41 protein-coding genes and 2 pseudogenes (1 of these 43 running past the window's edge) are annotated in these 49,082 nt (G+C 67.3%); 21 read left to right on the plus strand and 22 right to left on the minus strand.

What is annotated here, in order from left to right; all coding sequences use genetic code 11:
- The 4 genes from CR105_RS17430 to CR105_RS17445 form a co-directional block, all read right to left on the minus strand.
- Positions 1-1,403, minus strand: the 5' portion of a protein-coding gene (locus CR105_RS17430; RefSeq protein WP_099790460.1) for an aminotransferase-like domain-containing protein. The gene continues 25 nt to the left of window position 1, outside the view; the window shows 1,403 of its 1,428 coding nt (coding positions 1-1,403); the start codon lies at positions 1,401-1,403; its stop codon lies off the left edge, out of view.
- 7 nt (positions 1,404-1,410) lie between these two features.
- Complete coding sequence (locus tag CR105_RS17435) at positions 1,411-1,575, minus strand: DUF2970 domain-containing protein (RefSeq protein WP_307189639.1); 165 nt, start codon at positions 1,573-1,575, stop codon at positions 1,411-1,413.
- 155 nt (positions 1,576-1,730) lie between these two features.
- Positions 1,731-1,991, minus strand: a complete 261-nt coding sequence (locus tag CR105_RS17440; protein ID WP_099790464.1) for a DUF3562 domain-containing protein — start codon at positions 1,989-1,991, stop codon at positions 1,731-1,733.
- Between the two features lie 53 nt (positions 1,992-2,044).
- The gene (locus tag CR105_RS17445) at positions 2,045-2,572 is read right to left on the minus strand and encodes a hemerythrin domain-containing protein (RefSeq protein WP_099790466.1); all 528 of its coding nucleotides are present in this window, start codon (positions 2,570-2,572) and stop codon (positions 2,045-2,047) included.
- Positions 2,573-2,797: 225 nt separating this feature from the next.
- On the opposite strand from CR105_RS17445, the gene CR105_RS17450 reads away from it, so the two are divergent.
- From CR105_RS17450 to CR105_RS17475, 6 genes and pseudogenes are all read left to right on the plus strand, one after another.
- Positions 2,798-3,496, plus strand: coding sequence for a c-type cytochrome (locus CR105_RS17450; protein WP_131021688.1), 699 nt, complete (start codon positions 2,798-2,800; stop codon positions 3,494-3,496).
- A gap of 16 nt (positions 3,497-3,512) precedes the next feature.
- Positions 3,513-4,763, plus strand: coding sequence for a cytochrome c (locus CR105_RS17455; RefSeq protein WP_099790470.1), 1,251 nt, complete (start codon positions 3,513-3,515; stop codon positions 4,761-4,763).
- Between the two features lie 95 nt (positions 4,764-4,858).
- Positions 4,859-7,537 carry a bifunctional diguanylate cyclase/phosphodiesterase gene (locus CR105_RS17460; protein WP_099790472.1) on the plus strand — a complete coding sequence of 893 codons (2,679 nt, stop codon included), beginning with the start codon at positions 4,859-4,861 and terminating at the stop codon, positions 7,535-7,537.
- A gap of 638 nt (positions 7,538-8,175) precedes the next feature.
- Positions 8,176-8,988, plus strand: a pseudogene (locus tag CR105_RS28955) (PAS domain S-box protein); the annotation flags it as partial.
- Between the two features lie 209 nt (positions 8,989-9,197).
- Positions 9,198-9,539, plus strand: a complete 342-nt coding sequence (locus CR105_RS17470) for a diguanylate cyclase domain-containing protein (RefSeq protein WP_229413987.1) — start codon at positions 9,198-9,200, stop codon at positions 9,537-9,539.
- A gap of 144 nt (positions 9,540-9,683) precedes the next feature.
- Positions 9,684-9,812: pseudogene (locus CR105_RS17475) on the plus strand (hypothetical protein); the annotation flags it as partial.
- Here the strand turns inward: CR105_RS17475 and CR105_RS17480 are convergent.
- Both CR105_RS17480 and CR105_RS17485 read right to left on the minus strand, forming a co-directional pair.
- Complete coding sequence (locus CR105_RS17480) at positions 9,809-11,377, minus strand: sensor domain-containing diguanylate cyclase (RefSeq protein ID WP_099790481.1); 1,569 nt, start codon at positions 11,375-11,377, stop codon at positions 9,809-9,811. The pseudogene CR105_RS17475 and the gene CR105_RS17480 overlap by 4 nt on opposite strands.
- Before the next feature lie 138 nt (positions 11,378-11,515).
- Positions 11,516-12,193: an SOS response-associated peptidase gene (locus CR105_RS17485; RefSeq protein ID WP_099790483.1), complete on the minus strand. Its 678-nt coding sequence runs from the start codon at positions 12,191-12,193 to the stop codon at positions 11,516-11,518.
- 155 nt (positions 12,194-12,348) lie between these two features.
- Here CR105_RS17485 and CR105_RS17490 point away from each other — a divergent pair, with 155 nt between their 5' ends.
- Positions 12,349-12,771 (plus strand): TraR/DksA family transcriptional regulator, encoded by a 423-nt coding sequence (locus CR105_RS17490; RefSeq protein WP_131021687.1) that lies wholly within the window; start codon positions 12,349-12,351, stop codon positions 12,769-12,771.
- 23 nt (positions 12,772-12,794) lie between these two features.
- Here CR105_RS17490 and CR105_RS17495 read toward each other — a convergent pair whose 3' ends face one another.
- A complete protein-coding gene (locus tag CR105_RS17495; protein ID WP_099790487.1) occupies positions 12,795-14,000 on the minus strand; it encodes an acetate/propionate family kinase in 1,206 nt (401 codons plus the stop codon).
- Between the two features lie 125 nt (positions 14,001-14,125).
- Here CR105_RS17495 and CR105_RS17500 point away from each other — a divergent pair, with 125 nt between their 5' ends.
- Entirely contained in the window at positions 14,126-14,578 is a 453-nt protein-coding gene (locus CR105_RS17500) for a pyridoxamine 5'-phosphate oxidase family protein (protein WP_229413988.1), read from the plus strand.
- Between the two features lie 107 nt (positions 14,579-14,685).
- Here CR105_RS17500 and CR105_RS17505 read toward each other — a convergent pair whose 3' ends face one another.
- From CR105_RS17505 to CR105_RS17515, 3 genes are all read right to left on the minus strand, one after another.
- Entirely contained in the window at positions 14,686-15,162 is a 477-nt protein-coding gene (locus CR105_RS17505; RefSeq protein ID WP_099790491.1) for a universal stress protein, read from the minus strand.
- Entirely contained in the window at positions 15,155-15,640 is a 486-nt protein-coding gene (locus CR105_RS17510) for a hemerythrin domain-containing protein (protein ID WP_131021686.1), read from the minus strand. The genes CR105_RS17505 and CR105_RS17510 overlap by 8 nt, the downstream gene beginning before the upstream one ends.
- A 128-nt stretch (positions 15,641-15,768) precedes the next feature.
- Complete coding sequence (locus CR105_RS17515; RefSeq protein WP_099790495.1) at positions 15,769-16,206, minus strand: universal stress protein; 438 nt, start codon at positions 16,204-16,206, stop codon at positions 15,769-15,771.
- Between the two features lie 201 nt (positions 16,207-16,407).
- Between CR105_RS17515 and CR105_RS17520 the strand changes: the two genes are divergently transcribed.
- Positions 16,408-16,995, plus strand: a complete 588-nt coding sequence (locus CR105_RS17520; protein ID WP_099790497.1) for an NAD(P)H-dependent oxidoreductase — start codon at positions 16,408-16,410, stop codon at positions 16,993-16,995.
- Positions 16,996-17,189: 194 nt separating this feature from the next.
- Here CR105_RS17520 and CR105_RS17525 read toward each other — a convergent pair whose 3' ends face one another.
- Entirely contained in the window at positions 17,190-18,383 is a 1,194-nt protein-coding gene (locus CR105_RS17525; RefSeq protein WP_370660692.1) for a pyridoxal phosphate-dependent aminotransferase, read from the minus strand.
- A gap of 160 nt (positions 18,384-18,543) precedes the next feature.
- Here CR105_RS17525 and CR105_RS17530 point away from each other — a divergent pair, with 160 nt between their 5' ends.
- Both CR105_RS17530 and fdx read left to right on the plus strand, forming a co-directional pair.
- Positions 18,544-20,727 (plus strand): heavy metal translocating P-type ATPase, encoded by a 2,184-nt coding sequence (locus CR105_RS17530; RefSeq protein ID WP_370660691.1) that lies wholly within the window; start codon positions 18,544-18,546, stop codon positions 20,725-20,727.
- The gene (gene fdx, locus CR105_RS17535) at positions 20,724-21,062 is read left to right on the plus strand and encodes an ISC system 2Fe-2S type ferredoxin (protein ID WP_099790503.1); all 339 of its coding nucleotides are present in this window, start codon (positions 20,724-20,726) and stop codon (positions 21,060-21,062) included. The genes CR105_RS17530 and fdx overlap by 4 nt, the downstream gene beginning before the upstream one ends.
- 30 nt (positions 21,063-21,092) lie before the next feature.
- Here the strand turns inward: fdx and CR105_RS17540 are convergent, their stop codons facing one another.
- Complete coding sequence (locus CR105_RS17540) at positions 21,093-22,502, minus strand: metallophosphoesterase family protein (protein WP_099790505.1); 1,410 nt, start codon at positions 22,500-22,502, stop codon at positions 21,093-21,095.
- 183 nt (positions 22,503-22,685) lie between these two features.
- Between CR105_RS17540 and CR105_RS17545 the strand changes: the two genes are divergently transcribed.
- The gene (locus tag CR105_RS17545; protein ID WP_099790507.1) at positions 22,686-25,250 is read left to right on the plus strand and encodes a penicillin-binding protein 1A; all 2,565 of its coding nucleotides are present in this window, start codon (positions 22,686-22,688) and stop codon (positions 25,248-25,250) included.
- Positions 25,251-25,407: 157 nt separating this feature from the next.
- On the opposite strand, the gene CR105_RS17550 is transcribed toward CR105_RS17545, so the two are convergent.
- Positions 25,408-27,633, minus strand: coding sequence for a heparinase II/III domain-containing protein (locus CR105_RS17550; RefSeq protein WP_099790509.1), 2,226 nt, complete (start codon positions 27,631-27,633; stop codon positions 25,408-25,410).
- A 357-nt stretch (positions 27,634-27,990) separates the two neighbouring features.
- Here CR105_RS17550 and CR105_RS17555 point away from each other — a divergent pair, with 357 nt between their 5' ends.
- The 3 genes from CR105_RS17555 (at position 27,991) to CR105_RS17565 (ending at position 33,076) form a co-directional block, all read left to right on the plus strand.
- A complete protein-coding gene (locus tag CR105_RS17555) occupies positions 27,991-28,368 on the plus strand; it encodes a hypothetical protein (RefSeq protein WP_131021685.1) in 378 nt (125 codons plus the stop codon).
- 93 nt (positions 28,369-28,461) lie between these two features.
- Entirely contained in the window at positions 28,462-31,143 is a 2,682-nt protein-coding gene (locus CR105_RS17560) for a bifunctional acetate--CoA ligase family protein/GNAT family N-acetyltransferase (protein WP_099790513.1), read from the plus strand.
- 97 nt (positions 31,144-31,240) lie between these two features.
- Complete coding sequence (locus CR105_RS17565; protein ID WP_229413989.1) at positions 31,241-33,076, plus strand: DUF885 domain-containing protein; 1,836 nt, start codon at positions 31,241-31,243, stop codon at positions 33,074-33,076.
- A 17-nt stretch (positions 33,077-33,093) separates the two neighbouring features.
- Here the strand turns inward: CR105_RS17565 and CR105_RS17570 are convergent, their stop codons facing one another.
- From CR105_RS17570 to CR105_RS17600, 7 genes are all read right to left on the minus strand, one after another.
- Complete coding sequence (locus tag CR105_RS17570; RefSeq protein ID WP_099790515.1) at positions 33,094-33,837, minus strand: helix-turn-helix domain-containing protein; 744 nt, start codon at positions 33,835-33,837, stop codon at positions 33,094-33,096.
- Between the two features lie 908 nt (positions 33,838-34,745).
- Entirely contained in the window at positions 34,746-35,993 is a 1,248-nt protein-coding gene (rhlE1, locus tag CR105_RS17580; RefSeq protein ID WP_099790559.1) for an RNA helicase RhlE1, read from the minus strand.
- An 82-nt stretch (positions 35,994-36,075) separates the two neighbouring features.
- Positions 36,076-36,216 (minus strand): hypothetical protein, encoded by a 141-nt coding sequence (locus tag CR105_RS28405; protein ID WP_180288229.1) that lies wholly within the window; start codon positions 36,214-36,216, stop codon positions 36,076-36,078.
- 57 nt (positions 36,217-36,273) lie between these two features.
- Positions 36,274-38,892: a carboxypeptidase-like regulatory domain-containing protein gene (locus CR105_RS17585; RefSeq protein WP_099790519.1), complete on the minus strand. Its 2,619-nt coding sequence runs from the start codon at positions 38,890-38,892 to the stop codon at positions 36,274-36,276.
- 13 nt (positions 38,893-38,905) lie between these two features.
- Positions 38,906-39,754 carry a fimbrial biogenesis chaperone gene (locus CR105_RS17590; RefSeq protein ID WP_099790521.1) on the minus strand — a complete coding sequence of 283 codons (849 nt, stop codon included), beginning with the start codon at positions 39,752-39,754 and terminating at the stop codon, positions 38,906-38,908.
- A 16-nt stretch (positions 39,755-39,770) separates the two neighbouring features.
- Entirely contained in the window at positions 39,771-40,241 is a 471-nt protein-coding gene (locus CR105_RS17595) for a DUF4402 domain-containing protein (RefSeq protein ID WP_099790523.1), read from the minus strand.
- Positions 40,242-40,285: 44 nt separating this feature from the next.
- Positions 40,286-40,834, minus strand: coding sequence for a DUF4402 domain-containing protein (locus tag CR105_RS17600; protein WP_099790525.1), 549 nt, complete (start codon positions 40,832-40,834; stop codon positions 40,286-40,288).
- Positions 40,835-41,084: 250 nt separating this feature from the next.
- Here CR105_RS17600 and CR105_RS17605 point away from each other — a divergent pair, with 250 nt between their 5' ends.
- From CR105_RS17605 to CR105_RS17620, 4 genes are all read left to right on the plus strand, one after another.
- A complete protein-coding gene (locus tag CR105_RS17605; RefSeq protein ID WP_099790527.1) occupies positions 41,085-42,377 on the plus strand; it encodes a sensor histidine kinase in 1,293 nt (430 codons plus the stop codon).
- A complete protein-coding gene (locus CR105_RS17610) occupies positions 42,370-43,137 on the plus strand; it encodes a LytR/AlgR family response regulator transcription factor (protein WP_099790529.1) in 768 nt (255 codons plus the stop codon). The genes CR105_RS17605 and CR105_RS17610 overlap by 8 nt, the downstream gene beginning before the upstream one ends.
- Positions 43,138-43,236: 99 nt before the next feature.
- Positions 43,237-43,722, plus strand: coding sequence for a hypothetical protein (locus CR105_RS17615; protein ID WP_099790531.1), 486 nt, complete (start codon positions 43,237-43,239; stop codon positions 43,720-43,722).
- Positions 43,723-43,816: 94 nt separating this feature from the next.
- Positions 43,817-45,115, plus strand: coding sequence for an NAD(P)/FAD-dependent oxidoreductase (locus CR105_RS17620; RefSeq protein WP_099790533.1), 1,299 nt, complete (start codon positions 43,817-43,819; stop codon positions 45,113-45,115).
- Here the strand turns inward: CR105_RS17620 and CR105_RS17625 are convergent.
- Entirely contained in the window at positions 45,112-45,819 is a 708-nt protein-coding gene (locus CR105_RS17625; RefSeq protein WP_099790535.1) for a sensor histidine kinase, read from the minus strand. The genes CR105_RS17620 and CR105_RS17625 overlap by 4 nt on opposite strands.
- Before the next feature lie 174 nt (positions 45,820-45,993).
- Between CR105_RS17625 and CR105_RS17630 the strand changes: the two genes are divergently transcribed.
- Positions 45,994-46,449 carry a hemerythrin domain-containing protein gene (locus CR105_RS17630; protein WP_099790536.1) on the plus strand — a complete coding sequence of 152 codons (456 nt, stop codon included), beginning with the start codon at positions 45,994-45,996 and terminating at the stop codon, positions 46,447-46,449.
- A gap of 37 nt (positions 46,450-46,486) precedes the next feature.
- Here CR105_RS17630 and CR105_RS17635 read toward each other — a convergent pair whose 3' ends face one another.
- On the minus strand, positions 46,487-48,112 hold the full coding sequence (locus CR105_RS17635) for a response regulator (protein WP_099790538.1): 1,626 nt from the start codon (positions 48,110-48,112) through the stop codon (positions 46,487-46,489).
- A 284-nt stretch (positions 48,113-48,396) separates the two neighbouring features.
- Between CR105_RS17635 and CR105_RS17640 the strand changes: the two genes are divergently transcribed.
- Positions 48,397-48,822 carry a hypothetical protein gene (locus CR105_RS17640; protein WP_099790540.1) on the plus strand — a complete coding sequence of 142 codons (426 nt, stop codon included), beginning with the start codon at positions 48,397-48,399 and terminating at the stop codon, positions 48,820-48,822.
- The last annotated feature ends 260 nt before the right edge of the window (positions 48,823-49,082 follow it).

The raw sequence follows: 49,082 nt of genomic DNA on the forward strand, positions 1-49,082 counted from the left end.
GCGATAATCCGGCCCAGCGTGGCCATCGCCGCCTCGTGGAGCTCGTCCCACGGGTGGCCGTAGTTCAGGCGCAGGCAGTTGAGGAACTTGCGCTCGGCCGAAAACATCGGGCCGGGCGCCACGCTGATGCCCAGCGACAGCGCGCTGCGCTGGATCTGCAGCACGTCGACCTGGCCAGGCAGCTCGACCCAGACGAAGTAGCCGCCGGCCGGCCGCGTCGCCTTGGTACCGCGCGGAAAATAGCGCGCCACCGCCTGCAGCATCGCCGTTTGCTGCACCGACAGCGCGTGGCGCAGCTGGCGCAGGTGGCGGTCGTAGCCGCCCTTGGCCAGGTAGTCGGCAATGGCGCCTTGCGCCGGCGCCGACGCCGACAGGGTGCGCGACAGTTTCAGCCGCGCCACCGCGCCGGCAAACTTGCCGGGCGCAGCCCAGCCGACCCGGTAGCCGGGCGCCAGGCACTTCGAAAACGACGAGCAGTGCATCACCAGGCCGGCCTTGTCGAACGCTTTTGCCGGCAGCGGCCGGCGGCCGCCGAAATACAGCTCGCCGTAGACGTCGTCTTCGATCAGCGGCACGGCGTGCTCGGCCAGCAGGGCCACCAGCGCCTGCTTCTTTTCGTCCGACATCAGGCCGCCAAGCGGATTCTGGAAGTTCGTCATCAGCCAGCAGGCGCGCGGCTTGTGCCGCTCCAGCGCCAGGGCCAGCTGCGCCAGGTCGATCCCTTCGCGCGGGTGGGTGGCGACCTGGATCGCCTTCAGCCCCAGCCCCTCGAGCGCCTGCAGCGCGCCATAAAAGGTGGGCGACTCGATGATCACGCTGTCGCCCGGGCGCGCCACCGTGTGCAGGCACAGGCTGAGCGCCTCGAGCGCGCCGTTGGTGATGACGATGTCGTCGGTGTGCACGTGCATGCCGTCGGCCAGGTAGCGCAGCGCGATCTGGCGCCGCAGCGTCGGGTTGCCGGGCGTGAGGTCGTCGACGGTGCTCCAGGGATCCATCTTCTGGATGCTGGCGGCCATCGATTTGGCCAGCCGCGCGAACGGGAACAGCAGCGGGCTCGGAAAGGCCGAGCCGAACGGCACCACGTCGCGGTTCTGCGCCGACGCCAGGATGTCGAACACCAGCTCGCTGACGTCGACCTCGGTCGATTCAGGCGTCGGCAGCGAGGCGTTGTCGATTTCCGGCAGCGCCGACCTGGCGCCGGCGATGACGTAGTAGCCGGAGCGCTCGCGCGCCCGGATCAGGCCGCGCGCCTCGAGCAGGTAATAGGCCTGGAACACCGTCGACGCGCTGACGGCGCGGCTGGCGCCGGCCTGGCGAACCGACGGCAGCCGGTCGCCCAGCTTCATGACGCCCGTGCGGATCGACTGCGCGATGTCCTCGGCGAGCGCCTCGTAGCGTTTCATCGGCCCGCTAGCTGATGGCGAACCGGACCGCGAGGACGATGGCGCCAATGAAGATCACGGTGCCGATCAGGGCGGCGATGATCACGTACACCGGATTCATGCCGCCGGCGACGTCCTGGTCGAAATCGCGCTTTCTGCGCAGGCCGATGAAGGACCAGGCGATCGCTTTCATGGTGCTGAGGAAAGAACGCTTTTCTTGTGGGGGTGGAGTTGGTTCAACCATGTTCTTAAAGGGAAATTGAATACGCATTGTAGCGCCGGGCTGCACCATTAAACAGAAGCAGAACTTCTTCAATTTACCATATCAGAGGCAGCTGCCCCGAGTTTTCACCCATCGGCTGCGTGCGGCTGCTGGAAACGGGCGCGGACCTTGCGGGCGGCGAACACGCGCACATAGTCGGGCACGCGCGCGTGCGCCTTCAGGTCGGCATACAGTTCGGTGTACACGTTGGCAATTTCCTCGGGCGCCCGCGCGAGGTCGCGTGCGATGGCTTCAATCTCGCGTTTGGCCCCCTTGCTTTCGGCAGTTTCCTGGTACAGCGCGTACTTGTTTTCATGGATATCGGGTGAATGACCACTGGTTTGCATTGCGAGTTCCTTGACAGGGAGAGTTGGTAGCGCGCGGAGGCGGTAGCGATGTCTTACGTCAACAGGCCGGACCCGAGCGCACGGGGACGTTGAGCATCCTGCTTGAGAAATTCGGCACCTACCTTAAACCAGACTTCGCTGGGCAACACGCGTTGGGCGATGGGGAGCAGCACGTCCTCTTCACAGGCGAGGCGTTCCAGCAGATTGCGGCAGTACGCTTGCACCAGTGCGCACGCGTTGACATTCTGATGGGCGTCGCGATCGGCGCCTGAGCGCAGGGCCGACCGTATGCGCGGCAGTATGTCAAGACCGGATTGACCGAGACGTTCAAGCTTGCGCAGCGGCTCGCCTGCTTCGCCGGCGGCGGCGCGCAAGGCAGGAAACAGCGCATTTTCCAGCCGCAGCTGGTGATGCGATTCGGCGAACCTGATTAATTGTTCGGAACGGTGCGCCAGTTCCAGGCAGTCAACATCGGCGTGGTGCGACGGCTGCGCCACGCAATCGAGCAGGTGCTGGATCGCGGCGCGCTGCTGGGTTTGCTCAATCCTGAGAATTAGCAGTGCGCACGTGGAAAGCAGCATGGCGGACCCCTTTCTTTCTGCCGCGGCGGGCGGCAAGCCTGAAGTCCAGTGTAGGTCTCGTTAATGACCGCACGGTGACATTTGTCGCGGCAGCGGCCCCGTCGTTACGCGGCATGACCGGCCTGCCGCGCCATCTGCTACGCAAAAATAGCGGCAAACTGAATCTGTTATGTTTGGCGTGGTTTGACTAAGCTGCTGCCATGCCAATTTAAAACACCCAGGTCGATGACTATTTCAAACAAGCTGGTCGGAGTATTGTTTCTGGCGAACGCGCTCGTCGCCGGTTCCGCCTTCGCCTCGAGCATCAAGCCGCCCGACACCGTGGCACAGCGCGCGGTCGCGTACATCGCCTGCCACGGCAAGGACGGGCGCGCCACCAGCGACGGCTTTTTTCCGCGCATCGCCGGCAAGCCGGCCGGCTACCTGTACAACCAGTTGATCAATTTCCGCGACGGCACCCGCAGCTACCCGTTGATGACCTACATGGTCGGCCACATGTCGGACCAGTACCTGCAGGAAATCGCGCAGTATTTCTCCGAGCAGCACCCGCCGTACGCGGCGCCGCAGCCGGCCAGGGCGTCGGCCGACAGCATGGCGCTGGGCCGGCGCCTGGTGCTGACGGGCGACCCTGCGCGCAAGGTTCCGGCCTGCATCGCCTGCCATGGCGAAACCCTGCGCGGCGTCTTGCCGGCGATTCCAAGCCTGCTCGGCTTGCCGCGCGACTACGTCAACGCCCAGATCGGCGCCTGGAAGAACGGCGCGCGCAAGGCCAGGGCGCCCGACTGCATGGCGCACATCAGCAAGCAGTTGAGTAGCGAGGAAGTCGGCGCCATCTCGTCATGGCTGGCCACCCAGCCGATCCCGCGCGACATGGCGCCGGCCGCCTCCGTCACGCTGCCCACTCCCTGCGGCAGCGCCCAATAACGTCATCGGTAATCTTATGAAGCGAATCGCTCTGGCCATGCTGGCAATGGCAATACTGGGGCTGGCGACGCTCGCCGCCATTGAATTTACGCGTGCAGCGCACACCGGCAAGCCGGCGCCGGTGGCCGACGTGGCGGCGCAGGTCCGTGCCGGCCAATACCTGGCCAGCGTCGGCAACTGCGTCGGCTGCCACACTGTGCGCGGCGGCCAGCAATACGCTGGCGGGCGCGGCCTGGCCACGCCGTTCGGCACCATTTACGCGCCCAACCTGACGGCCGACCAGGGCACCGGCATCGGCGCCTGGACGGCCGACGACTTCTGGCAGGCCATCCACAACGGCAGGTCGAAAGACGGCAGCTTCCTGTATCCGGCGTTTCCCTATCCGAACTACACGAAAGTGTCGCGGGCCGACTCGGACGCGATGTTCGCCTACTTCCGGACCATCGCGCCGGTCGCGCAGCAGAACCGGCTCAACGAGCTGCGCTTCCCGTACAACCAGCGGCTGCTGCTGCCGGTGTGGCGCGCCTTCTATTTTGACCAGGGCGAATACGCCGGCGCGCCGGAGCAGGGCGCGCATTGGAACCGCGGCGCCTACCTGGTCGAAGGGCTGGGACATTGCAGCGCCTGCCACACCGGCCGCAATGCGCTCGGCGGCAGCATCGCCGACCAGCGCCTGGGCGGCGGCATGATTCCGATGCAAAACTGGTACGCGCCGCCGCTCGGCTCCGGCGACAGCGCCGCCGACATCGGCCAGCTGCTCAAGACGGGCGTGTCGGCGCGCAGCGCCGTGTTCGGGCCGATGGCCGAAGTCGTTGCCGGCAGCTTGCAGCATGCGACCGACGCCGACATCGGCGCGATGACGGCGTACCTGACAACGCTGCCGATGGCGGCGCCGGCGCCCGCCGCCCTTGTGAAACCCGCCGCGCAGGAAATGCTGCGCCAGGGCGCCGAGCTGTACAAGGCGCAGTGCGCCGAGTGCCATGGCGCCGACGGCAAGGGCGCCGCGGGGATCTATCCGTCGCTTGAAGCGAGCCGCGCGGTGGGGACGGCCAACCCGGTGAATGCGATCCGCATGGTGCTCAACGGCGGCTATCCGCCCAGCACCCACGGCAATCCGCGGCCGTACGGCATGCCGCCGTTCGGCCCGACCTTGTCGGACGCCGAAGTGGCGGCGGTGGTGTCGCACCTGCGCACCAGCTGGGGTCATCACGGCGGGACGGTGTCGGCGGTCGAGGTATCGCGCCTGCGCGGCGTGCCGATGGATTGAGCGCGTCGCGGCAGAGCAGTAGTCGCAAGGCGCGCGACGCGGCGAGGGCGAACTTCATATACTGAACCGCTACACACGTCATCATTGCATCGAGCATGAGCATGCGATCCGCGCCAGGCGTTGTCGGGAAGGGAGCGGCGAAGGCTATTCGCAGCCTTGCCGCCAGCGTTATTGCGAACATGCACATCATCGCCGCCTGCCTGCTGGCGGCGTTGTTCCTCAGCCTGCTGAGCTGGGGCGTGCTGCTCGGCGGCGCGGCGGCCGACCGCGACGAGGGCGTGCGCGCCTCGCTCGAACAGGCCCGCGCGATCGCCCACGCCTATTCCGAACAAGTGGCGCGCGCCGTCAACTGGCACGACCTGGTGCTACGCCAGACCCGCGACAGCTGGGGCCTGTCCGCACACGGCCTGAACCTGGAGTCGGCGCAGTCAGCCGAGATGTTTGCCGACGCCACGTTCTCCAACCTGGCAATTCTCGCCAGCGACGGCCGCCTCGTCACCGCCATGAAGCGGCAGGGCGAACTGGCACTGGCAGCGCAGGCGCGCTTTTTTCAAATCCATGCAGGCGCGCCAGCCGATCAGCTGGTCATCAGCCAGGTGATCGATGACTTCGGCAACGTCGCCGAACTGCAGTTCTCGCGCCCGATCCGCGCGGCCGGCGGCCGCTTCGACGGCGTCGTGCTGGTGCAAGTGGCCGCCCAAAAATTGACGCTCGACTTCTTCATGCAGCGCTTCCCGCCGGACGGCGTGGTCGGACTGGCCGGCGCCGACAGCCTGCCGCTGCTCACCGTCGCCGGTGGCATTCGGCCGGTGCGGCTGGCGCTGCCGCCGCTGGCCGCCGGCGGCGGCAGCGTGCTGGCCCCCGCCGCCTGGTTCGGCGACGGCCGCACGCGCTATTTCGGCTGGCACCAGGCCGGCGCCTACCCGCTCACCGCCTTTGTCGGCCTCGACCAGCAGAACATGCTCGCGCCGTTCGATGCCGCCCGCGAGGCGGCCGTGTCGCGCGCCATCTTCGCCACCGCCGCCCTGTTTGCCGGCGCCCTGGTCGTCATGGGCTTCCTGCTTCGGCTGACCTGGCGCAAGCGCGAGAGCCAGCGCACCGACGAGACCTACCGCATGGCCACCGAAGGCAGCAGCGACGGCTTTTTCATCCTTGGCATCTTGTTCAACGGCACCGGCGCGGTCGATGACTTCGAAGTGCTCGACTGCAACAAGCACGGCGCCGCGTTTTGCCACCAGCGGCGCGAAACGCTGATCGGACGGCGCTTCTCGGCGCTGTACCGCGACAACACCTTGGCCGAATTGCTCGAAGTGCTGCGCGGCGCCGTCAACACCGGCTCCTACGACGGCGAGCTGGAATTTCAGCTGGAAGGGGCCGACCGCTCGCGCTGGATGCAGCTCAAGGCGGTACGCTCGGAGCAGAAGCTGGCCATCACGCTGCGCGACATTTCCGAATCGAAGGCGCACGTGGCAGCGCTGGAGCACCGCGGCAACCACGACGCGCTGACCGGCCTGCCGAACCGCCACTGGCTGCAGTGGTACCTGCCGCAGGCGATCGGCCGCGCGCGCGAGCATCGCCAGACGCTGGCGCTGCTGTTCATCGACCTCGACGGCTTCAAGGCCGCCAACGACACCATGGGCCACGCCGCCGGCGACGAACTGCTGCGCCACGCCGCGCACCGGCTGAAGGAAGCGGTGCGCCCGCACGACCATGTCATCCGGCTCGGCGGCGACGAATTCGTCGTCATCCTGGAAAACAACCTGCGCGTCGAAGACGCCGCCATCGTCGCCGAGCGCGTCATCGCCGCCTTCAAGCCGAAGTTCAAGCTGATCGGCGGCACCGCGGTGCTGGGCACGTCGATCGGCATCAGCAGCTTTCCGACGGACGGCGACGATGCCGCCGCGCTGCTGCAGAATGCCGACGTGGCGATGTATTCGGTCAAGACCAGCGGCAAGGGCAGCTTCCGCTTCTTCGATCAGCAGTTCTACGAGGCGCTGCGCCAGCAACTCGAGTTCGAGCAGGAGCTGCGCCGCGCCATCGAGCACGACGAGTTCGTCGTGCACTACCAGCCGCGCATGGACCTGGCCAGCAGCCGCGCCACCAGCATGGAGGCGCTGGTGCGCTGGCTGCACCCGCGCCGCGGCCTGCTCGAGCCGGCCGAGTTCATCCCGCTGGCCGAAAAGACCGGCATGATCGTGCGCCTGGGCGAACTGGTGCTCGGCAAGGTGTGCGGCCAGCTGGCGCAGTGGGCGGCCAGGGAAGCGAACGTGGTGCCGGTGTCGGTCAATATCTCGTCGCGCCAGTTCAACGAGACCGATATCGCCCGCGTGTTTTCCGGCGCGATGGCGCGCCACAACGTCGCTCCCAGCCTGCTGGAAATTGAACTGACCGAGTCGTCGATGATGGGCGGCAGCAGCCACGTGCTCGAATCGCTGTCGAAGATCCGCGCCATGGGCATCAAGCTGCTGGTCGACGATTTCGGCACCGGCTACTCGTCGCTGGCGCAGCTGCAGTTGCTCGACTTCGACGTGCTCAAAGTCGACAAGGCATTTACCAGCCGCATCGAACAAACCGAGCAGGGCCGGATCTTGTTCGCCGCCATCATCACCATGGCGCACGCGCTCGGCATGCGGGTGGTGGCCGAGGGCGTCGAGACGGGCAAGCAGCTGAGCATCCTGCGCGCGCTGCGCTGCGATGAGGTGCAGGGTTATTTCATCTCGCTGCCGCAGGCGGCGGCCGAGGCGCAAAGCGTGCTGCTGTCGCCGGTGGCCTGAACTGGCGGTGCCGGGGCGGCTGCCGCGCACCGTGTAAGATGGCCCCTACGCTCCAACCTGTGGCAACTAACGTCTGAACAACAATGTCTTCACCGAGTGTGAGCACAGCCCTGCGTGCCCTGCGGCCGTTCCGGCTGGGCCGCTCGTCGTCGCCACGACGCTGCTGATCGTCATCCTCAGCGGGGCCACCGCGGTCATGTTATACGTCAGTTATCAGGACGCCTTGCACCAGCAAAAGACTGCCTGGCGCAACCTGGCGATCGCCTTTTCGGCCCAGACCTTCACCGTGGCGCAGGCGGTTCGACAACGTGCTGCAACAGGCCGAACGCGGCTTTGCCGAGGACGCCGCGCGCCGGCGGGCGCCGTCCGACCCGCTGGCCAACTTCGGCGCCAACAGCCTGGCGCGCGAATACCTGCTGGGAATTCACCTGTACGACCGCGCCGGGCGCCTGCTCGCCAGTAGCACGCCGGCGCATGCGGCGCCAGCGCCGCCGGCCGGCCTGGCTCATCGGCCGCCGGCGCCGTCGCGCGCCAGCTTGCGCATCAGCGTGTCGGATGTCGATCCGGTCAGCGGGCGCGGCATCGTCAATTTCTCCCGTCCCACCTTCGGCGCCGACGGCAAGCCGAGCGGCACCATCGTGGCGCAGGCCGACGCCCAGCGCTTCGAGCGCATCTACAGCCTCGTCGAGCTGGGCAAGGGTGGTTCGGTAACACGGTTCAATCGCGACGGCACCATGCTGGTGCGCGGGCCGCAGTATCCGAAGGGGATCGGGCGCAGCTTCATCGACACGGTGCTGTTTCGGCACTACCTGCCGATGAGCGAGCGCGGCGCGTTCGCCGCCGTCAGTCCGATCGACGGCAAACGGCGCCTGTATGGCTACGACGCGGTCGGCGACTTTCCGCTGGTGATCATCACCGGCATGGACCGCAAGGATGCGCTGGCCGACTGGTACGGCAGGGCGTGGACGACGGCGCTGTCGCTGCTGTGCATTTCGCTGGCCGTCGTGTTCCTGGCGTGGCGGGTGGCGCGCGACAGCGCCCGCAATGCCCAGCTAATCGGACAACTGGCCGCCAGCGAGGCGCGCGCCGAGAAAAGCGCCGACTACCTGGCCAGCATCCTGAACTCGGTCGGCACGCCGATCTGGGTGCTCGACAGCGCGGGCCGCATCGTCATGCTCAATGACGCGTTTTCCCGCTTCGCCGGGCGCAGCGCCGCGGAACTGGTCGGCCGCCACGAACGCGACGCGCTCGATCCGGCCAATGCCGACGAGCGCGACAGCCGCTACCAGGACGTGCTGCAAGGAACGCGCAGCCGCGAGGCGATCACCGACATCGAGGACGGCGGCGGCGAGCGCCGCACCGTCATCCAGCTGTCGTCGAAGCTGCTCGACCAGGCCGGCCAGGCGCAGATCGTCAGCGTGCTCACCGACATCACCGAGCGCCAGAAGGCCGAGCGGCGCCTGACCTACGTCGCCAACTTCGACCTGCTGACCGGCTTGCCGAACCAGGTGCAGTTCCGCCGCGCCCTCGACGCCGAGCTGGCCGCTGCGGCGCCCGGCGCCAGCTTCGGCACGCTGGCCGTGTCGCTCGAACGGGTGCAGGAATTTCCGACCTGCTCGGCCACGGCGCCGGCGACAGCGCCTTGCAGCAGATCGGTGACGTGTTCCATTCGCTGCGGCCGCGCGCCAAAGCGGTTGCGCGCATCAAGAGCGACGAGTTCGCCGTGCTGGTCGACGCCGGCCAGGGCCGCGCTTTCCTGGAGCAGTACGCAATTGAACTGCACCAGCGCCTGGCCGGCGCGCTGCGGGTCGACGGGCGCGAGTTCTACCTCAACCCGCTGATCGGCGTGTCGGTCTACCCGGACGACGGCGCCAGCGCCGACGAGCTGTTCCGGCGCGCCGACAGCGCCCTGAACCGCGGCGGCGACAGCAACGACGCCATCCATTTCTATTCGGCGCGCGCCCAGACTTCGGCACCGGCCACTCGAGCCTGGCCTACCTGAAGCGCTTCCCGGTGCAGCGCCTGAAGGTCGACCGCGCCTTCATCCGCGACCTCGGCTAGGACGACGACAGCGCCGCCATCGTCCGCTCGATCGTCAACCTGGCGCGCGGCCTGAAGCTGCAGGTGGTCGCCCGAAGGCGTCGAAACGGTGCAGCAGCTGCAGATGTTGCGGGCGATGGACTGCGACGAATACCAGGGATTTCTGTTCAGCCGGCCGATCGATGCGGCGGCGGTGGCGCAGATGTTCGTTCCGAACCGCGCGGCGCAGGTTTAGGCGGCGTGCTGGGACGGTTCGGCCGCGCAGACCCGGTTGCGGCCTTCGGCCTTGGCCTGGTACAGGCCGCGGTCGGCCGCTTCGACCAGCGTGCGCGGATACTCGCCGCGCTGCGGGATGCAGGCATGCACCCCGGCGCTGACGCTGACGACGCGAAACGGGCTGGCGTCATGCGCCATGGCCTGTGCGGCGATGGCGGCGCGCACCTTTTCGGCCACCAGCATGGCGCCGGCCAGGTCGGTACCGGGCAGCAGGATGGTGAATTCCTCGCCGCCGAAGCGGGCGGCGATGTCGCCCGGGCGCTGCTGGCCCGACAGCACCGCTGCGGCCACGGCGCGCAGGCAGGCGTCGCCGGCGACGTGGCCATGGCGGTCGTTGTAGCGCTTGAAGTAGTCGACGTCGAGTATGACCAGCGCCAGCGGCGACTGGTCGCGCACGGCGCGCTTGAACTCGGCCTGCAGGCGGTCGTCGAAGTGGCGCCGGTTGGCAAGGCCAGTCAGGCCGTCACTCATCGCCAGCAGCTGCAGCGACGCGTTGGTCGCCTCCAGCGCCGTGGTCGCCGCGCGCAACTGGCGCTGCAGGCGGTCGCGCTCGATCAGCTGGCCGATCATGCGGACGCCGAGAAACAGCAGCAGCACGATCAGGCACAAGGTGCCGGCCAGCGCCGCCATCGCGCTGGTGCGCCAGCGCGCCAGCACCTCGTCCTTGGCGAGCGCGACGGCGATCACCAGCGGATAGTTCGGCAAGCGGCGATAGGTGTACAGCCGCTCGACCTGGTCGATGTTGGCGCGCATTGTCGCGCTGCCGGTCGGCGCGCCGGTTTCACGCCACAGCCGGAACACCGGGCCACGACTGAGGTCGGCGCCGATGTCCTGTTCCTTGAACGGGCGCCGCACCAGGAAGCGGCCGTTGTCCGAGGCGAGGAAGATCGTGCCGCGTTCGCCGATGGCGAAGCTTTCGTAGTAGGTCTTGAAATATTCGACCTTGATGGTGGCCAGCACCACGCCGGCGAAGCTGCCGTCGGGCAGTTCAAGCCGGCGCGACACCGGCACTACCCACACGCCGCTGCTGCGGCTGCGTACCGGAATGCCGACGTGGGTCTTGTTGTCGACGTGCGTGCGATGGTATTCGAAGTATGCGCGGTCGGCATTGTTGGCATGGGGCGGCGTAGCGGGCAGCGAATTGAACAGCCAGCGGCCGTCGGCGCCGTAAATGAACAGCCCTTGCAGCGACGGTGTCCTGCTGACGGTGTTCATCAACAGGGTATGAAGGCGTTGCGGATCGTTGACCAGCGCATGGTTCTGCACCCGCTCGACCATGCCGAGCAGCATCGTATCGACCAGGTTGATCGACGCCTCGGCGTGATCGGCCAGCGCGCGCGCCATGTTGACGGTGGAACGGTTGGCCTCGTCGAGGTAGTTCTGGCGCGCCGAATAACTGCTCCAGCCCTGCACCGCCAGCAGCGACAGGCACACTAGCGCCAGGAAAACCATGGCGAGGCCGGTCACCGAGCGCAGCCGCGGCAGCGGCGGCGCCTCGCGAGCGGGTAAGCGGCGGGGGGGCATGGGGTGTCTTCTCGGTGAAACCGAATCAATGGTAGATGGAATTCGATGCACGCGAGGATTGGGCGTTGGTTGCCATGATACAGCGGACAATGCGCTATGGAAACTTATTTCGCATAAAATCTATCCAAATGTCACAATTCAGAACAATGTATCTTCCGCAACAGGCGCCGCCTTTGTTCGCGGTGGCAGCGGGGCGGCCTCGGCGGTGAGACGGTCGGCCTCCCAGGGGCGGTAGATGTCGGCGTCGTTGACCAGTTCTCCTTCCAGCCAGCCCTGGTATTGACCCGGTTCGAGCAGCACCAGCATGCGTTTCTCGTCGCCGGGCTTGTGGAAACGCTGCATCAGCGGATGGCCGTCCGCATTGATGGTCAGCATCGAGAATGACAGCAGCGGCAAGCCGTCCGGTCCGCTCGGGCGCCACTCCCAGATGCCGGCGATGCCGAGCTGCTCGTTGCCGGCGGCGGCGATGCGCCAGCGCACCGGTTTGCCGCTTTCATAGCACGGCTCGTAGAAATTATCGGCTGGAACAACGCAGAATTGATGGCGTTTCCACGCGTTGCGAAACGACGGCTTGGTCGCCACCGTCTCGGTGCGCGCGTTGTAGGTCTGGCGCGCCAGCTTGGTGTCGGCCCAGTGCGGCACCATGCCGAACATCGCCGGCACCACCTCGACCTGGCCGGCAACATCGCGCGACTCGCGCAGGATCGGCGCCAGGTAACCAGGGAAGGCTTCGTCCGGAAAGTTGAACAGGGCGCGTTCCAGACCATGGTGCTGGCTGATCGCGTCGAGGCGGGTAGGGGTGTAATTGGCGCACATTGCACAATGGTAGCGCGTTTTTTCACTGCCGGCTGCACAGCGCGGCGCGCCCCGCAATTGCGCACGTTTGATCTGGCGCAAGGACTGCGGGCCGCTCGCTGCGCCACACTTTTGCATGCCGCCTGCGCGGTGCCTGCATAACCGAAAGGACCGCCGTGAGACAGTTGACATCGTCCGACCTCGACGAACTCGAGAGCCGGCTGCGCAGCGAGCGCCACATGGCGCTCGAAGCGATCCGCGACCGGCTGGTTGGTTACGACAGCGACGAGCAGAGCGTGCTGGTCAATTTCTTTGCCGAGCATGGCAGCAAGGCGGCGGACGGCCAGCTGGGCGCCACCGATATCGTCCGCCTGCGCGCCGAGCTGGCGCGGCTCGACACGATCGACATGGCGATGAAACGGCTCGATTTCGGCGCCGGCGGCATCTGCGTCGTGTGCGGCAACCCAATCCCGCTCGCTCGGCTGCGCGCGGCGCCGGCTTCGCTAACGTGCCTGCATTGCCAGCGCAGCATTGACGCCGGCCGTGAAACGGCGACCGGCGCCCCGCACGTGCCGGGTCGCGCCCACGGCGCCCACTAGCTGCCCGCGGCTCTGGCCGTGGGTTACTGCTGCGAGCGCGCCAGCACCTGGCGCACGTAATGCACGATCATGCGCTGCTCGTCGGTGTGGATGGCGCGCACGGCAACGGCGCTGCCGCCGGCCGAGATCAGCGGCTCGCCATGCGCATTGCGGTCCGGATCGAGCTCGACGCCAAGAAAGCGCAGCGGCGCGCAGATGCGGGCGCGCACTTCGGCGGCGTGCTCGCCGATGCCGCCGGAGAACACCAGCGTGTCGATTCCCTCCAGCGCGCCGGCCATCGCGCACACCGTCTTGCTGGCCTGGTAGCAGAACACGGCGACCGCTTCGGCGGCGCGCGTGTCCTCGCGCTGCCTGTCGAGCAGTTCGCGCATGTCGCCGCTGCTTTCCGAGATCCCCAGCAGGCCGGACTCGTGATTGACCATGTGGTTGAACCTGGCGAGCGTGAGCTGTTCGGCGCGCGCCAGGTACCAGCACAGGCCAGGGTCGAGGTCGCCCGCGCGGGTGGCCGTCGGCAGGCCGCCGGCCGGCGTCAGGCCCATGCTGGTGTCGACGCTCTGGCCTCCCAGTACCGCCGTGACGCTGGCGCAGCCGCCCAGGTGAGCGATGATCACGCGGCCTTGCGCCGCCGGCTTGCCGGCGATCCGTTCCAGCTCGTCCATGATGAAGGCGCACGACAGGCCGTGAAAGCCGTAGCGGCGCACGCCGTGCGCCTCGTAGCGGCGCGGCACCGGCACGATGCGCGCCACCCGCGGCATGGTGTGGTGGAACGCGGTGTCGAAACAGGCAACCTGCGGCGTGTTGGGGAAGCGCAGGTGCAGCGCATCGATCATCAGCAGTTCGAGCGGCAGATGTTCCGGGTCGAAAGAGCTCAGCTTGTGCAGGTCCTGCCGGGTCGCCACGGTCAACTCCGCCGGCTCCGAGTAGCCGGAACCGCCGTGCGCGACGCGGTGGCCGATGGCGCCCAGGGTGGCCGGCTCGATGCGCTCGCCCAGCCAGTCGAGCAGCACATGGGCGGCATTGAAACGCTCCGGAACGCCGACATGGCGCGAGAACGATTCGACGCCATGCGGGCCGCGCGCGCTGAAGCTGCTGTCGACGCAGCCGATGCCGGCCACGCTGCCTTCGAGCACGCGGGTGGAGGCGTCGTCGGCCTGGAACAGGGCAAACCTGATGGTCGACGATCCGGCGTTGATCGCCAGGATCAACTGGCCGGGCGAAGGAAGGGACATGACCGGCTCCTGACAGAGCTGAGAGTGTAGGAGCCGTCATTGAAAATAGCTTGATGCAGATCAAAGTTGCAAGGCGCCGCCAGCTCCTATTATTGACATGCGATCAATCATTAATGGAGAAGCACATGGACCAGGCGTTCAAGGAGTTCGTACTGAAAGTGATCGACGGCGCCAGCGACCTGACCCTGGCGACCGTGCGTCCGGACGGCTACCCGCAGGCAACGACGGTCAGCTTCGCCCACGACAAGCTGAACCTGTTCGTCGGCATCGGCAAGCACAGTCAGAAAGCCAACAATGTCCGATACAACAACAAGGTGTCGCTGACCATCAACTTGCCGTACCACGACTGGCGCGAGATCCAGGGCCTGTCGATGAGCGCGCTGGCCGAGGTGCTGGCGCCCGGACCGGATGTCGAGCTGGCCAAGTCCTGCCTGCTCAAGCGTTTCCCGCAGATTGCCGAATGGGGCGAGAACGGCCAGGCCAACGAGGTGGCGTTCCTGAAGATCACGCCGCAGGTGATCTCGATTCTCGACTACACCAAGGGATTCGGCCACACCGAGCAGGGCGTGGCCACCTGAGGCGTCGCGCTATACAGCTGGGGTCTGACAGCAGGGGCCTGACCCGCTCTCTGGGTCAGACCCCGGATTCGTTGCCGCGCGCATCCCACTGATGCGCGGAACTAAGCTCAGCTGGTAAATTCAGCAGCCGTCGCCGTGCCGCTGCCGTGCGGGAACACCAGCACCGGAATCGCGCTGTGGGTCAGCACCTTGTGGGTTTCACTGCCCAGCAGCATGGCCTTGACCCCTTTGCGGCCATGCGAGGCCATCGCCACCAGGTCGCAACTGGCGTTGCGCGCCGCGTCGATGATCGCCTCGAACGGATAGTCCGACATCAGCAGCAGCGTAGTGCATTTGACGCCGGCGGCGCTGGCCATCTGCTCCATGTGCTCGAGGTAGCGCTTGGCGTGCCGTTCGTTTTCCTGGCGCACCTGGGCATGCACCGCTTCGGTCACCCCCGGCTCGTAGGTGAACAGGTGCATCACCGGCATCACGTGAAGGCCGGTGATGGCCGCGCCTGTCGCCTGCGCGAAGCGGATGCACGACACGATCGCCGCCTCGGAGTCGGCGCTGCCGTCGGTTGGCAGCAATATGTGTTTAAACACGCTCCCACTCCCCTTGGGCTTGCACCCTGACATAGCGCGCGCGGCGGTCTTGACTGTCGGTGCGCGCGGCGGTGCTGTGCCGGCGTGAGCGCGGCGTCGGCGACCGCGTGGCGCTGGCCAGGGCCAGGTCCATCGTCGAGCGGTGCAGCAGCAGCCACTTCGGCAGCAGCTGCAGCGCCTCATGGCCAAGCGCGATATCGCCGCCTTCCACCTGCGGCTGTGCGTGGTGCAGCGCGGCGAGGGCGCGCGCGTGTTGCTCGCGGTGGCTGCGCAGCGCCGGGTAGTTGAGTGCTTCCATCACCGCTTCCTCGTCGCGCAGGCGGGTTTCAAGCTCGGCAATCAGGTCGTTGAATCCGTCGGCGAACTGATCGTCGGGCGTGCGGGCCAGGCGCTCCATCCGCGCTGCCATTTGAAGCCGCGCCTCGCTCATCATTCCGGCAATATTTCTTGCCATCCAACTGGTCGTATTGAAGTTCATGATCAACCTCTTGCAAAAACGGGCGCCGCCAGGACACGGCGGCCTCGTTTCCAGTGTGGGCCACAACGCCGGAACACCGCTTTGATGCAAATCAAAAACGATTGCCGGCGGCGGCGCGGCCGCAGCGTCTAGCGGAAGATCAGTACCGGCACCTTGCTGTGCACTAGTACCTTTTGTGTCTGGCTGCCGAGCAGCACGCCGGCAATGCCGCGCCGCCCGTGCGAGCCCATCGCGATCAGGTCGCACTGGCGACTGACCGCGGTGTCGACGATTACTTTCCACGGATCGTCCGACACCACCTGTTCGCAGGTGCAGGCGATGCCGGCCTCGCGCGCCGCGCCGTTGATGAACTCCAGGTATGTCACGGCGCGCTTGGCGCTGTCGATGGCGAACTGGTCCGACGTGTCTTCCACCATTTCGGCCTTGTAGGTGAAGGTGTGAAACTTCGGCACGACGGTCAGACCCAGCACCTCGGCGCCCAGTTCCTTGGCGAAGGCGACACCGGCAAGAATGGCGCGCTCGGATTGCTCGGAGCCATCGGTCGGCAATAAAATTCGTTTGAACATGCTTTGTCCCCTGAACAAAATAAGCTGCGACGCGCGCTGCCGCGCATCGGCGAATGATCGAATATTCAGTCTGTCGTCGCGCCGCGCGAGCAGCCTTGATGCACATCAAAATGGCCGGCGGCGGGACAACGACAGTTGTTGCTGCGGCCCTGGTCCGGCGCCCGACCACCGGGGCCGGCATAGCCTGGGGGGCGGAGCAGTATGTTCAAGCGCGTGTTGTTGATCCAGGGGCATCCCGACAGTGCCGGCGGCCATCTGTGCCGCGCGCTGGAGGAGGCCTACGCCAAGGGCGCCGTCGAAGGCGGCCACGAGCTGCGCCGCATCGACATCGCCGCCCTCGAGTTCCCGCTGCTCAGGAGCCAGGAGGAATGGGAGCACGGGCCGCTGCCGCCGGCGCTGCTGCAGTCGCAGCAAGACATCCTGTGGTCGCAGCACATCGTGATCTTCTTTCCCTTGTGGCTGGGCGACATGCCGGCCATGTTGAAGGGCTTTCTCGAACAGGTCGAGCGCCCCGGCTTCGCCTTCACGGGCGACGCCAAGAATCCGTTCGCGCGCAAGGGCCTGAAGGGGCGCTCGGCCCGCCTGGTGGTCACGATGGGCATGCCGGCGATGGTGTATCGCCTGTTCTTCCGCGCCCACAGCGTCAAGTCGCTCAGGCGCAACGTGCTTGGCTTTGTCGGCATTGCGCCGGTGGCCGACACCCTGATCGGCATGACCGGCAACATGAAGCCGCGGCGCGCCGCGCGCTGGCTGGACCGCCTGTTCGCGCTGGGCCGCGCGGCGGTCTAAGGTGTCAGGTCTGACATTCGGACATTTGGCTATATAAATGTTCGAATGTCAGACCTGACACCAGCATTTATGTCCGCATAACCGCGGCATATCAGTCCAACGCGTTTGGCAGGTGAATGTTCGAATGTCAGACCTGACACCAGCATTTGCGTCCGCATAACCGCGGCATATCAGTCCAACGCTTTTGGTTTTTACTACCGCCCCAGCAGCTTCCCCAACCGCTCAACCGCCTCCTCGATACGCGTCAGCCTGGTTGCATACGACAGCCGCACATGGCGTGCCGGCGCGGCAAACCCGAAGTCCGCCCCCGGCACGATCGCCACACCGGTTTTCGCCAGCACATCGAGGCAGAAGGCGGCGCTGTCGCCGCTGGCCGCGTGCGCCAGTACGCTGATGTCGGCATACACATAGAACGCGCCGTCCGGCATCACCGGCACCTGGAAACCGAGCTCGCGCAGCGCCGGCACAAGAAAATCGCGGCGGCGCTGGAACTCGCGCCGGCGCTGCTCGTAGATGGCGATCGAATCGGGATGGAAGCACGCCAGCGCGGCATGCTGGGCGATCGTCGACGGACAGATGAACAGGTTCTGCGCCAGCTTTTCGAACACCGGCACCAGCAGCTCCGGCACCACCAGCCAGCCGAGCCGCCAGCCGGTCATGTTGAAGTACTTCGAAAAGCTGTTGACCGTGATGACGTCGGCATCGAAGTGCAGCGCGCTGACCGGCGCGTGGTCGTACGACAGGCCCTGGTAGATCTCGTCGACGATGGCAAAGCCGCCGCGCGCGCGCACCGCCGCCAGCATCTGCTGCATCTGCGGCCCGGTCATCGAGGTGCCGGTCGGATTCGACGGCGACGCCACGATCACGCCGCGCGTGCGTTCGCTCCAGCGCTGCTCGACGTCAAGCGCCGTCAGCTGGTAGCGCTGCGCCGCGTCCGACGGCACCAGCACCGGCGCGCCGCCGAACGCCGAGACGAAATGGCGATTGCACGGATAACACGGATCCGGCATCAGCACTTCGTCGCCGACGCCGACCAGCGCCGCGCAGGCCAGCAGCAGCCCGGCCGAAGCGCCGGCGGTGACGACGATGCGGCGCGGGTCGACCTCGATGCCGTAGGCGCCGGCGTAGTGCGCGGCGATCGCCTCGCGCAGCGGCGCCAGGCCGAGTGCATCGGTGTACTGGGTGGCGCCGCTGCGAATCGCCGCCACGGCCGCCTCGGCCACCAGGTCGGTCGCCGTGAAGTCCGGTTCGCCCACGCTCATGCTGATCACATCGACGCCGGAACGCGCCAGCGCGCTGGCCGCCTTCACCACTTCCATCACGTGGAACGGCTCGATCGCGTGGACGCGCTGCGCCACCTGCAGCGCGCGCGCGGCCAGCGGTTCAATCGGCGATTCAATGTTCAGCGATGGTGTGTGCGACATTCGGGTCCTCTGCGGTTTCGGGTGCCTGCCGGCGTAGAGCGCTATGTTATACGAAGCGGCGGGGCGTTGCCGAGCGCCGTCGGGCGGAAAGGTTTATCCTAGTGTCGGAATCAAGGAGAACCATTTGGATACGCATGAAGCGGCTGGCGCGCTGGCCGAGTACACGTTCAAGATCGACGGCATGACCTGCGCTTCGTGCTCGGGACGGGTCGAGCGCGCGCTCAAGAAAGTGCCGGGCGTGCAAGACGCAAGCGTCAACCTGGCCACCGAAAAGGCCTCCATCACGGCATCGTCCGCGGTCACCGCGCAAACGCTGGTCGATGCCGTGCAGCGCGCCGGCTACGCCGCCGCTGAGGTCCGCGCCGCCGCGCCGGCGCTGCGCGATGCGCCGGCGCCATGGTGGCCGGTAGCGCTGGCGACGGCGCTGTCGCTGCCGCTGATCGCGCCGATGCTGTTGCAGCAGTTCGGCGTGCACTGGATGCTGCCCGGCTGGCTGCAGCTGGCGCTGGCCACCCCGGTGCAGTTCTGGCTCGGCGCGCGCTTTTATCGCGCCGGCTGGCACGCCGCGCGCGCAATGAGCGGCAACATGGACCTGCTGGTGGCGATCGGCACCAGCGCCGCCTACGGCCTGTCGCTGTACCTGATGCTGGCGCACGGCGACAGCGCGCCCCACCTGTACTTCGAATCGTCCGCTACCGTCATCACGCTCGTCTTGCTGGGCAAATGGCTCGAGGCGCGCGCCAAGCGGCAGACGCTGGCCGCGCTCGGCGCGCTCGAATCGCTGCGCCCGGCGCAGGCGCTGGTGCGCCGCGCCGGCGTCGACGCCGTGGTGCCGGTCGCCGAGGTGCGGGTCGGCGACACCGTCATCGTGCGCCCGGGCGACCGCGTGCCGGTCGACGGCGTCGTCGTCGAAGGCAGCAGCGAGCTTGACGAGTCGCTCCTCACCGGCGAGAGCATGCCGGTGCCGAAACACGCCGGCAGCGCCGTCACCGGCGGCGCCGTCAACGCCGGCGGCATGCTGGTGATCACGGCCACCGCCGTCGGCGGCGCCACCATGCTGTCGCAGATCATCCGGCTGGTCGAGGACGCGCAGGCGGTGAAGGCGCCGATTCAGCGCCTGGTCGACAAGGTCAGCGCGGTGTTCGTGCCGGTGGTGCTGCTCATTTCGGTGCTGACCTTGCTGGCCTGGGGAGTCACCAGCGGCGACTGGCAGCAGGCGCTGCTTAACGCGGTGGCGGTGCAGGTGATCGCCTGTCCGTGCGCGCTCGGCCTGGCGACGCCGACCTCGATCATGGCCGGCACCGGCGTCGCCGCCCGCTACGGCATCCTGATCAAGGACGCCGACGCGCTCGAGACGGCGCACGCGGTCACGGCGGTGGTGTTCGACAAGACCGGCACGCTGACCGAAGGGCGGCCGACGCTGGCCGCGGTCGAAGGCGAACCGGAGGTGCTGGCGCTGGCGTGGGCGGTGCAGCAGTACAGCGACCATCCGCTGGCCAGTGCGGTGGCCGCGGCGGCGCGCGCGGTGACGTCCGCGCCGGCCGCGGCCAGCAATGCGCAAGCGCTGCCGGGGCGCGGCGTCAGCGCCGTGGTCGGCGAATCAACCGTCTACCTCGGTAATGCGCGCCTGATGCGCGAACTTGGCGTCGACGTCGGCAGCGCCGAAGCGCACGAGCGGCTCGGCCGCACCGTGTCGTACCTGGCGCTGGCGGCGGCGGGCGGCACGCCGCGCCTGGCCGGCCTGCTGGCGTTCGGCGACACCGTCAAGCCCTCCGCCCGCGCGGCGGTGGCGCGCCTGCAGAAGCAAGGCATCAAGTGCGTCATGCTCACCGGCGACAATGCCGGCAGCGCCGGCGCGGTGGCGGCGGCGGTCGGCATCACCGATTTCCGCGCCGAGGTTCTGCCGGCCGAAAAGAGCCAGGCGGTGGCGGACCTGAAGCGCGATGGCCACATCGTGGCGATGGTCGGCGACGGCATCAACGACGCGCCGGCGCTGGCATCGGCCGACATCGGCATCGCCATGGCCACCGGCACCGACGTGGCGATGCACACGGCCGGCATCACGCTGATGCGCGGCGATCCGGCGCTGGTGGCCGACGCCATCGCCATCTCGAACCGCACCTACCGCAAGATCCGCCAGAACCTGGGCTGGGCATTCGTCTACAACATCGTCGGCGTGCCGCTGGCAGCGTTCGGCCTGCTCAACCCGGTGATCGCCGGCGCCGCGATGGCGCTCAGCTCAGTGAGCGTGGTGACCAACGCGCTGCTGCTGCGCCGCTGGCGGCCAGAATCAGGAGCAATGCCATGACCACCATCATTGTCCTGCCGCACCCCGATCTGGCGCCGGCCGGCGCGCAGTTCGACGCGCCGCCCGGCAGCACGATCTGCGACGCGCTGCTCGACAACGGCATCGAGATCGAGCACGCCTGCGGCAAGGTCGGCGCCTGCACCACCTGCCACGTCATAGTCAAGAATGGATTCGAATCGCTGAACGACATCGACGACAACGAGGAAGACCTGCTCGACCGCGCGTGGGGCCTGCAGCCGACGTCGCGCCTGTCGTGCCAGGCGCGCATCGCCGACTCCGGCCTGGTAGTGGAGATCCCCCGCTACACGCTCAACCAGGTCAAGGAAAACGGCTAGCCCGCAGCGGGTTGCCGCACCGTTGCCGTCTCAATCGACCTTGGCCACCGCGCACACCGACTTGCTGCCGGTGATCCTGCAGGTATTGCGCACGGCGCCTTTGGTATCCCACACTTTCACATCCCACTGCTCGGCGCCGGCGCGCTCCATCGTCATGTAGCCGAAGCCGCCGACCCATGAACTGAACTGGTCGACCACCGCGCCCGGCGCCGGCGCCGCCCCTGGCGGCAGCACCGCCGGCAGCGGCACGGTATCTTCCGCCGTTCCGGAGAAGCCGCTGATGAACTGGGTCGGGTGGGCGCTGGCAAAACTGACCTGCTCCCACAAATGCACATGGCCCGACAGGACCGCCTTGACGCCCGGCGGCAGCAGCGCCGGGTTGACCGCGCCGAACGCGTCCTGCAGGCCCTTGTCGCCGTTGAACAGCACCACCTCGCCGTCCTTGCCGCGGATCGCGCCAAAGCCGAGGATCGGGTGATGCTCGACCAGCATGCTGTACACCGCGTTGCGCGTCAGCGCCTCCATCTTGCGGTAGCTGTCGGCGTACTTCGCCATGCGCGGATCGGTCGGCGCCAGGCCCCTGTAGGTGGTATTCGACGTGTCGATCACGATCAGCTGGGCGCCGTCGCCCAGCGCCACCGCGTACGGGTCGCTGAAGTCGCCCACCGCGTCGTTGGCGGCGGCGTCGCAGTCGCGCCCCGGCAGCAAAGGGCGCGGATCGAGGAAGCGCAGGAAGCCCTGGCCGCCGCGCGCGCACGACTCGTGGTTGCCGCGCGCCATCACCCATGGCGCCGCCTTCAGTAAAGCGCGCCCGGGCGCGAAAAAGTCGGCGTCCCACGTGTCCCAGCCATAGCCCCACGGGCTGCCGGCGCAGCCGGCGCGTCCCGGCGGGCAGGCGTTTTCGCGGTAGTGATAATCGCCCACGTGCACCACCAGGTCGGGCCGCCAGGCGGCGGCCAGCGCGGCGATGCGGGCAAACGGATAGGCGGCCGCATCGTTGCAGGCCTGGTAGTCCTCGCCGCCGGTCTTTTTCAGGCGGCAGCCGGTGTCGCCGATGACGACGATGCGGTTCGGCTGCGCGCGCGGCAGCGCCAACGCCTGGCCCGCCACCGACGCCTGCGCCGTGCCGGCCGGGATCGCCGCTTCGCAGGCGAGCACCGGAAACGCCGACGGTTTCGCGTCCGCCGGCGCCGACACGGTCGGGCGCTGGGCGACGGTTTGCGCCGGCGAGCGCACCGCCATCGTGGCATCAAATCCGTCGATGCGGATCGTCGGGCAGCTCGCGCCGGCCGTCAGCACGCGCGCCACCGCGCCGCCGTCGACGCCGACGACGACGAACGACGCCAGCGCCGGCGCGCCGGTCGGCGTGGCGCAGCCGGCCAGTGCGGCCAGGGCCGCGACGAGCGCGGCGCGCAAGGGTAATACCGTGGAAGGCGACATGAACGGCTCAGCAGGCGAAAGGCGCCAATCTACCATATCAACGTGGCGACGTGGCCAGGCAGGGCGCCATGCACAGTTGGCGGCGGGTTTTTCGCCATCGTCAGATATACTTGCCCGCTGGGATCAACCAATAGCGGAATAACCATCTTGAACGAGTTTTGGAAACGCGCGCAGTTGCACGCAATGCAGGCAGTACACGGCGGCAGGACCTTCCTGCAGCAGGGCTACTCGCGCTTTCACGCCTACCTGATGCGCCGCCCGCCGCTGCAACGCGCCGCGCTGATCGTGCTGTGGGGTTGCGCCGCGCTGATCGCGCTATTGCTGGTGTATGTGCTGATCCTCATTCCGGTCACCCCTGGCATCAAGGACCTCAAGCAGGCGCGCGCGGCGCGGGCGTCGACCCTGGTGTCGGCCGACGGCAAGGAGCTGGCCAGCTTCGACCAGGGGCTGCACGAACGCGTCAAGCTGGCGCAGATCTCGCAGAACGTCGTCACGGCGCTGGTGGCGACGGAAGACCACCGCTTCTATCAGCACAACGGCATCGACTTCAAGCGCACCCTGGGCGCGGTCTACTACAGCCTGAAGGGCGACGCGCAGGGCGGCTCGACCATCACCCAGCAGCTCGCGCGCAACATGTTCCCGGAAGAGATCGGCCGCTCGCGCAACCTGAACCGCAAGCTCAAGGAGATGATCACGGCGATCAAGATCGAGGCGACCTACAGCAAGACCGAAATCCTCGAGGCCTACCTGAACACGGTGCCGTTCCTGTACAACACCTTCGGCATCGAGATGGCCGCGCGCACCTACTTCGACAAGTCGGCCGCGCAGCTCGACATCCTCGAGAGCGCGACCCTGGTCGGCATGCTGAAGGGAACCAATTACTACAACCCGGTCACCAATCCCGGCCGCTCGCTCACGCGGCGCAACGTGGTGCTTGGGCAGATGCTCAAGCACGGCCTGATCAACCAGGCGCGCTTCAACGCGCTGAAAAAGCGCCCGCTGCGGGTGCACTTCGCGCGCCAGGCCGAACGCGCCGGCACCGACACCCACTTCACCGCCCACGTGCGCAAATGGCTCATCGAGTGGGCCGACGAGAACGACTACAACCTGCAGCTCGATGGCCTGGTGGTGCACACCACGCTCGACTTCGCGCTGCAGAAGGCGGCGCTGCAGGCGGTGGAACGCCAGGCCAACGCGCTGCAGGCGATCGCCGACGTCGAGTGGAGCCAGCCGTCGGTCAACGTCACCGGATCGACCGGCGCCTACGCCGCGATGCATCCGTCGGTCAAGCCGTTCCAGTACTTCTGGCAGTCGCACGCCGCCCTGGCCAACGCCTTCGTGCGCGAGACGCCGGAATACCGCAAGGCGGTCGAAGACGGCGAGGCGCCGGCCGCCGCGCTCAAGCGCCTGAAAGCCGATCGCGCCTTCATAGCAGCTCTGCGCTCGGCCAAGACGCGCCTCGAAGCGGGCTTCGTCGCGCTCGATCCGGCCACCGGCGCGGTCAAGGCCTGGGTCGGCAGCCGCGACTTCAAGCGCGACCAGTTCGACCACGTCGCCAAGGCCGAGCGCCAGCCCGGCTCCACCTTCAAGCCGGTGGTGTACGGTGCGGCGCTGGAGAAGGGCCTGGCGCCGGAAAAGCCGTACGTCGACGCGGTGATGAGCATCAAGGCCGGCGACGGCACCGTCTGGCGCCCGACCGACATGAGCGGCACCAGCGGCGCCCAGATGACGATGCGCGACGGCCTGGTGTTCTCCAAGAACACCATCACCGCGCAGGTGATGCAGGACGTCGGCGTCGGCGGCATCGTCGACCTGGCCAAGGCGCTCGGCATCAACCAGAGCAAGCTGCAGGCGGTGCCGTCGCTGGCGCTCGGTACCAGCCCGGTGACCTTGCTCGAGATGGTCAGCGCCTATTCCACCATCGCCGCGCAGGGCGAATACCGCAAGCCCGCTTTCGTCACCCACATCACTGACCGCGAAGGCAAGGTCGTCGCCCAGTTCGCCGCCGAAGCGCCGCGCCGCGCCATGAAGGCCGAGTCGGCGGCGACGCTGATCGACATGATGCGCGGCGTCGTCAACCGCGGCACCGGCACCGCGGTGCGCCACCGCTTCGGCATCACCGGCGACGTCGCCGGCAAGACCGGCACCACGCAGAACAACGCCGACGGCTGGTTCATCATGATGCATCCGAACCTGGTGGCCGGCGCCTGGGTGGGCTTTAACGACAACCGCGTCAACATGCGCAGTTCATACTGGGGCCAGGGCGGCCACAATGCGATTCTGCTGGTGGGCGACTTTTTCAAGTCGGCCCTCGACACCGGCAAGATCGACAAGGCCGCGCTGTTCCCCGGCGGCCCGCGCGTGGCGCCGCAGCGCCAGGAACCGCAGGAAGAGGAGGTGATGGAGGAGGCCGGCGAAATGCGCCAGGAAGGCGTGCCAATACCGGTCGAGCCGCCGATGGAGGAGCCCGATCCGGACGACGAGCCGCCGCCGCCACCACCGCCGCCGGAGCGGCGCCTGGACGATCGCCAGTTCCAGCAGGAGCGCCAGTTGCGCGATCGCGACATGGAAGTGGACCGCCCGATCGATCAGGATCGCCAGTTCCAGCAAGACCGCCGGCAGCAGGACCTCGAACGCCAGTACCAGGACCGCATTCTGCAGCAGGAGCGCCGCCAGCAGGACAGGCAGCAGGAACGCCAGCAGGAGCGCCAGTACCAGTACCAGCAGCAGTCGCCGGATCTTCAGTAAAGCCTGGCCCTATATTCGCTAACAGTTTGCTGTAACCAGCGCTTTTGCCGAACCAAATGCCCTCGCAGGAGGTCAAAATGACATAGTCATTTTGAGATGGCGCGACAAAAAAAATGCGGCGGCCCGAGGGCCGCCGTCGTTTTTTCAAGCGCCGCCATTAATGCACGATCACCATCTGCGAACCAATCTTGATCGTGCGGCTGCTGCCGTTTGGCGTGATGGTGACCACGGGGCGCTTGCAGCCGACATCGAGCAGCACCAGAAATTCGGCATCGGACCTGCCGTCGTTCTTCAGCGTGAAGGCGCCGTGGCCTTCGACGGTGCCGGGCTTGGGCGCGTAGCCGGTGCGTCGCTCGTACGCGGCGCCGGCGCCGAGCGAGCGCACGCATACCGACTGGCCGCCGGCGCTGATGCTGACGCTGGTCGGATTGCTGGTCACGATGTCGGCCGGCGCATGCAGGTTGAACTCGTACGTGTGCGCAGCGTTGGCCGATATCTTGTCGCGCACCAGCACCGCGTTCTGGCCGCGCAGGTACCACACCTGGCGCTTGGCCGAGCGCAGCTTGCCGGCATACGCCGGCGTGGCGTCGCCTTCCGCGTAGTCCCAGTTCGACTGCGTCGAAAAGCCGGTGATCCTGCCGTTGCGCTGCAGCTGTTCGCGGTAGCCGCTGTTGTCCTGGCCCTTGCCGCCGTCGAACGTGATGGCGTTGGTCGAGCGGGTCTGGCTGTACCAGTTGTTCCAGGCGGGCGAACCGAACCAGTCGTACCAGCCTGCCTTGGTCAGCAGCGGCTGGCCGGCCACCGACAGCATGAACGAGTTCTGGTCGGCGTGGCTGTGGCTGAACGAACCGTAGGGGCTCGACTTGAAGTAGAACGAGGTGCGCGCCTTCGAGGTCACGTCGCTGTGCATCGCGGTCCAGCCGATGCTGGGGAAGTACGCCGCGTTCGGCGGCGGCGCTTCGTACGCTGCGCTTGTCACTGGCAGCGGATATGGCGCCTCGAGCAGGGTCAGCGTGTCTTCGCTGCCGCCCAGGCTGCGCTTGTACCAGGCCGCTCGCGGCGACGTCATGCGCGAGGCGAAGGAGTTGAAGACGCGCGTGTCGGGCACGGTGTCGGAGCCGTCGCCGAACAGGTGGGTGCGGGTGCCGGGCGGAGTGAACTGGGTAGCATAGTCGAGGAAACCGAGCGTCCAGGGCTTGGCGTAGAAATTGACGCCGGTGGCGTTGACCAGCGGGTCCCACAGCGCCACCATGTAGCCGGCGGTGTATTCGGCGTAGGCGGTGCCGTTGGCGTAGCCGCCTTCCTCGCCGCTCCACGGCGACGGCGCGTTGGCGTAGGCGCGGAACGAAAAATCGAACCACTTCTGTGCCTCGGGAATGTCGCCCAGCGCCAAGGTCGAGATCAGCACCACGAAAATGAGGCTGGTGTTGCCATGGGAGTCGAACGGGAACTGGTCGAGGCGGCCGTTGTTGCCGGCCAGGTTGGCGTAAATTTCGTTGGTGCGCGCCGTCACTGCCGCCAGCCAGCGCGCCTTGCGGCTGGCGTCGACGCTGGCGCCGAGCACGTCGACGGCCTTGATCAGCGACAGCGCAATCTGGCGCGTCGCCTGGTCCTGGTTGACGTAGCTGGTCGGCCCCTTCGGATTGAGCGCGGCCAGCTGGTCGCCCTTGCGCAGCGCCTCGGTCAGGTACAGCTGCTCGCCCTTGAGGCGGTACATCAACGCTGCCGCCTGCAGCTGGCGGCTCGCTTCGTTGATGCGGGCGCGCACGTCGTTTTGCTGGGTGACCATCGAATGGGTCAGCGGCGCGGCGATCGACAGCGCCCAGCGCGAGTCCGACAGCACCGGCAGTGCGCTGATCTGCGCCTTCACTTCGTTGGCCATGCGGCTGGCGTACGGCTCGTAGCGCGAGCGGCGCGTGTAGTCCCAGCGCGACACCGGCACCAGCGAGGCGTGCAGCGAGCGTGGCCGCGGTTTCTGCAGGATGCGCGCGCGCAAGGTGGCGTTGTCGGGTACTTCGAAGCGCATCGAGCGGGCATTGATGGCAAAACTGCGGCGGGCCGACCAATCGGTCGAACTGACCGGGCGTACGCGCCACGTGTAGTTGCCGTCGGGGAATGCCTTGGCTGGCAGGTACCAGTTGCGCTCGACCGTCACGCGGGTCGGCACCGTGGCGCCGGCGGCGAGAATTTCAACTTCGTAGGACGCCGGGCCGGTCGGGTGGCGCGCCCACGTGAAGCCGGGCGGATTCTGCGGCTGGCTGTCGCCATTGGCCGGGTGCGGCTTGACCACCAGCGGATCGCTCGACTGGACCCAGTCGGCGTGGGCGGCGCCGGCCGACAGCAAGCAAGAAAGCACGATCACGCGTAAGTAAGGCATTTTCATTCTGTAACAACTCCAGAGGATGATGAGGGAAACGCCACCGTCGCGGCCCAGTTTTTAATTGCGCGCTGAAAATAATCCGCTCAGTCAATTATCTTCAGGCAATTCAGGGCTGAAACATAACGGGCAGATCCGTGTCGGGTTTCTCGTTTTTACAGCTTGTTTCACTTTGCCGCCGCAAGGTGGACAGATTGCTATTTCGCGAGGCACAGAAAGCTGGTAGGGCCAGCTTTGCCGGGCGTTGTTGTTCATTTACTGCACGTTGCCGTCGAAGTGGACAAGAAAACAAGATATTGATGGAGATGCGTGCGCAGATACGCTAAAGTTGTCGAATACAAAAAACAAGAAAGCTGGGGAGTCGTGAATAAACTATTGCAGCGCTTCTGGTCGCCAAAACCGCCCAGCCAGGCGCATGTCATCATGCGCGCCACGGCGGTGATCAACCACGTCATTTTTGACGTCGGCATCGACACGCTGGTGGGCGGCACCTTCGTGCTCGACAAGCGCTTGCGCCTGCGCTTTGTCAGCATGGCGCCGGCGCGCCCGCGCGGTGTTGTCGCGCTGCTGAAGGTGAGCCAACTGGAAGAGGCGGTGCTGTTTCGCGGCCTCGGCATCGACGAGGTGCTCGACATGCGAATCGTGCGGCAACACTCGGCCTGCCTGGCGCGCGCCGTGGTGCGCGACCTTGGCGTGCAGTCGGCCGCGCTCAGGGCGCTGCCGGCGGCGCCCGCGCGATAACACCGGCAGGTGACGGCGCCGCCATTAGTGCGGCGACGAGCGCGGTGATCGATCCGGTATATTAGGTCATCTGCCACCAACGAAAGATGGACGATGAGCGTTCGCAATCTGCAGCACCTGTTCGCGCCGTCTTCGGTGGCGCTGATCGGCGCCTCCGAGCGCGCCGGCAGCGTCGGCGCGACGGCGCTGCGCAACCTGACCGGGGCCGGCTTCACGGGGCCGATCTATGCGGTCAACCCGAAGCACCGGCAAGTGGCCGGCATCACCTGTTACGCCAGCGTGGCCGATCTGCCGCAGGCGCCGGCGCTGGCGATCATCTGCACGCCGCCGGCCAGCGTGCCGGGCATCGTGCGCCAGTTAGGTGAGCGCGGCTGCCGCGCCGCGATCATCCTGACAGCGGGACTGTCGGCGCAGCGCGACGCGCTTGGGCGCACGCTGCAGCAGGCCGCGCTCGACGCCGCCCAGCCGTACATCATGCGCCTGCTCGGTCCGAACTGCGTCGGCCTGCTGGTGCCGGGCATTGGCCTGAACGCGAGCTTCGCCCATACCGACGCGCTGCCCGGCAAGCTGGCGTTCGTGTCGCAGTCCGGCGCGCTGGTGACGGGCGTGCTCGATTGGGCGCGCAGCCGCGGCATCGGCTTCTCGCGCTTCATTTCGCTGGGCGACAGCGCCGACGTCGATTTCGGCGACGTGCTCGACTACCTCGCCAGCGACGGCGAGACGAGCGCCATTTTGATGTACATGGAGGACGTGCGGCACGCGCGCAAGTTCATGTCGGCGGCGCGCGCGGCGGCGCGCAGCAAGCCGGTGGTAGTGCTGAAGGCGGGGCGGATGCCGGAAGGGGCGCGCGCGGCGGCCTCGCACACGGGCGCGCTGGCCGGCGCCGACGACGTCTACGATTGCGCCTTCCGGCGCGCCGGCATGCTGCGCGTGCTCACCACCGAGGACCTGTTCGCAGCGGTCGAAACGCTGGCGCACGCGCGTCCGCTGCACGGCGAGCGGCTGGCGATCATGACCAACGGCGGCGGGCCAGGCGTGATGGCGACCGACGCGCTGGTCGACGGCGGCGGCAAGATGGCGACGCTGTCGGCGCACACGCTGGGCCAGCTCGAGGAGCTGCTACCGCCGACCTGGTCGCATGCGAACCCGGTCGACATCATCGGCGATGCGCCGGCCGCGCGCTATGTGCGCACGCTCGAACTGCTGCTGGCCGACGAGCAGTGCGATGCGGTCCTGTTCATCCACGCGCCCACCGCCATCGTGCCGAGCGCGGACATCGCGCGCGCCATCGCGCCGCTGGCAAAGGCGGCCTCGCGCAATGTGCTGGCGTGCTGGCTGGGCGGCGAGGCGGTGGCCGAAGCGCGCCGCATCTGCTTCGAGGCCGGCATCCCGACCTTCGACACGCCGGAAGACGCGGTCAACGGCTACCTGCAGATTGTCCATTACCGCCAGGCGCAGAACCTGCTGATGCAGGTGCCGCCGTCGGCTTGCAACGAGTTCGAGGCCGACCGCATCGGCGCGCGCGGCATCGTCCTGGCGGCGCTGGCCGAGGGGCGCAGCCAGCTGGCCGAGCCCGAAGCGAAGGCGGTGCTGGCCGCGTACGGCATCGAGGTGGTGCAGACGCGGCTGGCGGCCGACATCGAGCAGGCGGTTGGGGCGGCCATCGAGATCGGCTTTCCGGTGGCGCTCAAGGTGGTGTCGCAGCAGGTGGTGCACAAGTCGGACGTTGGCGGCGTCGCGCTCGATCTCGATTCGGCCGAGGCGGTGCGATCGGCCGCGCAGCGCATGCAAAGGCGGCTGGCCGAACTGCAGCCGGACGCGCGCCTGGACGGCTTTTCGGTGCAGCAGATGGCGCGCCGGCCCGACGCGGTCGAGCTGATCGTCGGCGCCGCCACCGACCGCGTATTCGGGCCGGTGATCCTGTTTGGCCAGGGCGGCATCTCGGTGGAGGTGACGGGCGACCATGCGGTGGCGCTGCCGCCGCTGAACACGGTGCTGGCGCGCGACATGATCGGGCGCACGCGGGTGGCCAGGCTGCTGGCCGGTTACCGCAGCCGGCCGCCGGCGGACATGGAGGCGATCCTGTGGACATTGACGCAGCTGTCGCAGCTGGTGTCGGACATCCCGGAAATCATCGAACTCGATATCAATCCGCTGCTGGCCGACAGCGCCGGCGCGATCGCGCTCGACGCGCGCATGCGCGTGGCGCTGGCCGACTGCAGCGCGAGCAGCCTTGACCGGCTGGCGATCCGCCCGTATCCGCGCGAACTGGAAGAGACCATCGAATTCGAAGGCCGAGCGCTGCTGCTGCGCCCGATTCGTCCGGAAGACGGGCCGGCGCACCTGGCGTTTTTCGACGCCCTCACGCCGGACGACGTGCGCTACCGGATGTTCGTGCGGATCCGCGAATTGACGGCCTCGCAGCTGGCGCGCTTCACGCAGATCGATTTCGACCGCGAGATGGCCTTCATCGCCACCCGCGACGGCGCCGACGGCCAGCCCGAGACGCTCGGCGTGGCGCGCGTGGTGGCCGACCCCGACAACGTGGCCGCCGAATTCGCCGTCACCGTGCGCTCGGACCTGAAGGGGCATGGGCTGGGACGCACCTTGATGAAAAAGGTGATCGCCTACTGCCGCTCGCGCGGCACGCGCGAGATCGTCGGCGAGGCGCTGCCGCAAAATACCCGCGTGATCCGGCTGGTGCGCAGCCTCGGCTTCGAAGTGACGCCGGCGCCGGAGGAGGGCACGATGCGCCTGCGGCTGCCGCTCGAGTAGCTTGCCTGGCGACCGATCCGGCGCGTCAGGATGGTGTATTTGTCGATTGGATGGTAAATTCGGCGACTTATTGCTGAACTACCCATCCAGGAGAAAAATGATGTCGATCCCCCGCCGGCTGTCCTTGCGCGCCGCCATTGCCATGCTGTGCGTGCCGCTGGTGCTGACCGCCGGGGCGCTGCCGCACGCGCTGGCGCAAACACCGGCGCCGGTCGCGGCGGCGGCCACCAGGCCCGATCCGGCGTTCACCGCGTGGGCCGACAAGTTCGCCGCCGACATGGTGGGCATCGAGCCGCAACTGGCCACCTCGACCCAGTATTTTTCGGGGGCGCAGCAGGATGCGCTGGATCGCCAGCTGACGCCACTGACGGCGCAGCAGCGCGCCAAGCGTTCCGCTTTGCGGCGTGCCGGGGTGGCGCGGCTAAAACTTTGGAACGTCGCCAGACTCGATGCGACGCAGCGCACGTCGGCCGCGGTGATGCGCTGGTCGCTCGAGAACGACCTGGCCGGCGAACCGTTCGACGGCTACCGCTTCGAGTTCAACCAGATGAGCGGCACCCACGTATCGCTGGTCCAGTTCATGACCCAGCTGCACCCGCTGCGGCGCGCCGCCGACGTCCCTGCCTACCTGGCGCGGCTCGGCCAGGTGGCGGCGCGCATCGACGAGGCGCTGGTGCGCTCGCGAGCGGCGACGGCCAAGTCGCTGATACCGCCGCGCTTCATCGTCGAGCGCGCGCAGGCGCAGGTCGACACCTTCCTGGCGCCGGCGCCGGCGCAAAATGCGCTGGTCGCCGCGCTGGCCGAGCGCAGCGCCGCGCTGGCCGACCTGACGCCGCAGGCGCGCGCCGACGCGATCGAGCAGGCCACGCGCATCGTCGCCGAACAGGTGCGCCCGGCGTACGCGCGCGTGCACAGCTTCCTCGCCGAGCTGCATCCGCGCAGCGGCGACGTCGCCGGCGTCACGCGCCTGCCCGGCGGCGCGGCAGCCTACAAGCAGGCGCTGGCCGGATTCACCGGCACCACGCTGACGGCCGAACAGATCCACGCAATCGGCCTGCGCGAAGTGGCGCGCATCGAAGCCGAGATGGACCACCACCTGCGCACGCTTGGCTTTGCAGATGGCGCCATCCCGGCGCGCATGGCGGCGCTGGACGCGACGTTGCAACCGACTGGCCTTGACCCGCGCGCGCAGATCCTGGCCAGTTACGCGGCGATGGAGATCGATGCCGAAAAGCGCAGCGTGCCGCTGTTCAACGTGCGACCGCGCGCGCCGCTGGAAGTACGGCGCGAGCCGGCACTGACCGAGGCAAGCGCCGCGGCGCACTACACGTTGCCGGCGCCGGACGGCAGCCGTCCGGGCGTATTCTGGGTGCCGCTGCGCGGGCCGCAGTTCGAGATGACGAAGATGCGTACCCTGGCCAACCACGAAGGCATCCCGGGCCACCACTTCCAGCTGGCGATCCAGCAGGAGCAAGCCGACCTGCCGCGTTTTCGCAGCCAGCGCATTTTCGGCGGCGGCAGCGCGCACTCGGAAGGCTGGGCGCTGTACACCGAGAAGCTGGCGATGGAGCACAACTGGTACGAAGGCGATTTGCCGGGCCTGCTCGGCGCGCTCAATTCGCAGCTGTTCCGCGCGCGCCGGCTGGTGGTCGACACCGGCCTGCACGCCAAGGGCTGGACGCGTCAGCAGGCGATCGACTACGGCATCGGCGCGCCGGAAGTCGAGCGCTACGTGGTGTGGCCTGGCCAGGCGTGCGCGTACATGATCGGCATGCTGCGCATCGTCGAACTGCGCGAGCATGCGCGCGCGGCGCTGGGGTCCGCATTCTCGCTGCCGGCGTTTCACGACGTTGTGCTCAAAACCGGCTCGGTGCCGCTGGACGTGCTGGCGCAGGTGATCGACCAGTGGATCGCGGTGCAGCGCAAGGCGTAGCGCCGGCGCATCGACGCTCACGACATAGGTTTGCAGTGTTCGGTGCCGGCCGCCAGCGCCTCGAGCGCGGCCGGCTGGACCAGGGTCACTTCGCGCTTGTCCACTTTCAGCAGGCCCTGGTTCTTAAAGCGCGACATCAGGCGGCTGATGCTTTCGATCGTCAGGCCGAGGTAGTTGCCGATGTCCTCGCGCGACATGCGCAGCTGGAAGGCGGTCGGCGAATAGCCGCGCGCCGCGTAACGGGCCGACAGGTTGATCAGGAAAACGGCGAAGCGCTGTTCGGCGCGCATATTACCCAGCAACAGCAGCAGGTCCTGCTCGCGCGTGATTTCCTGGCCCATGATGCGGTGGAAGCGGCGCAGCAGTTCCGGTTCGCGGGCGAACAGCAGTTCCAGGCTGGCGAACGGGATCTCGCACACTTCACTGTCTTCCAGCGCGGCGGCGTTGCACTGGTGGCATTCGCCGCTGAGGGCGTCGAGGCCGAGCAGTTCGCCGGCCATCTGGAAGCCGGTGATCTGCTGTTCGCCGGCGCTGTTGAACTGATAGGTCTTGAAGTGGCCGAAGCGGATCGCGTACAGGTTGCGGAATGGCTGGTCCATGCGGAACAGGCGCTCATCGCGTCCGACGCGGCGGCGGCAGCCGGCGGCGTGGTCGAGCCAGCCGATGTCGGCCTGGTCGAGTCCGAGCGCGAAGCAGCGGCGGTAGATGCCGCTGGCGCTGCGCGGCTGCGCATCGGGATAGATCTGCGAATAACTGATCATTGGCGTGGCTCGGTTTGAGTTGGCCTGCCCCGGTAGTATAGTGCGCCCTTGCCAACTTGCCAGTGCTACGCACTGTGGGTGAGGCAAGCGCCAAACAGTCCGATCGCTTCGCGGCTCGCGTTGCATGCGCCCGCCAAAAATACATCGGGGTCAGACCCGTTTAAATGACGGCGGAACGACCGGATCGGCGTTCAACAAACGGGTCTGACCCCGCTGTTTGAATAGGCGGCAGTGTCTGCCGCAGCAGGTGAACGGGCGAAAAAATAATTGGGGTCAGACCCGTCTAAATGGCGGTGAGAGTGCGTGAATGTGGAATAAAAAACGGGTCTGACCCCAATTTTTGGCATTTTGGGTGACGCAACCGCGTGGGCGTCGCCCATCGGCGTTTTCGGCTTCTCGACCACTTCGCCGCGCGTGTTGGTGACCGGTACGCGATGGTCCGGCTCGAAGCCGGCCCTCGTCACCCCGCCTGAGCGTCTGGCCGGTCAACACTGCGATCGAGGCCAGTTGCACCACTTCATCGCCGTACAGCAGCAAGGCGGCTTCGCCGCAGGCGCCGGTGCGTCCCCTGCCGTGGAGTTAGTCTTCGGCCACGATCAGCAGGTCGAAGTTGAATAAAAATATATTAGAAATATAGTGGGGTCAGACCCGTTTAAATGACGGCGGAACGACGGGACGCCGTTCAACAAACGGGTCTGACCCCAATTGTTTTTTAGGTGTGAATGGCTGCTGCGCATGGAGACGGCTCAAAAAAATAAATGGGGTCAGACCCGGTTAAAAACCGGCGGGATGGTACGAACGCCGCTTTAAAAACGGGTCTGACCCCAATTTTTTTTGCACCGCTTTAAAAACGGGTGTGACCCCAATTTTTTAGCAATTTTCCTGGGCTCGGTTCTGCAGCGGCGCAGTTATCGCCTGGCGAAGCGCACGTCGAGCCGCGACACCGCGGCGTCGCCCTTCGGCTTCTTCGGTTTCTTCGGCTTCTTGACCACTTCGCCGCGCGTGTTGGTGACCGGTACGCGGTGGTCGGGCTCGAAGCCGGCTTCGTCGACGCGCTCGAGGGTCTGGCCGGTCAGCACTTCGATCGCGACCAGCTGCACCACTTCGTCGGCGCATACCAGCGAGACGGCTTCGCCGGAGGCGCCGGCGCGGCCCGTGCGGCCGGTGCGGTGGATGTAGTCTTCGGCCACGATCGGCAGGTCGAAGTTGACCACCAGCGGCAGGTCGTCGATGTCGAGGCCGCGCGCGGCGACGTCGGTGGCGACCAGGATCTTGGCGTGGCCGGCCTTGAAGCGCTCGAGCGCTCGCTGGCGGGCCGGCTGCGCTTTGTCGCCGTGGATCGAATCGGCCGGCACGCCGTGCGCCTCGAGCGTCTCGACCAATTGGTCGACGCCCTTGCGCGTCTTGACGAACACCAGCACCTGGCCCCAACGCTTCTTCTTGAGCAGGTGCATGAACAGCTCGGGCTTGCGCTTCTTGTCGACCGGGACGATCCACTGGGCGATCGCCTTGACGGTCGTGTTGCGCGGGCTCACTTCTATGCTCAGCGGGTCGCGCAGCAGCTTGCCCGCCATCGCGCGGATCTCGTCGGAAAAAGTGGCGGAAAACAGCAGCGTCTGGCGGCGCGCGGGCAGGGCGGCGAAGACGGCGTCGAGTTCGCGCGAAAAGCCCAGGTCGAGCATGCGGTCGGCCTCGTCGAGCACCAGCGTTTGCAGCTGGTCGAACTTGACGGCGTTCTGGCGGTACAGGTCGAGCAGGCGCCCGGGCGTGGCCACCAGCAGGTCCAGGCCCTTGCGCAGCTTCATCATTTGCGGGTTGATGCTGACGCCGCCATAGGCGACGTGGGTGCGCAGCGGCAGGCCGGCGCCGTAGGCAAGAAAGCTCTGGTGCACCTGCTCGGCCAGCTCGCGGGTCGGCACCAGCACCAGCGCGCGCACCGTGTTCGGCGCCGCCTGGCCTTCCATCGTCAGCCGCTGCAGGATCGGCAGCGCGAAGCCGGCGGTCTTGCCGGTGCCGGTCTGGGCGGCGGCCATGACGTCGCGTCCGGCCAGCACGGCCGGGATGGCCTGGGCCTGGACCGGGGTCGGCGTCTGGTAACCAAGCGCGTCCAGCGTGCGCACGAGCGGATCGATCAGACCGAGGGAGACAAACGACATGGGCAGCACCTGCAATTGAAAAGAGACGGGCGACAGTCTACCCTGTCGCGCGCCGACAAGTGCGGAAAACGCAGCGGCAGGGTCAGACTGCCGGCGCCAGCGCCAGCGCCTGCACGGCTGGCGGGGTGACGGTCGGCTTGAGCGGCTCGTGCTTGTCCTTGCAGCCGGCCAGCAGCAGGGTGCACAGGGCCAGGGCGGTCCAGCCGGATGGTTGTTTAATCATGGAAATCCTCCATAAGGGCAGTTGCCATCATAACCAATTCGCAGCGGCAGCGGCGCGCTAGTCCGGATTGGCCTGCACGTACAGCTCGCGGCCGTCGACGAATTTGCCGTCGGCGGCGATGGTGACGGCATGCGCGCCGCGCAAGCGCAGCCCCAGGCGCGCCAGCTGGGCCGGCGACGCGCGCAGGGTGTAGGTGCCGGGCAGCACGCCGGTGATGACGAAGTAGCCGTCGGAGGCGCTTTTCGCTGTCGCCGCCACCTGTGCGCCGGCGTCGAGCAGCTCGAGTTCGAGGTCGCCGATGGCGCGGCGCCCGCCCTCGGCGGCCAGGTAGGCGGTGCCGTCGATCTCGCCGGTGATGCTGACGGCGAAATCGAGCTCGCTGACCTTGCCGGCGCGCGCGGCGATGCGGTAACCTTTCTGGCGCGTGGCCAGCTGCGGATCGTCGAGGGTGGAGACATCGAAGCCGATGTCGACGTTCTGCCGCGCCGGCAGGCGGTTCAGGTAGGCGATGCCGTCGGCGCCGGTGCGCGCCAGGGTGCCGCCGCCATTGACGGTGAAGCCGACGCCGGGCAGCGGCTCGTCGCCGCGGTCCATCACGCCGTTCTGGTTCTTGTCGAGGAAGACGCGCAGCGAGGCGGCGCCGCTGGCGGCCATCGGCTGGGCGTCGGCGATCCAGCGGCCGTGGCGCGGCTCGCGCCCGAGCGCGACGAACAGCTGGGCGCCGGCGCCGAAGCCGCCGCGGTTCGAATAGAAGGCGTTGACGCCGAGGCCGAAGCTGCCGAGGCTTTTGTTGAGCGCCGCGGTAAAGCGGTTCTCGCCGCCGGCGACGGTACGGGCCACGCCCAGGTTGAGCAGGTAGCCGTCGGCGAGCACCTTGTCGGCGGCGATGGCCAGGCTGGTGGCGGCGGCCAGCGGCCGCACGGCGTAGCTGAGCTGCCCACTGACGCCGATGCCGGCCACGCGGCGGCTCACTTGCAGGACGCCGTCGCCGCTGCGCGCGCCGCCGGCTGACTGCCAGCGCAGCGTATTGCTCACGGCGGTGCCGAACTGGTAGGTGGCGATGCGGGCGAGCAGTTCGAGGTTGCGCCGGTCCGAGGCCAGTACGTCGCGCCTGGCCTGCAGCGACACGGGAAAGCGCAGCCAGGCCGGCAGCGGCAGCGCGCCGTCAAAACTGAGCTGGTCGCGAAAGCGCACCGGATCGGCCGACGGCGCATAGGCCTCACTGGCGAAGTCGCGCGTCACGGCGCGGCTGGCCGCCAGCGACCAGCCCAGCAAGCGCGTCTTGACGGCTGCCTGCGCCAGCGCACCGCCGTCGTCGGCGCGGGCAATGTCGGCGCCCACGATCAGCGACGGCAGGTAGGCGCGCAGGCCGGCATTGACGTAGCGCCGCTCGGTGTCGCCCAGCGTCAGGCGCACCAGGCCGGCGCTGGCGTTGAGACGCTTGCCCAGTGCCCAGCCGAACTGGGCGAGCTGGCGGCGGCGCCCGCGCTCGTCGCGCTGCGCCGTCAGGCTGTAGTAGCCGTGGCCCGGCGCCAGCATCGACTGCTCCAGCAAAAAGAACTGGCGCTCGATGCGCAGCTGGCCGAGCGGGCCGTGGAACACCAGGCGGAACTCGTTGACCCCGTACACCAGCGGCAGGTCGTCGAAGCTGTACCTGCCGTCGGCGCGCGACTGCTGGAATGCGACCAGCGCCTCATTGAAGTACAGCTCGACGTCCCAGCCGGGCGGCAGCGGTCCCTGCAGGCTGTGGCGGTCGAAGCTGGTCGGCTGGTTCAGCGGCCGGTTGCTGATGGCGGCGCCGCGCTGCTCGGCGCCGGATTGGGCGATGCCCGGCACCGCCGGCGCGGCGACGCTGCCGACCATCACGCTGCGCGCGTGCAGCGCGCCGAGCAGGCCGGCGTCGGGGTCGTTGCGCCCGAGCGACCAGCGCAGGTCGGCGGCGCCGCCTGGCCAGACGCGGTTGGCAAACAGCCGCGCCTCGAGGCCGAGCAGGTCGGCCGTCAGGTAGGCGGTGTAGGCGGCCTGGCCGAGGCTGCCCCGGCTGCCGCCGTCGCGCCGCACGTCGACGCCGACGGTCTGGTCGATGGACGGCGCCGACAGCATGCGGTAGGGCGTGGGCGCGCGCGGATAACCCGGCTCGACATAGCCGCCGGCGGCGCCGGCGCGCATGCGGTTGCTGCCGCGTTCGAGCCTGGCCTGCAACGGCAGCTTTTCGCGCGGCTGCACGCGCAGCGTCAGGCTCGGCAGGTCGACCTGCAGGCCGGCCGGCAGCCAGCGCGACAGCAGCGCGCTGGCGACATAGATGTCGTCGGCGCGCAGGCGCAGCTGGGCCGGGTCGAGCACCTCACGCTGGTGGTTCAGCGTCGCTTCGGCGGCGCCGACATTCAGGCTGAAGCCGCGCTGCTCGTCGAGGATGTAGCCGCTGGCGCGGCCTTCGCCCGGCTGGGTGCGAATGGCAATGGTGAGCAGCTTGGACAACTCTCCCAGCGGCAGGAAGACGTCGTCGCCGAACTGGTAGGCGCTGATCGAGTCCGACAGCAAGTGCCCGTTCAGCCGCACTTCGAGCAGCAGCAGGTTCGACGCGTCGTCCGGCGGCGCCGCGCTCGCCGGCGCGGGCAGCAGCGCGCACAGCGCGGCGAGCGCCAGGCCAGAGAGCCGGCGGCGGGCGGCGATCACATGCCGGCGTACGTCATGGCAGCACCAGCGTGCTTTCGGCCAGCAGCGCGCCGCCCGCTTCGGGGCGCTCGCGGTAGCTGGCGCGCAGCGTGCCGCGCGCCAGTGCCGTGCCGGCCGGCGCCTGCAGCGGCAAGCTGGCCAAGCGCACCGTGTTGGGCGTGTAGACGGCCACGCCGACGGCGCGCCCGACCACCTGGGCGGCGCCGCCTTGCGGGGTGAAGTGGACCTCGAGGTCGCCGTAGACCGAGCGGCTGCCGCTGCGCTCGAACTGAAAGGCCAGCATCGGCCTGGCGCCGGCCTCGCCCTTTTTCAGTTCGAGGCGCGACAGCGCCACGGCGGCGCTGGTGTCGTCGTGCCGGACGATGACGGGAATCGAGGCGCCGACCAGCGCGTTGAGGAAGATACCGATTTCCTTGCTGTCGCCTGCCTTGGCCTCGACGCTGCTGGCGCCCTTCGGGTCGGGCATGCGCTGGAACTGCAGGTGCGAGCGGTATTCGCCGGGCGCCAGGTCGGCCGGCTTGCGGATCATCACGCGCACCGTCTGGCTGGTGCCCGGCTGCAAGGTGATCTGGCGCGGCGAGAACTGCACCATGTCGGCGGCGAACAGTTCACCGGCGGCCGGGGCATCGACCGGTTTCAGTTCGCCGCTGTCGTTCATGCGCCGGTTGACCAGGCTGATGCGATAGGTGGCCGCTTCGCCGCCGTTGTTGACCAGGTCGACCTGGGTGCTACGCTGGTTCTTTTCGAACACGACGCGGGTCGGGAACAGCATCAGGTCGGCCCGCGCCAGCGGCGCGAGCAGCGACAGCGTGACGAGCAAGGCGCCGGCGAGGCGCGCGGACAGTAGCGGGGCAAGGTTCATCTGGGGCTCCTGGAATTTATTGGTAATCGACGGTGACGGCGAAGGTGCCGGAATAGCTGCCGGCGCGCTGGTTTGCGGCGACGTTGAGTGTGGCGCCAACGCTCAGCACGGTGAGCGTGCTGCCGGCAAACGAGCCGCTGGGGGTGCTGGTGAAGTTCGTCAGCGTCATGCTGGCGCCGTCGCTGCCGGTCAGGGTGGCGCTGGCCGGCAGCGCGATGCTGGTCCAGGCCAGCGACTCGCCGGTACCGCTCTCGCTCAAGGTAAAGGCGGCCGAGCTGACGGTGCCGCCGGACAGCAGCACCACCGCGCCGTTGCCGCTGCGCACGCCGGCCGGGCTAACGACGACGGTCCCGCCGCCGGCCGCGACGAAGCGGCCCAGCGCGAGAGTGCGGGTGGGAGTGATAACGCCGACCTTGTTAGCCGTCTGTACTGGCAATGCCAACAACAGCAGCGGCAACAGGAGGGCCTGAATTTTTTTTGCAGGCATCAATGCTGGTCCACTGCGCCCGCCGTGGCGGGCGCGTCAAGGCGCTACTGGTAGTTCACCGTCGCGTTGATGGTGGCGGTATAGGCGCCGGCCGTCTGGTTGGCGCCGACGGCGAGGGTGCCGCCGATGTACAGCGATTCGGTGCCGCCGGCGCTGAGGGTGCCGGTGGCCACGGTGCCGCTGGCGCCGCCGGCGCCGCTGACGTCGCTGACCTGGGTCAGCGCCATCGCCGTGCCAGGGCCGGTCAGGGTCACGCCGGTGTCGTACGTGATGGTGTAGACCATCGTGGCCTGGCCGGTGATGTCGAACCTGGCCGCGGTCGGGGTGCCGCCGGCAGCGGTGACGCCGCCGGTGACGCTGCGGGTGCCGTTGGTGTTGACCGCAACGGTGCCGGCGGTGCCGCTTGACGCGATGCTGCCGAAGGCCAGGTCGGCCACCTTGCTGATGGCAATTGGCGACACCACGGTGGTGGTGGCGGTGGCCGACGTGGTCGCGGCAATGGCGCTGCCGCCGATGCTGGCGGCGCCCAGCGCGCAGGCGCAGGCCAGGGCGAGGGTAAGGCGGCGTGGCTGGAATGGGGCGCTATGCTTCATCGGTAGTAACTCCTCAGTTGGGGAAAGGGCGGTTGCCGTTTTCGAGTCTTAAGTGTGCAACCGATTGCCGTACGGCACTTTGTTGCTTATCAGTATTTAGTTTGGTTTCGTAATCGGCGCCTGGTAGGGCGCGCTTATCGCCATTTCGGCCCATTTCGTCTCCGGGCGACCCGGTTCCGTCGGATAATGCGTGGCGACAACGGGGCCAATTGCTATTGTTTCGAGCAAGCCCACTGACCCAGGAACCACCATGATTTCGAGCTTGTTTTTTGTTCTGCGCCTGACTGTCGCCTGGCTGGCGGTCTACATCGTGTTCTGCATCACCGTGCACGAGATATTCTTCCGCGGCCGCAACGGCGGCGAGGGCCTGATGGTGCTGGGCGGCTTCGTGCTTGCGGCCATCACCATCACTGGCGCCTTTTCGCACGTGCGCCGCGTGCGCCTGATCGCCGGCGGCGTCGACGCGGCCAGCCTGTCGCGCCGGCAGCGCCGCCAGGTCGAAATTCCGCTCGAGGCGGGCGAAGCGTTCGACCTGGTCGACGCCGCCATCCGCGAGCTGCCCGGCGTGCACGACGTCGAAGCGGCGCGCGACAGCCTGCAGGTGCGCGGGCGCATCGAACGCGTCAATCCCTACCCGGGCGACACGGTGGCGTGGAAGCCGGTAGCCGCCATGAACGCGCTGCGCAACCAGGTGCTGGCGACGGTGACGCCAAACGGCGAGGCCGGCAGCGTGACCTTGATCTGCGAACCGGAGCGCGCCGGCTGGACCGACTGGTTCTTCATCGACTACGGCACCAACCTGGAGAACGCCGAGGCGCTGGGCCGCGCGATCGCGCGCCGGGTGGCCGAGCGGCGCCGCACCGAGCAGGCAACGGCGCGCCAGAGCGCGACCGAAAAGGAGCTGACGGTGGCCAAGCTGAGCCTGCTGCATGCGCAGGTCGAGCCGCACTTCCTGTACAACACGCTGGCCAGCGCCCAGCTCTTGACGCGCACTGATGCGGCGCGCGCCGACGAAATGCTGGGCAACCTGATCACCTATCTGCGCTATTCGCTGCCGCGCACCGAGGACGCGCTGTCGACCGTCGGCGAAGAACTCGAGCGGGCCCGCGCCTACCTCGACATCCTGAAAATCCGCATGGGCGCGCGATTGCACCTGCAGATCGACGTGCCCGAGCCGCTGCGCGCGGTGCTGTTTCCGACCATGATGCTGCAGACCCTGGTCGAAAACGCCATCAAGCACGGGCTCGAGCCGCAGTCGGGCGGCGGCACCGTGTGGATCCTGGCGCGCAGCCTCGACAGTTCGATCGCGGTGACGGTGGCCGACGACGGCCGCGGTTTTTCGGCCGAAGGCGGCGGCACCGGCATTGGCCTGCGCAACGTCAAGGAACGCCTGCGCCTGGCGTACGGCGCCGCGGCCGGCTTCACCATCGTCGCCAACTTCCCGGCCGGGGTCGCCGCCACGATCACCGTGCCTAATAGCACACTCGGCACACTCGGCACGCTCGGCACCGCCACCGCCGCCGTCGGAGTGCGCCATGGCTAACTGCGTCATTGCCGAAGACGAAACGCTGCTGCGCGACGCGCTGGTCGACCTGCTGGCGGCGGCCTGGCCCGAGCTGGCAGTGGCGGCCGCGTGCGAAGACGGCGCCGCCGCGCTCGAAGCGATCGCCGCGCACCAGCCCGACGTCGCCTTTCTCGACATCCGCATGCCTGGCCTGTCGGGCCTCGAAGTGGCGGCCGCGCTGGCCGACTGCAGCCCGCGCACCCAGGTGGTGTTCGTCACCGCCTACGACCAGTACGCGATCGATGCGTTCGAGCGCGGCGCCGTCGACTACCTGCAAAAGCCGGTCGCGCCCGACCGGCTGGCCGCCACCGTGCGGCGCCTGAAGGCGCGCGCCGCCGGCGCCGGCGCCGATGCGCAGGCGCTGGCGGCGATGCTGCGCCAGCTCGGCGGCGCGGCGCAGGCAGGACGCGCGCCGCCGCTGGTGTGGCTCACCGCCAGCGCCGGCGCCGACACGCGCCTGATCATGGTCGACGACATCGCCTACTTCCAGTCCGACACCAAGTACACGGTGGTGATGACGGCCGAGGGCGAGGCGCTGCTGCGCAAACCGATCCGCGACCTGCTCGAGGTGCTCGACCCGGCGGTGTTCAAGCAGATCCACCGCTCCACCATCGTCAACCTGAAGGCGATCGCGTCGATTTCGCGCGACGAGATGGGGCGCGGCGTGGTGCGGCTGAAGAACCGGCCGGAAACGCTGGCGGTGAGCCAGCCGTTCATGGCGCTTTTCCGCAACATGTAAGAGATGTAAGTAGGTGTCCTAGCGAACAGACTTTGAAGTTGCAAATGGTAAACTCAGTGTCAATCCCGGGCATGTGCCTGACAAACAGAAGAGGTTCCCATGAAAAGCCTGATTATTGCCGCCACCATATTTGCCGCCGCCGCCCCCGCGCTGGCCCAGAACGTCACCATCACGATCGGCGAGCCGAATTTCTACGGCCGCCTCGACACCGGCGGCTATTCGCAGCCGCGGGTGTATTTCAACGAGCCCGTCATCGTCGAGCGCCAGGCGCGCTACGGCCAGCCGGTCTACCTGCGCGTGCCGGAAGGCCACCGCAAGCACTGGTCGAAAAACTGCCGCAAGTACAACGCTTGCAACCAGCAAGTGTTCTTCGTGCAGGATAGCTGGTACAACAACACCTACGCGCCGCGCTACCGCGAGCAGCATGGCCGTGCGGACAAGCGCGCCGCCTACCGCGACGAACGCCGCGATGACCGTCGCGACGACCGCCGCGACCACCGTGGCGACGACCGCGGCCACGGCAAAGGCCACGACAAGCACGACAAGCAGGACAAAGGTCACGGCAAGGGCCACGACAAGCACTGATGGTGCGGCGCGCACGCTGATTGCCGCCGCATAGTAGACTATGGCGTGTTCGACAACAGTCGAACACGCCATTTTTGTTTTACGGGAGAATCGATTGCGTAGCGAAATCGTGGTGGTGGGTGGCGGCGCGGGCGGGCTGGAACTGGCCTGCAAACTGGGCCGCAAGCTGGGGCCGTCGAAGGTGATGCTGGTCGACAGCCGCCTGTATCACATCTGGAAGCCGTCGCTGCACGAAGTGGCCGCCGGCACCCTCGACATTCACCAGGAAGGCCTGTCGTACCAGATGCTGGCGCACGACAACGGCTTCACCTTCGCCTACGGCCCGCTGCTCTCGCTCGACGCCGGCCAGCGCCGCCTGCGGATCGGCGCCGTCAGCACCGCCGACGGCGAAGAAGTGCTGCCCGAACGCGGCATCGGTTTCACCTCGCTGGTGATCGCCGTCGGCAGCACCTCGAACTATTTCGGCGTGCCCGGCGCCGAGCAGCACACGATCTCGCTGAACGCCACCGAAGACGCCGAGCGCTTTCGCCTGCGCCTGCTGCGCCTGCTGGCCGGTGCAGAGCAGGACATGAGCGAAGGCAAGCCGGCGGCGGTCGACATCGTCATCATCGGCGGCGGCGCCACCGGCGTCGAGCTGGCCGCCGAACTGCGCGAGGCCAGCGGCGTCTACGCCAGCTACGGCTTCCGGCACCTGGTCGGCCTGCGCGACATTCACATCACCTTGCTCGAAGGGGCGCCGCGCATCCTGGCGCCGCTGCCGGAACGGGTCGCCGCCGCGGCCCTGACCTTGCTCGAACAGCGCGCCATCAAGGTCGTCACCGACTGCCGGGTCACCGCGATCGAGGCCGACAAGGTCACCGACAACGCCGGCCGCATCTATCCGGCCGACCTGTGCGTGTGGGCGGCCGGCATCCGCGCGCCGCAGCTGCTGTCGACGCTGGGGCTGGCCACCAACCGCGGCGGCCAGCTCGAGGTCGACGCCTTCCTGCGCGTCAAGGGCAGCGAGTACATCTACGCGATGGGCGACTGCGCCGCCTGCATCGACCGCAACGGCAAGCCGGTGCCGCCGCGCGCCCAGTCGGCGCACCAGCAGGCCGACTTCCTGCTCGAAACGTTTGTGCGGCAAGCGGCCGGCAAGGCGCCACAGCAGCTCGGCTATGCCTACACCGATTACGGTTCGCTCGTCTCGATGGGCAGCAGGACGTCGGTCGGCAGCCTGATGGGGGCGTTACGGGGATTTAACTGGTTCGTCGAGGGCTTCTTTGCCCGCATGATGTACCTGAGCCTGCACCTGCTGCATCACCGTGCGGTGCTTGGCACCATGCGCACCGGCGTGCTGGCGCTGGCGCGCTTCCTGATCCGCCGCACCACGCCGCAGGTCAAGTTGCACTAGAGGCCGGCGCGCGGCAGGATCAAGGTCAGCGTGGTGCCCGGCTGGGCCGGCGCCACGCGGAAGGTGCCGCCCAGGTAGAGGGCCCGTTCGCGCAGCGTGCGCAAGCCGTGGCGCTCGGGCGTCGGTGGCGCCGCGCCAATGCCGACGCCGTTGTCGCGCACCGTCAGCATCGCCTGGTCGCCGTCGTCGTCGAGGATGACGTCCACTTCCGAGGCGCCGGCGTGGGCGGCGATGTTGCGCAGGCCCTCTTCGACGCAGCGCAGCAGCGCCACCGCCTGCAGGCGCGGGTAGGCCACCTCGTGCTCCGGCAGGCTGATGCGCGCGACGAGCCGGTGCTGCTGGCGAAATTCGTCGACCAGTTCGGCGATGGCGGCCTGGATGCCGAGGAACTCGAGCTTGTCGTTCCACAGAGACAGCTGCATCTCGCGATTGGTGTTGATGATGTTGGCCAGCAGCTGTTTCATCTGCGCGCTGCGCTCGAGCAGCGCCTTGTCGGCCGGCAGTTGCTGCGTCAGCAGCGCCAGGTGCATCGTCAGCGCCGTCATCGACGAGCCCAGGCTGTCGTGCAGCTGGCGCGCCAGCAGGCGGCGCTGGTCGTCCCAGCTGGTGGTGACGTGGCCCAGCAGCTCGGACAGGTCGGCACTGCGCGCGTCGGCCGGGCCGTCGGCGGGCAATTCGGTAGAGTGCGGTGCCGGTGCGTTCATGGAGCAGACCCGTAAAAGTTTCCCAGATCATACAACAGCTTGCGCGGCGATGGCGCATGGTCAGCCGCGCTGGCGCCAGTGTGAAGTGCCGTACGGACTAGCGGCAATTTCGCCCCCATGATTGAGTCTTGGCATTTCGCCACAATTTCAATTTAAACCATACGGGAGCACCACATGAGCAAGCAAACCGACGCAATTTCCATGCTGACAGCCGATCACCGCGAAGTGGCGACCATGTTCGAGCAGTACGAAGGCTTGGGCGACCGCGCCAAGGCGTCGAAGAAAAAGCTCGCCGACCAGATCTGCACCGCGCTGACCTTGCACGCGGCGATCGAGGAAGAGATCTTTTACCCGGCACTGCGCGAGAAGAGCAAGGAAGCGGCCGACCTGCTGGACGAAGCGCTGGTCGAGCACGCCGGTGCCAAGGACCTCATCGCCCAGTTGCAGGAAGCCGATCCGGAAGACGACCTGTATGACGCCAAGGTGAAAGTGCTGGGCGAACAGATCGAGCACCACGTCAAGGAAGAAGAGGGCGAGATGTTCCCGATCGCCAAGAAAGCCGGCCTCGACATGGCCGCACTGGGCAGCGAAATGGCGATGCGCAAGGACGAACTGGCTGCCGCGATGTAAGCGAACGCAGCGGGCGCGTACGCACCCGCCTGCGGATCTATTTCAACGCCACCGCCTGGGTGGCGTTGCAAATTGCGTCGAGCAAGTTGTTGATGTCGACCGGTTTGACCAGGTGCATGTCGAAACCTGCATCGAGTACGCGGCGCTGGTCTTCGGCCAGGCCATACCCGGTCAGGGCGATCAGCTTGATGCCCCGGGTGGTGGCATCCTGGCGCAGGCGGCGCGCCACTTCATAGCCGTCGATGCCCGGCAATCCAATGTCCACCAACGCCACGTCCGGCCTGCCGGCGTGCGCCATCTGCACGCCCTGCAAGCCGTCAGCGGCCTGCTGCACCGAATAGCCGTAGACGCCCAGCATGGTCGCCATCATCTCGCGGCCGTCTTCGTTGTCCTCGATGAGCAGCACGGTCGGCTTGCTGCTGTCGATGCCGCTTGCCGCCGGCGGCGCGTCCGACATGCCGGCGTGGGTGCGCGGCAGGCGGATGATGAAGGTGCTGCCCAGGCTGGTGCCGGCGCTTTGCGCGGTGACGCTGCCGCCATGCAGTTCGACCAGCCGGCGCACCAGCGACAGGCCGATGCCGAGCCCGCCTTGCGAGCGGTCGATCGAGATGCTGCCCTGCACGAACACATCGAACACATGCGGCAACAGGTCCTCGGCGATGCCGACGCCGGTGTCGCGCACCGTCAGCAGCACTTCGTCGCTGTCGTCGTCGTGGGACACGCCGATGTCGATCTTGCCGCCCGGCGGCGTGTATTTCAGTGCGTTGTCGATCAGGTTGGTGGCGATCTGTTCGAGGCGGGTCGGGTCGCCATCGACCCAGCCGGTGGCCAGGTCGACGTTGATCTGGTAGCTGCCGGTGCGTCCGGTGGCCTTGAAGGTGTCGAGGCAGGCGTTGACCAGCGCCGCCACTTCCAGCGGCTGGCGCGACAGCAAAATCTTGCCCGACATCGCGCGCGACAGGTCGAGCAGGTCGTCGACGATGCGCGACAGGTGCTGGCTCTGGCGCTGGATGATGGCCTTGGCGCGGCCGACCGTCTCCGCGCCGGCGCCGTTTAGCCCGATCAGCGACGCGGCGCTGCTGATGGCCGACAGCGGATTGCGCAGTTCATGGCCGAGCATGGCGAGAAATTCATCCTTCGCGTGATTTTTGCGCTCGGCCGCCTGACGCTCTTCCATCTCGCGCGTCAGGCGCTTGTTGGTCGCTGTCAGTTCGGTGGTGCGCTGGCTCAGCTTCTGGGCCTGGCGCTTGAGTTCTTCGTTCTTCACCGCCAGCGCGACAAACACCGACACCTTGGCGTGCAGGATCTGTGGAATCACGGGGGTGAACAGGAAGTCGGCGGCGCCGCGCTGATACGCTTTCAGGCGGTCGATCTCGTCGGCCAGGAAGGCGGTGACGAAGATGATCGGGATGTCGGCCGAGCGCACGCGCTGGTGGATCGCCTCGGCTGTCTCGAAGCCGTCCATGCCGGGCATGTTAACGTCGAGCAAAATGACAGCGAAATCGTGCAGCAGCACCTGGCGCAGCGCATCCTGACCGGAGCGCGCCGCCATCACTTCGTAGTTGGTCTCTTCTGCCCACAGGTCAAGCAGACTGGTCAGTGCCAGCAGGCTTGCCGCGTCGTCGTTTACGACGAGAATTTTTGGTTTTTCTGATTTAGGCACGTCGTTCCTGCGCTACTGGGTCTAGGTAGTTTTGAGCGTCTTTGCTGCCCAAAACAGAGAATAGCAGAAAAGGTATTTCCCGCACGCACGTTGGAACCATGTAGCAAAACACGGACTCAACTATGATATCAACCGGTTTCCCCGGTGTCAAAATCCATCCGGACGGCTATCTGTTTTGATTGTTCGCTGGCGCACATACCCGGCAAGGAGGCTGTGACATAGTGAGGTGTGTCCAGTTCGACCGTGCAAATCGGGAACCGGCTTCCCAACCTGAAAGGACAATTATGAATATCGAATCGATTATTGACGACCAGTTCAAGACCAAGTGTTTCCGCGAACTGGCCGAAGCGCCGATCAGCGCCATGCGTGGCGTCAGCGCGGCCGACGCGCGTACCATGAGCCAGGCATTCGGCGTCAACACCATCGCCGAGCTCGCCGAGCTGAAATTCGTCAAGTGGGCCTGCGCGATCAAGACGATGGCCGACTACGAGGGCGACACCGAGGAGCAGAAAGCGAAGGAAACGCTGCTCGACGACGCCGTCGAGATGACGTTCCCGGCGAGCGACCCGATTTCGGTCGATGCCGGCATCACTCGCATCGAGGTGGCGCCGGAAAAAGTCAATGCCGCGATGGATCACCAGGCGGCGAGCAACATCGAGGCGAACAGCCACCTGCAGGACGGCAAGGCCGGCAAGGGCGCCAAGGCCTGATCGTTTTGACCGTGCAACTGAAAAAGCCAGCTTAATCGCTGGCTTTTTTTTCGTGTGCGCCCAGCATGGGCGCACTCTTGCGGGTGCAAGTCCCGCCGCGAGCTGACCACAGCGAGCGAAGCGAAGCGCAACTGCGGAAGGGCGACCGACTGTGGGGAGGAAGCGTGGAGCGAAACTGCGAGCCGATGAACAAGAATCGGATACAAGGCGCTGCTTTGCAGGGCGAGCGGGCACGAAACCGCGAAGCTCTTGTGGTCAAT

Source organism: Massilia eurypsychrophila (genome assembly GCF_002760655.1).
Classification (GTDB): domain Bacteria; phylum Pseudomonadota; class Gammaproteobacteria; order Burkholderiales; family Burkholderiaceae_D; genus JAFCUW01.

Excerpts from the sequence above, each read along its gene's own strand:
- CR105_RS17450 (WP_131021688.1), top strand. The coding sequence starts at position 2,798 with ATGACTATTTCAAACAAGCTGGTCGGAGTATTGTTTCTGGCGAACGCG.
- CR105_RS17440 (WP_099790464.1), bottom strand. The coding sequence starts at position 1,991 with ATGCAAACCAGTGGTCATTCACCCGATATCCATGAAAACAAGTACGCG.
- CR105_RS17630 (WP_099790536.1), top strand. The coding sequence starts at position 45,994 with ATGAGCAAGCAAACCGACGCAATTTCCATGCTGACAGCCGATCACCGC.
- rhlE1 (WP_099790559.1), bottom strand. The coding sequence starts at position 35,993 with ATGTCGTTTGTCTCCCTCGGTCTGATCGATCCGCTCGTGCGCACGCTG.
- CR105_RS17545 (WP_099790507.1), top strand. The coding sequence starts at position 22,686 with ATGCAGGCAGTACACGGCGGCAGGACCTTCCTGCAGCAGGGCTACTCG.
- CR105_RS17495 (WP_099790487.1), bottom strand. The coding sequence starts at position 14,000 with ATGTCCCTTCCTTCGCCCGGCCAGTTGATCCTGGCGATCAACGCCGGA.
- CR105_RS17570 (WP_099790515.1), bottom strand. The coding sequence starts at position 33,837 with ATGATCAGTTATTCGCAGATCTATCCCGATGCGCAGCCGCGCAGCGCC.
- CR105_RS17540 (WP_099790505.1), bottom strand. The coding sequence starts at position 22,502 with ATGTCGCCTTCCACGGTATTACCCTTGCGCGCCGCGCTCGTCGCGGCC.
- CR105_RS28405 (WP_180288229.1), bottom strand. The coding sequence starts at position 36,216 with ATGATTAAACAACCATCCGGCTGGACCGCCCTGGCCCTGTGCACCCTG.
- CR105_RS17590 (WP_099790521.1), bottom strand. The coding sequence starts at position 39,754 with ATGAACCTTGCCCCGCTACTGTCCGCGCGCCTCGCCGGCGCCTTGCTC.
- CR105_RS17500 (WP_229413988.1), top strand. The coding sequence starts at position 14,126 with ATGGACCAGGCGTTCAAGGAGTTCGTACTGAAAGTGATCGACGGCGCC.
- CR105_RS17435 (WP_307189639.1), bottom strand. The coding sequence starts at position 1,575 with ATGAAAGCGATCGCCTGGTCCTTCATCGGCCTGCGCAGAAAGCGCGAT.
- CR105_RS17600 (WP_099790525.1), bottom strand. The coding sequence starts at position 40,834 with ATGAAGCATAGCGCCCCATTCCAGCCACGCCGCCTTACCCTCGCCCTG.
- CR105_RS17605 (WP_099790527.1), top strand. The coding sequence starts at position 41,085 with ATGATTTCGAGCTTGTTTTTTGTTCTGCGCCTGACTGTCGCCTGGCTG.
- CR105_RS17615 (WP_099790531.1), top strand. The coding sequence starts at position 43,237 with ATGAAAAGCCTGATTATTGCCGCCACCATATTTGCCGCCGCCGCCCCC.
- CR105_RS17625 (WP_099790535.1), bottom strand. The coding sequence starts at position 45,819 with ATGAACGCACCGGCACCGCACTCTACCGAATTGCCCGCCGACGGCCCG.
- CR105_RS17480 (WP_099790481.1), bottom strand. The coding sequence starts at position 11,377 with ATGCCCCCCCGCCGCTTACCCGCTCGCGAGGCGCCGCCGCTGCCGCGG.
- CR105_RS17565 (WP_229413989.1), top strand. The coding sequence starts at position 31,241 with ATGATGTCGATCCCCCGCCGGCTGTCCTTGCGCGCCGCCATTGCCATG.
- CR105_RS17560 (WP_099790513.1), top strand. The coding sequence starts at position 28,462 with ATGAGCGTTCGCAATCTGCAGCACCTGTTCGCGCCGTCTTCGGTGGCG.
- CR105_RS17520 (WP_099790497.1), top strand. The coding sequence starts at position 16,408 with ATGTTCAAGCGCGTGTTGTTGATCCAGGGGCATCCCGACAGTGCCGGC.
- CR105_RS17595 (WP_099790523.1), bottom strand. The coding sequence starts at position 40,241 with ATGCCTGCAAAAAAAATTCAGGCCCTCCTGTTGCCGCTGCTGTTGTTG.
- CR105_RS17550 (WP_099790509.1), bottom strand. The coding sequence starts at position 27,633 with ATGAAAATGCCTTACTTACGCGTGATCGTGCTTTCTTGCTTGCTGTCG.
- CR105_RS17640 (WP_099790540.1), top strand. The coding sequence starts at position 48,397 with ATGAATATCGAATCGATTATTGACGACCAGTTCAAGACCAAGTGTTTC.
- CR105_RS17515 (WP_099790495.1), bottom strand. The coding sequence starts at position 16,206 with ATGTTCAAACGAATTTTATTGCCGACCGATGGCTCCGAGCAATCCGAG.
- CR105_RS17455 (WP_099790470.1), top strand. The coding sequence starts at position 3,513 with ATGAAGCGAATCGCTCTGGCCATGCTGGCAATGGCAATACTGGGGCTG.
- fdx (WP_099790503.1), top strand. The coding sequence starts at position 20,724 with ATGACCACCATCATTGTCCTGCCGCACCCCGATCTGGCGCCGGCCGGC.
- CR105_RS17445 (WP_099790466.1), bottom strand. The coding sequence starts at position 2,572 with ATGCTGCTTTCCACGTGCGCACTGCTAATTCTCAGGATTGAGCAAACC.
- CR105_RS17510 (WP_131021686.1), bottom strand. The coding sequence starts at position 15,640 with ATGAACTTCAATACGACCAGTTGGATGGCAAGAAATATTGCCGGAATG.
- CR105_RS17460 (WP_099790472.1), top strand. The coding sequence starts at position 4,859 with ATGAGCATGCGATCCGCGCCAGGCGTTGTCGGGAAGGGAGCGGCGAAG.
- CR105_RS17610 (WP_099790529.1), top strand. The coding sequence starts at position 42,370 with ATGGCTAACTGCGTCATTGCCGAAGACGAAACGCTGCTGCGCGACGCG.
- CR105_RS17485 (WP_099790483.1), bottom strand. The coding sequence starts at position 12,193 with ATGTGCGCCAATTACACCCCTACCCGCCTCGACGCGATCAGCCAGCAC.